The organism is Nonomuraea sp. K271 (genome assembly GCF_009908215.1).
Classification (GTDB): Bacteria; Actinomycetota; Actinomycetes; order Streptosporangiales; family Streptosporangiaceae; genus Nonomuraea; species Nonomuraea longispora.
The window spans coordinates 1-56,256 of sequence record NZ_JAAAHR010000042.1 but is presented as its reverse complement, the minus strand read 5'-3'; the positions used below and the strand labels follow the sequence as shown (position 1 = coordinate 56,256).

Here is a 56,256-nt window from a genome sequence, read left to right as displayed (position 1 = left end):
GCGCAGGGTGGCGGGTGGGGGGACGGCCGCCGCGTCCGCGAGGCCGGCGAGCGTCTCACGCATGCGCCGCACCTCCGCCTCACATCCGAAGCATCCGCGCAGGTGGTCCTCGAACAGGAGTTGCTCGACGTACGGCAGCGCGTGCGCGGCGTAGGTGCCGGCAAGGGCGTGGGGGTCGTGGGGGTCGTCGTTCATCGGTTCCTCCTTCGCTGGAGAGCCCTGGCCGTGGGGCCGCCCGCGGGCGCGGGGAGGAGGACTACGGTGGACGGCTCACGCATGTACTTCGGATCTCCGGGCATGTCGGATGCCCGGGACCCCGGCTTGTCGAGTTCACTGGGTGAGGTTCATGGGATGTGTGATAGCGGGCGGCGGGCCGGCGGGTGCGGTCCTCGCGCTCGTGCTGGCCAGGGCGGGTGTCGAGGTGACGCTGCTGGAGAAGCACGGCGACTTCCTGCGCGACTTCAGGGGCGACACGATCCACCCGTCGACCCTGCAGGTGCTCGACGAGCTGGGACTGGCGCGGGATTTCCTGCGGCTGCCCCACAGGAAGGCGTACGAGGTCGGCATCGTCACCGACACCGGCGAGATCAGGCTGGCGAACCTGCGCGGCCTGCCCGGTAAATACGACTACATCGCGTTCGTCCCGCAATGGGACTTCCTCAGCCTCGTCACGTCGGCGGCCGGGACATACCCGAATTTCCGGCTGCTGATGAACTCCGAGGCGTACGACCTGATCCGCGAGGACGGCGCCGTGCGCGGGCTCCGCTACCGCGACGGGTCGGGCGAGCACGAGATCAGGGCGGCCCTGACCGTGGCCTCCGACGGGCGTTCCTCGATCCTGCGCGAGCGGGCCGGCCTCGTGCCCGAGGATCTCAGGGCGCCGATGGACGTGGTCTGGTTCGCGCTGCCCAGGAACGACGGGGACCGTGACGACACGTTCCTGCGGATCTCGAGCGGCGCCATGATGGTGGCGATCAACCGGGAGACGTACTGGCAGCTGGCGTACGTCATCCCCAAGGGCGGATTCTCGGCGCTCGTGAGCGGCGGCATCGACGCTCTGCGCGAGCCGGTGGCCAGGCTGCTGCCGTGGCTGGCGGACCGGACGGGCGAAATCCGCGGCTACGACGACGTGAGCGTGCTCACGGTCGCGCTCAACCGGCTGCGCGGCTGGCATCGGCCGGGACTTCTGTGCATCGGCGACGCCGCGCACGCCATGTCGCCGGTGTTCGGGGTGGGCATCAACCTGGCCGTCCAGGACGCGGTGGCCGCCGCCAACCTGCTGGCCGGTTCGCTCAGGTCCGGCGCGCCGATCCCCGAGCAAACATTGCACCTGCTGCAGAGGAGGCGGATGACGCCGACCAGGGTGACTCAGACGGCCCAGCGGGTGGTGCACAATCTGGTGATCCGTCCCGCTTTGTCGAGCCGGTTCGACCCGTCGGTCCTGCCCCGCGACCTGACGAAGGTTCCGCTGGTCAACCGGCTGATCCCGCGGTTCATCGGGTTCGGTGTGCGTCCCGAGCACGTGAACGTCAGGGAAAGCCCGCCGTCCTGAGCCCGCATCCGGATAACTGCCTTCTCACAACGTGGACAATGGGGTCGGTAGGGGTGACCCAGTGGAATACCCTCGTATCTCGTGAGCAGCAATCTCGTGGATCTCGATTCCTGGCGAGCCCTCCCCGCGGCGCAGCAGCCTGACTGGCCCGACCCCGGTGAGCTCGACAAGGTCGTCGCCGAGCTCGGCGGCCTGCCCCCACTCGTCTTCGCGGGCGAGTGCGACCAGCTGAAGGACCAGCTGGCCGCCGTGGCCCGCGGCGAGGCCTTCGTCCTGCAGGGCGGCGACTGCGCCGAGACGTTCGCCGGCGCCACCGCCGACAACGTGCGCAACAAGCTCAAGACACTGCTGCAGATGGCGATCGTACTGACCTACGCGGGCAAGGTGCCGGTCGTCAAGATCGGCCGGGTCGCGGGGCAGTTCGCCAAGCCGCGCTCCAAGGGCACCGAGATCCGCGACGGCGTGGAGCTGCCCGCCTACCGCGGTGACATGGTCAACGGCTTCGAGTTCACCCCGGAGGCCCGCAGGCCCGACCCGTGGCGGCTGCTCAAGGCCTACCACTCCTCGGCGGTGACGCTCAATCTCGCGCGCGCCTTCACCAAGGGCGGCTACGCCGACCTGCGCCAGGTGCACGCCTGGAACCAGGACTTCGTCGCCGAGTCCCCGGCCGGGCGCCGCTACGAGAAGCTGGCCAGGGAGATCGACCAGGCGCTGGCGTTCATGCGGGCCTGCGGGGCCGATCCCGAGGAGTTCCACACGGTGGAGTTCTACTCCTCGCACGAGGCACTCATCCTCGACTACGACCGCGCCCTGACCCGCATCGACTCCCGCACCGGGCTGCCCTACGACGTCTCGGCGCACATGGTCTGGATCGGCGAGCGCACCCGCCAGCTCGACGGCGCGCACGTCGACTTCTTCTCGTGCATCCGCAACCCGATCGGCGTGAAGCTCGGCCCCTCGACGACGCCCGAGGAGGCGGTCTCGCTGGTGGAGAAGCTCAACCCCGGCAACGAGGCGGGCCGGCTCACGTTCATCACCCGGATGGGCGCCTCCAAGATCCGCGATACGCTGCCCGCGCTGGTCAAGGAGGTCAGCGCGACCGGTGCCAGGGTGGCCTGGATCTGCGACCCGATGCACGGCAACACGTTCGAGGCGCCGAGCGGCCACAAGACGCGGCGGGTCGACGACGTGCTCGACGAGGTGGCCGGTTTCTTCGAGGTGCACAGGTCGCTCGGCACGCACCCCGGCGGCATTCACATCGAGTTCACCGGCGACGACGTGACCGAGTGCGTGGGCGGGGGCCACGAGATCGGCGAGACCGATCTCGCCACCCGCTACGAGACGGCCTGCGACCCGCGGCTCAACCGCGGCCAGTCGCTCGACCTCGCCTTCCAGGTGGCCGAGCTCTACCGCGGCTGACCCCTCTGAACCTGTGTCCCTCCCTTTCGGGTCCGGACACGTACGGCCCGGTTCGTCCTCGTGCGGGGCGGCCGGGCCTTCCGCTGTTCACCACGCGGCCACGCAGGTCACAGAACGTGATGTGCGTCTCAATGGCGCTCTCCGTCATCACCTTTTCTGGAGATTTTGGCGGTTTACCCCGCTATGATCGCCGCAAACAGGGCGAATTATCGGGAGAAAAACGTGGATGATGCCCCCGAGGGGGTCGACCCCAACGTCCCTAACGTCGCGCGAATGTATGACTACTTTCTCGACGGCAAGGACAATTTCGCGGCCGACCGTGCAGCGGCGGAGCAGATCCTCAAGACCTTCCCCCACACCAAGGAGGCCGCCCGGTCGAACCGGGCGTTCCTGCGCCGCGCCGTACGCCATCTCGTGGACGAGGGCGCGCGGCAGATCGTCGACCTCGGAGCCGGCCTGCCGACCCAGGGCAACACGCACGAGATCGCCACGGAGGCGCGTGTCGTGTACGTCGACTACGACGCCGTGGTGTGCGTGCACGGCAGGGCGCTGCTGGCCCGCCGCGACAACGTGGACTTCCTCCAGGCGGACGTACGCGAGCCCGACGCGCTGCTGGACAGGCTGGACGGCCTGGTGGACTTCGACCGCCCGGTGGCGTTCCTGATGCTGACCGTGCTGCACTTCGTCCCCGACGACCTCGCCCACAGGGTGGTGACGAGGCTGCGGGACGCCAGCGCGCCCGGCAGCCACCTGGTCATCAGCCACGCCGTGGACCCCAGGCCCGACATCACCCCGCAGGCCCTGGAGGTATACCGCAAGGCCACGGCCGCGCTGAACTTGCGCACCCGGGAGGAGATCGAGCGCTTCTTCGACGGGTACGAGCTGGCCGAGCCCGGCCTGGTGCACCCGTACGACTGGCGCACGGACGATCCGGGCGACCCGGGCAAGGGCATCACGTTCGGGTACGTGGGAGTCGGCCGCAAGCCCTGAGGGCGATCACGCGAGAGCCCCGCCGTGACCGGCAGGGCTCGCCAGGGTCAGTTCTTCTGGGCGTTCTTCAGCTCCTCGTTGAGCTCCGCCCTGATGGCGTCCATGTCGAGCGCCCGAACCTGCCTGATCAGGTCTTCCAGCGCGGGGGCCGGGATGGCGCCCGCCTGGGCGAAGACCACGATGCCGTCGCGGATGGCCATCAGCGTGGGGATCGAGGTGATGTCGAAACCCTGCGCCAGCCCTTGCTCCGCATCAGTGTCGATCTTCCCGAACGTGATGTCCTCGTGCTTCTCCGACGCCTTCTCGAAGATCGGCCCGAACTTCTTGCAGGGCGGGCACCATTCGGCCCAGAAGTCGAGCAGGACGATCCCCTTGTCGGCGATGTCGTTGAAGGTCTTCTCTGTCACTTCGATGGTCGCCACAAGAGGCTCCTCGTTCGTCGTTACGTCTGTGACCGTTAGAACTCAATACCCTGCCCGGTGATTCCGGCCCTACGCCAGAGCGAACTCCACCACGGTGAGAGGCAGCATGACCCGTTCGATGTCCTTGCCCGCCCGGTCCCAGATGTGGTTGAAGGCGGGCTCCTCGGCCCGGCGCCCCAACCGGCCGAAGGGCACCATGTGCGGACCGGCGACCGCGATCATACGGCCTCGCCAGGGCACCGGGCGGCATCAGGCCCTTGTCCCGTCCCCCTTTCCAGCTGTGTGATGAGTCGTGATCTCAACGGAAGGGGATCTTACTGACGACTGTCCCCTTTCCACTGTCTACCTTCCGCCGGGCAGGGTCAGCCCTGCGATCACCGGGTCGTGGTCGGAGGAGCGGTAGGCGTCAGGCCGGTAGAGGTCCGGCGGGTTGAACTCGGTGTTGTAGTCGCGGATGCGCGGCTCGTCGGCGTTGACGTGCCAGATGGTCGCGCCTGTCACGCGCCCCCGCAGTTCCCTGCCGACGAGCACGTGGTCCAGTTCGCCCGCGAGCCCGTCGAAGACGTAGCTGTAGCGCTGCGGCGCGGGGACGAACCTCTTGGTCACGCTGGCCAGACCGCCCCTCTCAAGGGTCCTGATCGGGTCCTCCTCGCCGTAGGCGTTGAGGTCGCCGAGCACGATCGGTCCCGGCAGGTCCGCGACGATGCCGAGCAGCGCCTCGGCCTGGGCGACGCGGGTGGCGTTCCAGCAGCCCTGACCGTCACCCTGGTCGGCGTCGGGGCCGCTGGAGGGGCAGCTGCCCTTCGACTTGAGGTGGTTGACCACCAGCGTGAACGGCCGGCCGCCGCCCTTCCCGCGGAACGTCTGGATCAGCGGCGGCCGGCTGAACACCGCGTCCTGCGACGCCCTGGTCTCCCCCACCGGGGTCAGCCTGGCGGGCTTGTAGATCAGGCCCACCTGGATGGCGTCGGTGCCCGGGTGGGGGTGCGTGAGCGCGGCGTACGTGCCCGCTCCGACCTCGGCGTTGACGGCGTCCACGAGCGCCTGCAGCGCGGTCCGGCCGTTGTTCTCGACCTCCATGAGCGCAACCGCGTCGGCGTTCATGCCCTTGAGCGCGGCCACCAGCTTGGCGAGCTGACGCCGCTGCTCCTCGGCGTCGCCGGCGCCGCGCGAGCCGAGCGTGGTGAACCAGTTGAGGGTGTTGAACGAGGCCACCTTCACGTTCCCGGCCACCGGTGAGGGTCTGCGCGGGCGCGGGTTGGCGCTTCTGTACGCGACCGGCTTCGTGGGCTGCAGCCGGTACGCGCCGAAGCCGTACCCGAGCACGCCCGTGAGCCCGCTCGCCACGTCGCCGGCCCGTACGACGGGCGGCAGCGTGGCCGGGTTCTCCCTGGTGGAGCCGTCGTCGACGAGCAGCGACCGGCGGACGTTGGCAGCCGGGTCCACGCCGCGCCGGTCGGTCGGCTGGAAGAGCCGGCCCTGGGAGGAGAGTGTGACCTCGCCGTAGCGGCCCAAATTGTAGTGCTCGGTGACGGTGAGCGGCTGCGGGAACGTCAGCAGCATGTTCTCGACGGGCTCCAGCCCGCCGGAGGGCAGCCGGTACGGCCGCGCAGCCACGCGTCCCGTGCCGCACACGTCCACGGCGGTGACCGGTGACAGCTCCGTCCACCCGTTGAACTCGGTGGCCCGGCCGGTGACGAGAACCCGGTCGCCGGGTTCGACGTCCTTGACCGCCTCCCCCGCGTACGCGAACAGCCCTTCGGAGGTCCGCGGGTCGGCGTCCTGGCGGGGATCCTGGAGGAAGAAGCCGCCGAGCTGGTCGGTCCGCTGGAAGTCACCGGTGACGACGCCCTCGACCCGCACGGTCTGGCCGGCCAGCGGGGTGGCGTCGCCCTCGCCCTGCACCTGGGAGATCCGGTGCGTGGCGGTGGTGGCACAGGGGGCGGGCGGCTCGGCCCGAGCCGGCGTGGTGAGGAGAGCCGCGGACAGAGCCGCGGACAGAACCACGGGCAGGGCTGCGGGCAGGGCGGCGGGCAGGGCTGCGGGCAGGGACGTGGGGAGGGCCGCCGCGATCAAGGCGGTGAGGGATGCTCGGGATAAAGCGCGCATGCCCGGCACAATAGAGGTAATTTAGCCCGCATTTTTCCACACAAAAGTGGATAGAACATTAAATCATCTAATCTTGACATGGGGCCGCCGCGGGTATGACCACTGCATGGACTGGGTCACCTGCGCGCATTCCGCCGGCTGCACCGGGGTCGCCGTCCGCCCGGCCGGCCACTGCCTCGCCCACCTCCCTCCCGACCACCTCTCGGAAGCGCTCGCCGCGCTGCGCCCCGGCCGCCTGCTCGACCTGCGCGGCACCACCGTCAACGGCGACCTGATGTCCCGGGTCATCGAGGCCGCGGGCGGCAGGCCCGGCCGGGCACGGTTCGACCGGGCCCGCTTCACCGGCGACATCCGGCTGCCGGGCGTGACGTTCACCGGCGACGTGTCGCTCGACGACGCCAGGTTCGACCGGCTGGCCTCGTTCTTCGGCGCCCGGTTCGAGGGCAACGTGTCGCTGGCCGGCGCCCGGTTCGCCCGCGAGTTCTCCTTCCACGGCGTCACCGTGCGCGGGCACGTCTCGCTCGACCGGGCGCTGATGTCCCGCGACGCGCTGTTCAGCCAGGCCGTGTTCGGCCACGGGCTGTCGTGCGAACGGGCCAGGTTCGACGGGTACGCCGCCTTCGACGGCGCCCGCCTCTGCGGCGGAGCCGCCTTCAGGGGCACCCGCTTCGGCCGTACGCTGTCGTTCCGCAAGGTCATGGGGAACGCCGGCTTCGACGCCGCCCACTTCGCGGGGGACGCGTACCTGTCGGCCACCGGCCGGCTCTCGGCGGCCAGGGCCCGCGCCGACGGCCTGCTCGACGTGGTCGTCGCCCGGTGCGGCGTGGACCTGCGCAGGGTGGCGGTGTCGGGCCCGACGACGTTGCGGCTGACCGACTCGCAGGCCGACCTGGAGGGCGCGGTGCTGCGTGGCCCCGCCGTCGTGACGGGCAAGGGCAGGTCCACGCTCACCTCGCTGCGCCGGGTCGAGGCCGCCGACCTGGCGCTGTCGGGGCTGGACCTGTCGGCGTGCCGGTTCGCCGGCCTGGCCCATCCGTCCGGCGTGCGGGTGGAGGACTGCGTGTTCTCGCTCACTCCGCGCGGCGTGCGGGTGAGCCTGCGCCGGCCGATGGTGCGCTGGTTCTCCCGCCGCCGCGCGCTGGCCGACGAGCACACCATGCGCCGCGGGCCGCACGCGGCAGACCCCGCCGCGACGCCGGACCACCTCGCCGCCCTCTACGCCGGACTGTCCCCTGACGACCACGTCACCTCCGCCGACTTCGCCTCCGCCGCCGTGGAGATGCGTCGCCTGGCCGGCCACCGCTGGTGGCCGTAGGGACGGCGCTCAGAGCTCGTCCACGACGGCGGCGATGGTGCGCAGGACGGCGTTGCGCCAGCCGCCGCCCATGATCCGGCGTGACAGCTGCTGCAGCTCGTCGTCAGGGTCGAAGCCCTCGTGGTCGATGAACAGCCGGGTGCCCCTGCCCTCGGGCACGAGCCGCCAGGTGACCGTCCAGTCGGCGCGTCCGCCGTCGCTCCAGCTGAGCTTCAGCAGCCGCTGCTCCTGGATCTCCAGCACCTGGCAGTGGACGACGCCGTCGAACCCGATCTGCTTCTTGGGGGCCGTGGTGAACGTGAACCGGTGCCCGACCTCCGGCTTGAAGTCGTTGGGCATGGGCCGGCGGGCGACCAGCTCCGGCTCGGTGAGCGCCCGCCAGACCTTCGCGGGCGGGTGGGCGATGATCTGGTCGACCTTGATCGCGCGAGGGTTGTCAGCCGTCGTGTCGCGGGTCATCGTCGTCCTCCATGTCGTCGAGCACGGTCGTGAGGGTGGCGAGCCGTTCCCGCCAGAACCGTTCGTACGGGCTGAGCCAGTCGCGGATCTCCATGAGCGGCGCCGCCTCCAGCCGGTAATGCCGCTCGCGCCCCTTGCGCGTCTCCGACACCAGCCCCGCGTCCCTGAGCACCCGCAGGTGCTCCGACACGCTGGGCCTGCTCATGGCGAAACGCTCGGCCAGCCGGCCCGCGGGCTGGGCGCCCTCGTCGCGCAGCAGGCGCAGCAGTTCGCGCCTGGCGGGGCTGGCCAGCGCCGTGAACACGTGGTCGGGCGTCATGCCTGCACGGCCACGAACCCGTTGCCGTACGGGTCGTGGAACAACAACTGGCGGCCCCACGGCTGGTCGCTCGGGCCGTCGATGGCGACACCGTTCCCCCGCAGCCACGCGGCCGGCGGGTCGAGGTCGGGCGCGGCGACCACCAGGCCGCCGACCGGCCCCATCTCGGGGAACCAGGAGGCGAGCAGCAGCGTGGTCCCTGCGCCTTCGGGTGAGACGGTGAGCCAGCGGCCCGTCGGGAACGGGTTGTCGGTGCGCGTCTCGAAGCCGAGGACTCCGCCGTAGAACCCCAGGGCCCGGTCCTGGTCGGCGACGGGCACGGTGACGGTCTCGATGAGGGAGATCAGCATGCCGGACACTATACGTAGGATTTTTCCTACATATCAACCTCGCCCCCGCGCAACATCGGGGAAGTCCCGGATGGGCCCCCGGGTTCACGCTCCCTAGACTTGGCGTCATGCGCATCGACGACTACGTGGCAGATCTCGACCGCGCCCTGGCCGGCCCTCATGGCCTCAAGCGCGACATGGTCGTCGAAGCGCGCGACAGCCTGACCGACACCGCCGACGCGCTGGAGGCCGAGGGCGTGGAGCGGGCGGAGGCGGAGCGGGTCGCGGTGGCCGAGTTCGGGGAGGTGGCCGAGATCGCCTCCGGCTACCAGGCCGAGCTGACCGCCTCCGCGGGCCGGCGGCTCGGTGTCCTGCTGTTCGCCGGCCTGCCGATCACGGTGCTCATGTGGTCACTGCTGTGGCGTGCCTACCCGCCCTCCGACGACACCTGGGCCCACCAGCCGGAGTGGTATCACACGCTCTCGCAGCTGCTCGACGGCATCCAGCTGGCCACCGGCCTGTACGGCGGCATCGCGCTGTTCGCGCTGAGCAGGGGCGCCCGGTGGATGCACCGGCCCCGGCTCGTGACCAGGTCGCTGGGGTGGATCGTGTGGGCCTCGCTGCCGGTCACCGGGGGCCTGGGACTGATGCTCTCCTACGGCACGAAGGACCCCAACTCCCTGGCCGCCCTGCCCTCCCTGCTCGCGAACCTGGTGACCTGGGCCGTGTGGGGCATGCAGATCTACTGTGCCGCCCGGTGCATGCGCATCACCCGAGTCCCGCGCCCGCACGCCGCCTGAGGCGCCGGCTCACCCCGGGGCGACGGCGTTCGCGCGGAGCACGCCGCCGATCACGCTCGTGAACTCCCGCCAGGCCGAGCGCTCGCCCTCGAGCTGCCTACTGCCCGCGTCGGTCAGCCGGTAGGTGCGGCGCCTGCGCCCGCCCACCGTCGCCCACTCGCTGGCGAGGTAGCCGATGCGCTCCAGTCTGCGCAGCGCGGGATAGACGGTGCCCGTCGGCACGTTGAGCGCGCCTCCGCTGCGTTCCTGCAGCGCCTCGATGATGGCGTAGCCGTGCAGCGGCTCCCGCTCCAGCACGGAGAGCAGCAGCGCGTCCATGTGTCCGCGTAGCGCGTCCGGGTTCATGGTTCCGATCCTAGACATCGGTCCTTCATATAGACAGCCTACATGTAGCCTGCCTACATGTAGGCTGTCTATGGATCAGGCACAACAACGGAGTCGTGATGGACGTACTCGAACTGGCCCGTGCGCAGTTCGCGGTGACAAGCAACCTGCATTTCCTCTTCGTCGTGCTCACGCTGGGGCTGGCACCGCTGGTGGCGATCATGCACACCCGGTGGGCGGCCTCCGGCCGGCCGGTGCACGAGCGGATGACGCGGTTCTGGGGGCAGATCTACGTCGTCAACTACGCACTGGGCATCGTGACCGGGCTGGTGATGGAGTTCCAGTTCGGGCTGGCGTGGAGCGGGCTGACCCACTACGCGGGCGACGTGTTCGGCGCGCCGCTGGCCATGGAGACCCTGGTCGCGTTCTTCCTGGAGTCCACGTTCCTCGGCCTGTGGATCTTCGGGTGGGGGCGGCTGCCCAAGTGGGCGCACGTGGCCTGCATCTGGGCCGTGACCCTGACGGCGTACGCCAGCGCGTTCTTCATCATGGTCGCCAACTCCTTCCTGCAGAACCCGGCCGGCGCCGTGGTGCGCGGCGGCCGGATGATGCTGACCGACTTCGGCGCCCTGCTCACCAACAAGACCCTGGTCTTCTCCTTCCCGCACGTGCTCGGGGCCGGGCTGTTCACCGGGGGCATGGTGCTGGTGGGCGCGAGCGCGTACCAGTTGCGGCGCCGTACCGAGGAGCTGGAGTTCTTCACCCGGTCGATGCGCATGGGCGTGTACACCGCGGCCATCGGGATCTTCGTGACGCTGGGCTTCGGCTACGCGCAGTTCGGCGGGCTCGCCGAAGGCAAGTTCGACGGGGACGTGGGCGCCGCGCTGCCGCTCGCGCTCATGATCGAGGCCGGGCACCTGCTCGCGCTGGTCGTGCTGCTCGGGATGCTGCCGCTGGTCCGCGTACTGCCGAGGTGGCGCTGGACCCATCCGATCCTGATCGCGATGACGCCGCTGCCGTTCATCGTCTCGATCATGGGCTGGGCCGCCAGGGAGGTCGGGCGGCAGCCGTGGATGATCTGGGAGCGGCTCACCGTGGCCGACGCCATGTCACCCGGGCTGACCCCGGGCATGGTCACCACCTCGCTCCTCGCCTTCACCGCCGTGCTCGGGCTGCTGGCCCTCGTCGACTACGTCCTCATCGCCCGGGTCGTCAGGCGGGGACCACGCGGAACGGCCCTGGGGGCCGCCGACGTGGACGAGCCGCGATCCCCCGCCCTGAGCTACTGAGGAGTGCGTGACACATGGAAGTGATCTGGTTCGTCTTCTTCGCGGTGCTGCTGGCCGGCTATTTCGCCCTCGAGGGCTTCGACCTCGGCGTGGGACTGCTGCTGCCGGTGCTCGGCAGGACGCGGGAGAACCGGGACCGCATGGTGGCCGCCGTGGCGCCGTACGTGCTGGCCAACGAGGTGTGGCTGGTGGCGGTCGCCGGGACAATGGTCGGGGTCTACCCGCTGCTGGAGGGCGAGGTGCTGTTCGGGCTGTACCCGCTGGTCGTGGCCATGCTGCTGAGCTGGGTCGTGCGCGACGCCGGGCTGTGGTTCCGGCGCAGGCTCGACGGCTACGCGTGGCGGGGCCTGTGGGACGCGGCGATCGCGTTCGGGTCGCTGGGGTTGTCGTTCGGCTGGGGGATGACGTTGTACGCGGCGGCCACCGGGTTCGCGTCGCCGCCCGTCCACCCGCTCGGCGTGCTGCTGGGCGTGGTGATGACGCTGCTGTTCGCCCTGCACGGATGGACGTTCCTGGCCTGGCGCACGCCGGGCGAGTTCGGCGCCACGCGGTCGGGCCTGGCGCTGCTCGCGACGGGGCTGGTCGCCGCGATCCCCGCGGTGGGGGTGCTGGTGGGCGCGATGCCGTACCTGCTGGGGCACAGCGCACCCCTTGCCACGCTGAATGTGCTCAGTGTCATGGTGCTGCCGTTCGCACCCATCATCCTCGGCGCGCAAATATGGGTATGGCGGACTTTCCGTCCTGGTAAGGACGCCTTCCGGTTCCCGTCGTTCTTCTGAGGACACGTGCACAAGGATCTCCTGCGACTCATGCGGGCCGAACGCTCGGTCCGCCGCCACCTCGCCGTCACCATGGCCGCGGCCGTGCTGGCGGGGCTGCTCGTGCTGGTGCAGGCCGAACTGCTCGCCGGGGTGCTGTCCGGCAGGTTCACCGCCGCCGCGCTGGCCGCGCTCGCGGCGGTGGTGTGCGTACGCGCGCTCCTCGCCTGGACGCAGGGCGTCTTCGCCGGGCGCACCGCGACCGGCGTCAAGTCGGCGCTGCGCCACCGGCTGCTCGCCCGCCTGCGCGAACTGGGGCCGGGGAGGCTGGCCGCGCACCGCTCCGGCGAGCTCGTCACGCTCGCCGGGCGCGGCCTCGACGGGCTCGACGCCTACCTGACCGGCTACCTGCCCGCCATCGCGGTCGCCGCGGTCGTGCCCGTGGCCGTGCTGGTCCGGTTGTTCGCCGCCGACCTCGCCAGCGCCGTCATCGTGCTCGTCACGCTGCCGCTGATCCCCGTCTTCGGGGCGCTGGTGGGCATGACGACCAAGGCCGTCACCGAACGCCAGTACCTCGCGCTGTCGCGGCTCGGCGGGCACTTCCTCGACGTGGTGCGCGGGCTGCCCACCCTCCGGGCGTTCGGGCGGGCCCGCTACCAGGCGGGCGTCATCCAGCAGGTCGCCGACGCCCACCGGAGCGCCACCATGCGGACGTTGCGGGTGGCGTTCCTGTCGTCGCTGGTCCTGGAGTTGTGCGCGTCGCTGTCGCTGGCGCTGGTGGCGGTGCCGATCGGGCTGCGGCTGCTCGGCGGCTCCCTGGACCTGACGACCGCGCTGCTGGTGCTGCTGCTGGCGCCGGAGGCGTACCTGCCGCTGCGGGCGATGGGGACGCGCTTCCACGCGTCCATGGAAGGGGTGGCCGCCGCCGACGCGGCCTTCGCCGTGCTCGACCGTTCCGCCGCGGACCAGGACGAGCCCGTACGCCGCCCGGCCGCCGTACCGGCGGGGACGCCCGCTCCCGCGTCCGCGGGAGCCCCTGAGATCCGGCTGGAGGGCGTGACCGTGCGCTACCCGGGCCGGGACGCCGCCGCGCTGGACGACGTCTCCCTCACCATCGGCCCGCGCGAACGGGTCGCCCTGGTCGGCGAGAGCGGCGGGGGCAAGAGCACGCTGCTCCACCTCGTCCTCGGCTTCGTCCAACCATCCGAGGGGCGGGTGCTCATCGACGGCACGGACCTGCGCGACCTCGACCCGGCGAGCTGGCGGGCGCGGCTCGCGTTCGTGGCGCAGCGGCCGCACCTGTTCGCCACGACGGTGGCGGGCAACATCCGGCTCGGCGCGCCGTCGGCCTCCCTGGAGGAGGTCCGCCGGGCGGCCGGCGCCGCGTACGCCGGCTTCGTGGCCGGCCTGCCCCGGGGGTTCGACACCGTGGTCGGCGAGGGCGGGGCCGGGTTCTCGGCGGGCCAGCGTCAGCGGATCGCGCTGGCGCGGGCCTTCTGCCGCCCCGAGGCCTCGGTGCTGCTGCTCGACGAGCCCACAGCCCGCCTGGACGGGCGGAGCGAGGCCGCCGTGGTGGCGGCGACCGGGGACCTGGCCCGGGGCCGTACGGCCGTCATCGTCGCGCACCGGCCCGCGATGATCGACCTCGCCGACCGGGTCGTGCGCCTTCACGAGGGCCGCGTCGTCTCCGACACCACCCGCCCCGCCACGACGGCGGACCGGGTGGAGACCGGCCCGCCAGGCGGCTCCCCAGGAGGCGCGGCCCCGGTCGGCGCGCCGGCGCGGGACGAGACGGCCGGGCACGCCCGGAGCGGCCGGCAGGTGGCGGACGGCAAGGAGGGCGGACGATGAACCGGCGCATGGGGACGCGACTCGTCTGGGCCGTGCTCGCCGGGTCGGCGGCCGACCTGGCGGGGCTTGGGCTGATCGCCGCCGCCGCGTGGCTGATCACCAGGGCCGCCGAGCAGCCGCCGCTGGCCGCGCTGAGTGTGGCGATCGTGGCGACCAGGGCGTTCGCCACCGGCAAGGGCGTCTTCCGCTACGCCGAACGGCTCACCGGGCACGACGTCGCGCTCCGCGCCCAGGCGGGCACCCGTGAGCGCCTCTACCAGGCGCTCATCCCGCCCCAGCGCCCCCGTCACGGCGGCGCCGACCTGCTCAGCCGCATGGTCGACGACACCGAGGCCGTACAGGACCTGCTGGTCCGCTGCATGCTCCCGGCCGCCGCGGCGGCGATGGCCGGGCTGGCCGCCGTGGTCATTGGGCTGACGATCCTGCCGGTGGCGGCTCTGGTGCTGGTGGCGGGCCTGGTACTGGCCGGGGTCGCCCTGCCCGTGGGCACGGCGGCCGCCGCCCGCCGCTGGTCGGCCAGGATCGCCCCGGCGCGGGCGGCGCTGGCGGGCCGGGTGGCGGACCTCGTGCACGGCGCCGCGGACCTGGCCGCGTACGGCGCCGACGACGCCGCCCTGGACCGGGCTCTGGCCGCGGACGAGTCGCTGGCCGCACTCGAACGCCGCCAGGCCCGCGTCCACGCCGCCGCCCTGGCCGGAGGCACCCTGGTGCAGGGGCTGACGGTGGCGGCCGTCGTCCTGCTCGCCCAGGGGGCGGGAGCCGGCTCGGTCGGGACGGCCGTGCTGGCGCTGACGTCCCTGGTGGCCTTCGAGCCGGTGCTGCCCCTGGCCGCGGCGGGCGAGCGTATGGCGGGCATCACGGCGGCGCTGCGGCGGCTGCGCGAGGTCGGCTCCGCCGCGCCCGCGGTGGGCGAGCCGGCCGAGCCCGCGACACCGCCCCGAGGCCCCCTGACCGTCGAGATCGACGACCTGGTGGTACGCCACGCCGCCAGGGAGGCGTTCCCGGCGGGTGACCCGGCCACCTCCGCCGGCCCCGGGGGGCCCGGTGAGCCTGTGGACGGCGGCCGGCCGGCGCTGGACGGCGTGTCGCTGCGGCTCACGCCCGGCAGGCGGGTCGCCGTCGTCGGCCCGAGCGGGGCGGGGAAGAGCACGCTGCTGGCCGCCCTGATGCGCCTGGTGGAGCCGGAGTCGGGCACGGTCACGGTGAACGGCACCGACATCCGTGAGCTCTCCGGTGACGACGTACGGACGTTGATGACGGGCCTCACCCAGGACCCCTACATCTTCCGTGCCGCCCTCCGCGACAACCTGCGCCTGGCGGGCCCGGAGGCGGACGACGAGGAGCTGTGGCGCGCCGTACGCGACGCCAGGCTCGACACGTGGGTGGAGCGCACCGGCTGGGACGCCGAGCTGGGCGAGGACGGCAGAACCGTGTCCGGCGGGCAGCTGCAGCGGCTGGCTTTGGCCAGGGCGTTGTTGTACGACCCTCCTGTGCTGCTGCTCGACGAGCCCGCGGAGGCGCTCGACGAGGAGACGGCCGACCGGCTCATGGCGGACCTGCTCGACGTGACCAGGGACCGCACCACGCTGCTCGTGACGCATCGGCTCAAGGGGCTGGAGACGGTCGACGAGATCGTCGTGCTCGACGAGGGCCGCGTCGCCCAGCGCGGCCGCCATGAGGAGCTCGTCTCCGCGCCCGGCTACTACCGGGACCTGTGGGAGTCCAAGGTCCTGACCAGGCGTTAGACCGCACCACGCGGAACCTCGCCTCGCGACATTGTGTTGGCGACGCAATCTGGTTTACGATACAAACCAGTTTGCGATAGCGAGGAGTTTGCAGTGGTAGACGACGACCGGACGGCGGATCCCGAGGAGATGCTCCGCGTCATGGAGGAGCAGCGCGCCGCCACCACGAAATGGCTCTACGGCGACCCGCTGCTGCTCTACGCACCCTGGGGCGTGGCCTGGCTGCTCGGCTTCACCGCGTTCTTCCTGCACTACGGGCTGGACGACCGGTCGTACGCGCCGATCTCTCAGATGCAGGCGCTGACGGTGCTGATGTGCGCGCAACTCGTGGCAGCCGCGATCGCCGCGTTCGGCATCGTGCGGATGAACAACCTCGTCCGGGGCGACAGCACGGCCCGCGGCGCGATGTACGGCTACGCGTGGATGGCCGGCATGATCCTCATGGTCGTCATCTGCCTCCGGATGGGCCCCCTGCTGCCGCCCGACGAGACCGGCCTGCTCTGGGCGGGCGCGTCGCTGCTGGTGGTGGGCGTGCTGCACATGGCCGGCGGCGCGCTCTGGCTCAACTGGCCGATGTTCTTCATCGGGGCCTGGGTCGCCGCCGTCGACGCGGTGGGCGTGCTGCTCGGCGCCGGCTGGCACGCGCTGCTGACGGCCGTGCTGCTGGGAGGCGGCTTCGTCGTGGCCGGGGTGTGGCTGCGGAGGCGCCCGGCGTGAGCACGGACAAGACGCCCCCCGATCTCGACCCGGTGATCCACGCGCAGGCCAGGCTGCGGGTCGTCGCCACGCTCAACGTGCTCGCCGAAGGTGACGAGATGGCCTTCGGCTCCATGAAGGAACTGCTCGGCATGACCGCCGGCAACCTGTCGGTGCACCTGACCAAGTTGGAGGAGGCCGGATACGTGCGGATCACCAAGACCCACAAGGGCCGTACGCCCGTCACGTTCGTGGCACTCACCAGGCGCGGGCGGCTGGCCTTCGAGGAATACACCAAGCAGATCCGAGCCCTGCTCGACAACGCGGGGCTCGACAACGCCGGAGGCGTCACATGACCGTCATCGCCCGAGCGGCCGAGATCAGCCGCCGCTACGGAGACGTGCTCGCTCTCGACCGCGTCACGCTCGACATCCGCGCAGGCGAGATCGTCGGGCTGCTCGGCCCCAACGGCGCGGGCAAGTCCACCCTCATCAACCTGTTCGTGGGACTGCGCCGCCCGACCTCCGGCACGGTCACGCTGTTCGGCGGCTCGCCGCAGGACCCGGCCATGCGGCGCCGCATCGGCATGACCCCGCAGGAGACCGGGCTGCCCGAGACGTTACGCGTCGGTGAGATCATCGACTTCGTCTCGGCGCACTTCCCCGAGCCGTGCGACAAGGACGAGCTGCTGGCCCGCTTCGGCCTGAGCGACCTCATCAAGCGGCAGGTCGGCGGCCTGTCCGGCGGCCAGAAGCGACGCCTGGCCGTGGCGCTGGCCTTCACCGGCAACCCCGAGCTGGTCTTCCTCGACGAGCCGACGACCGGGCTCGACGTCGAGTCCAGGCGCTCCCTGTGGGACGGCATCGCGTCCTTCCACGAGGAGGGCGGCACCGTGCTCGTCACCAGCCACTACATCGAGGAGATCGAGGCGCTGGCCAGGCGGGTCGTCGTCGTGGGCCACGGGCGCGTGCTGGCCGACGACACGATGGAGTCCGTACGCGGCATCGTGGGAGTGCGGCGCGTCTCGTTCACCGCCGACCTGCCCGACCCGGAGGGGCTGCCGGGCGTGCTCGGCGCCGAGCGCGCCGGCGACGGCCGGATCAGCCTGGTGACCACCGATCCCGACCGGCTGGTCGTCGAGCTCGTGACGGGCGGCACGCCGTTCACCGGCCTCGAGATCAAGCCCACCACGCTCGAAGAGGCGTTCCTCGCCATCACCTCGAAGGAGGCCGCGCATGTCTAGCCTGGTCGCCGCGCACACCCGCTATCTCATGATCGAGCAGATCAGGGTGCCCATCGGGCTTCTGGCCAGCGCGCTGTTCCCGTCCCTCTCGATGATGGTGTTCGTGGTGCCGATGGCGGGCGACCACGCGCAGGCGGCCACGATGGCGGCGGCGTCGATGATGTTCTTCGGCGCGACGTCGGGCGCGCTCATCGGGCTCAGCATCGCCGTCGCCATGGAGCGCGAGCAGCCGTGGAACCCCTACCTGCGCACGCTTCCCGCGGGCCCGTTCCCCCGCTTCGCCGGGCGGATGGTGTCGACGCTGGCCGTCATGCTGGCATCGGTGGTGCCCGTACTGCTGGTGGCGGCGCTCCTCACGGAGGCGACGATCACGCCGCTCAGGCTGCTGGCCGGGCTGGGCGCGCTGGTCGTCTGCGGGATCCCGTTCATGCTGATGGGGTTGTTCCTCGGCTACGTGCTGACGTCGAAGGCCGTCGTCGCGGTGTCGCAGCTGCTGTTCTTCCCGCTCGCGATCCTCGGCGGGCTGCTGCTGCCACCGGCCCACCTGCCCGACTTCATCGCGGTCGTCTCGCCATACACGCCCACGAGGGGCGCGGCCGAGCTGCTGTGGGCGGTGACGGCGGGCACCAGCCCCGACGTGGTCTCGGTGGTCATGCTCGCCGTGTGGACCGTGGCGGCGGCGGTGGCCGCAGGATGGGCCTACCGCCGCGACGAGGGCCGCCGTTTCTCCTGATCATGGGGGGTGTGCCGCCGAGTCCGCAGCGATCTCAACGGCACACCCGTCCATGAGGGGGTCCTGTTATTTCTTCTCTTCGAGGGTCACGGTGACCTCGCCGGCCTTCCCGTCCCTCATATATGTGATCTTGACCTCTTGGCCGGGTTTGAAACCTCTGACCTGTCCCACCACAGTATCTCCGCCGTCAACCGACTTGCCGGCGATCTTGGTGATGAGATCCCCTTCCTGCAGCCCGGCCTTCTCCGCCGGGCTGCCCGCGGTGACCTGCCTGACCAGGGCGCCCGGCACGTCGCCGGTGGCGTCGGTGACGCTCACGCCGAGGAAGGCGTGGGTGACCTTGCCGCTGCGGATGAGTTGCTCGGACACCTGCTTGGCGGTGTTGACCGGGATGGCGAAGCCGACGCCGCCGCCGGCCGCGTCGGAGGCGATCGCGGTGTTGATGCCGACCAGTTCGCCCGCGGCGTTCACCAGCGCGCCGCCGGAGTTGCCCGGGTTGATCGAGGCGTCGGTCTGGATAGCCCCGCCGATCGTGGTGCCGCTGCTCTCCTGACCCTGCTGGGGCCAGCCCGGCGGAAGCTGCTGGCGCGGCTCGTCGCCGGTGGTCAGCGTACGGTCCAGCGCGCTGACGATGCCCGCCGTGACCGATCCGGCCAGGCCGAGAGGGCTGCCGATGGCGAGCACGGCGTCGCCCACCTTGAGCTTGTCGCTGTCGCCGAGCGTGGCCTTGGGCAGCCCCGAGACGCCTTCCGCGCGGATGACCGCGAGGTCGGTGGCGGGGTCGGTGCCGACGGCGGTGGCCTTGGCCGTCTTGCCGTCGCTGAACTTGACGGTCATCTGGCCGCCGCCGGGCTCCACCACGTGGTTGTTGGTGAGGATGAGGCCGTCCTCCGACAGCACGACCCCCGAGCCCTCACGGGTCTGGCCCTTGATCATCACCACGGTCGGCTGCACCTTGGCTGCGACGTCGGCGACGGTCATCGGATCGGCGGCGGACTTGAAGACGGGGCTCGGCGTGCCGGTCTCGGCGACCGGCTCAGGCTGGAACGAGGTGGCCACGGTGGCCCCCACGGCACCGCCGCCGACGGCCACCGCGGCCAGGGCCAGCCCGGCGATCGCCTTCCTGCCGGCGGAGAACCCCGGCTTCTTCGGTGGCGCGGGCGGGGGCGGAGCCAGCTGCTCCATTCTTTGCGTTTCCCGGCGGGGAAAGCCCCCGGCGGACGGCGGGGTGGCGCCGAACTGACTCCACCCGCCGGAGCTCTGCTCGCGAGGCTCGTTCGCGTCCATCTGTCATCTCCCTCAAGTCCCGATGACTCAAGAGTGCCAAGCCGCGCGTAAGAGCTGTTTAAGGCCGTGATCGGGGATGACAGGAGGCCGTTGACATGTGGTTTATCACCGCTGGTCAAGGGCCGGTCGCATGGAGCGAGATCGTGGTGGAAATTTTCTGCGGGACGGTGCCCCGGCACTGCGGGAGCCGCCGCTCGTGCCGGGCAGCTGTGACCTGACTTTTACGTTCGCGCCGGCCAGTACTCGTCGCGCAGCAGGCGTTTGTAGAGCTTGCCCGTCGGATGACGGGGAAGGTGCTCGCGGAAGTCGACCGACCTCGGGCACTTGTAGTGGGCGAGGTGCTCGCGGCAGTACGCGATCAGCTCCGCCTCCAGCCGGGGCCCGGCCTCCTCCATGGACGCCGGCTCGACCACGGCTTTGACCTGCTCCCCCATCTCCTCGTCCGGCACCCCGATCACCGCCACGTCGGCGACCTTCGGATGCACCGACAACACGTTCTCGGCCTCCTGTGGGTAGATGTTCACCCCGCCCGAGATGATCATGTACGAGCGGCGGTCGGTGAGGTGGAGGAAACCGTCATCGTCCAGGTAGCCGATGTCCCCCAGGGTCGTCCAGCCCCTCCCCCGCGGGTCCTGGGCCGAGCGGGTCCCGCCGGGGTCGCCGTGGTACTCGAAGCGGCCGCCGTTCTCGAAGAAGATCGTGCCGTGCTCGCCCGGTGGCAGGTCGTCGCCGTTCTCGTCGCAGATGTGCACGATGCCGAGCAGGGAACGACCGACCGTCCCCTTGTGGCGCAGCCAGTCCTCGGAGCCGACATAGACGAAGCCGTTGCCCTCGGTGCCGGCGTAGTACTCGTGGATGATCGGGCCCCACCAGTCGATCATCTTGTCCTTGACGGGGACCGGGCAGGGGGCGGCGGCGTGGATCGCATACTTGAGCGAGGAAATATCGTATTTTGCCCTGGTTTCCGGCGGCAGCTTGAGCATCTTGATGAACATCGTCGGCACAAGCTGCGAGTGCGTCACCCCGTACCTCTCCACCAGCGCCAGATACCGCTCCGGGTCGAAGCGCTCCATCACCACCACCGTCGCCCCGAGCCGCTGGAACGTCAGGCAGTAACGCAGCGGCGCGGCATGGTAGAGCGGCGCCGGCGAGAGGTAGACGCTGTCGGACGACGGCGCGAACAGGGCCTCGATGAGCTTGAACAACATCCCGGGCTCGGTGAGCGCGCCGTGCGAGGACGCCGGCTTGACGCCCTTGGGCCGCCCGGTGGTGCCGGAGGAGTAAAGCATGTCCGCCCCGAGACACTCGTCGGCGATGGGGGTGACCGGCTGCCCGGCGACCGCCGCCTCGTACGACGCGAAGCCCTCCGCCACGCCGTCCAGCATGAGCCGCAGCTCGACCTCCGGCGTGGTGTCGGTTATGGAGGTGGCGACGCCGGCCAGGTCGGCGCTCGAGATGAACACCCGGGCGCCGCAGTTGCCGACGATGTAGGCCAGCTCGTCGGCCTGCAGCCGCGAGCTGACCGGCGTGTAGTAGAGGCCCGAGCGGTGCGCGGCCCAGGCGATGGTCAGGAAGAGCGGATGGTTGGCGAGCATGAAGGCGATGTGGTCGCCCGGCCGCAGTCCCGCCGCGCGGAACAGGTGGGCCAGCCGGTTCGACTCCTCGTCCAGTTCGCGGTAGGTGACGACCTTCCCGGAGCCCGCCATGATCACAGCGGGCTTGTCTGGGTTGGCTGCTGCGATGGCTCCCGGATACATGAACAGAACAGTATTCGGCTGCTCGGCCACCACGCCAGAACCCGGCTCGCGAGGTTCTCCCAGGCACGGCCAAGCCGCGGCCTCGTCGTCGAGGCCGCGGCTCGTGGGCGGCGCGTCAGGCGGCCGCGTGGAAGATGTTCCGCCAGCCGCTGTGGTGGCCGGTCGGGTGGTGGCGGTTGCCCCTGCTCACGTCCACGTGGATGCGGACGGCGTCCTCGGCGTGGAAGGCGAAGTGCCTCGGGTGCCTGCCGCAGTTGCGGAACTGCTCGACGTACGAGGAACCGTTCTCACGCACGACCTTGAACGTTTCCCACGCACACTTGTTGCGGCCCGCCCATTTGTGGTTCGAGAGCGTGCTGTGCACGGTGTAGGAGCGGTCGTAACGCCACTGCCACACGTGCTTCTTGATTTTCTTCACGACCCACTTGCAGTGCTTGTGGCCCTTACGGTCCTCCCAGCACACGCGCTTCTTCACCGGAACCCACTTCACGTACCAGTGCTTGACGCGCTTCTTGTCGACCGACACGTGGCCGGACGCCTTGGCCTTGTGGTCGGTGGAGTAATAAGATCCCCAGCTCACGTCGGACGAGCGGGTGTCGGATGCCGTGCTGCCCGCCGTCGCGTTCGCGGCGGCCGGAGCGATGAGCGCCACCAGGACGGTGACGGCGACGCCGAGCATGATTCGCGTAAGGAATCGCACTTGGACCTCCTCGGGAGAGGTTTTGCTGACCCCGTTTTAGTACGCCCGGCCGATTGCGCGCCGCTTACAAATGACTTGCCGCCGGAAAAGCATTGATCGTCCGTTATTCCCGGCCGCCTCAGGCGTTTCTCAATATCATTCCGCGGGAATCGGCGAGCCGGCGTACTTCTGCTGGATGAAGTCCTTGACGCGCTGGTCCCGCAGCAGCTTGCCGAGGGTCACGATGTTCGCGTCCTTGTCGTGGTCCGCCCGCACGACCAGGCCGTTGACGTACGGGTTGCCCTCCGTCTTCTCCAGCACCAGCGCCTGCGACGCGGGCTTGCGCCCGGCCTCGATCGCGTAGTTCCCGTCGACCACCGCGGCGTCGACGTCCTCCAGCGAGCAGTCCTCACCGGCAGTGGCCCTGCACCCGGCGACCTGCGCGCTTCCCTCGACGGTACGGCCCCCGTCGTGCCTCCTGCGGAGTCCGCGGCGGAGGGCCCGCACGGTCGCGCTTCTCGCGTCGTGCACCCCTTCCGCCGCCCCTTCCGCGACCGGCGGGCCGCGGCCGAGCGCCGTCACGGAGACGTACCGCGCCACGAGGCCGGCGATCGACGACGCCAGCGGCCCCTGATCAGGTGTCTGATCACGGGGCCGCTGTCGTCCGACGCACTTCGCGGGGGTCAGGCCGCCACGGAGGAGGGGACCTGGGCCGAGGTGAGCGCCAGGTCCAGCACCTCGTGCACGTCGCTGACCGTGTGGATGGTCAGCTCGTCGCGGACCTCCTCGGGCACGTCGTCCAAATCCGGCTCGTTGCGGGCCGGGATGAGGACCGTCGTGATGCCCGCGCGGTGCGCGGCCAGCAGCTTCTGCTTGACACCGCCGATCGGCAGCACCCGCCCGGTCAGCGAGATCTCACCGGTCATGGCCACGTCGCCGCGGACGAGCCGCCCCGACAGCAGCGAGGCCAGCGCGGCCGTCAGCGTCACACCGGCCGAAGGGCCGTCCTTCGGTACGGCGCCCGCGGGGAAGTGCACGTGGACCGAGCGGTCCTTCAGCGCGGTCACCGGCAGCTCCAGCTCCGCGCCGTGCGAGCGGAGGTAGGACAGCGCGATCCTGGCCGACTCCTTCATCACGTCGCCGAGCTGGCCGGTCAGCGTGAGCCCGGTCTCGCCGGTCTCCGGGTCGGCCATCGACGCCTCCACGTAGAGCACGTCGCCCCCGGCTCCGGTGACCGCCAGGCCGGTGGCCACGCCCGGCACCGAGGTGCGCTGGCGCGACTCCGGCAGCGACGACTCCGGCACGAACTTCGGCCGCCCGATGTAGCCCACCAGGTCGTCCTCGCCGACCGTGACCGGCAGCTCGTCCCTGGCCGCCACCTTGCGCAGGATCCTCGCGACCGCCCGCTCCAGGGAGCGCACGCCCGCCTCGCGGGTGTATTCGGCAGCCAGCCTGCGCAGCGCCGCGTCGTCGACGGTGACCTCCTCGGCCGTGAGCCCGGCCAGTTCGAGCTGCCTGGGCAGCAGGTGGTCACGGGCGATCGCGACCTTCTCGTCCTCGGTGTAGCCGTCGAGCGTGACGACCTCCATCCGGTCGAGCAGCGGCCCGGGAATGGCCTCGAGGACGTTGGCCGTGGCCAGGAACAACACGTCGGACAGGTCGAGCTCGACCTCGAGGTAGTGGTCGCGGAACGTGTGGTTCTGGGCCGGGTCGAGCACTTCCAGCAGGGCGGCCGTGGGGTCGCCGCGGTAGTCGGCGCCGACCTTGTCGACCTCGTCGAGCAGAACCACCGGGTTCATCGAGCCGGCCTCGCGGATGGCGCGGGCGACGCGGCCGGGCAGCGCGCCGACGTAGGTGCGCCGGTGGCCGCGGATCTCCGCCTCGTCACGTACGCCGCCGAGCGCGACGCGGACGAACTTGCGGCCCATCGCCCGGGCCACGGACTCGCCCAGCGAGGTCTTGCCGACCCCGGGAGGACCGGCCAGCGCCAGCACGGCGCCGCTGCGGCGGCCGCCCACCACGCCGAGGCCCTTGTCCTGGCGGCGCTTGCGCACGGCCAGGTGCTCGATGATGCGGTCCTTCACATCGGACAGGCCCGTGTGGTCGGCGTCGAGCACGGCCCTGGCGCCGACGATGTCGTAGTTGTCCTCGGTGCGGTCGTTCCACGGGATGTCGAGGATCGTGTCGAGCCACGTGCGGATCCATCCGGTCTCCGGGGACTGGTCGGGGGTCCGCTCCAGCTTGTCGACCTCCTTGAGCGCGGCCTCGCGCACCTTCTCCGGCAGGTCGGCCGCCTCCACGCGGGCGCGGTAGTCCTCCTCCTCGGTCTCGGAGTCGCCGTTGAGCTCCTTCAGCTCCTTGCGCACCGCGTCGAGCTGCTGGCGCAGCAGGAACTCGCGCTGCTGCTTCTCCATGCCCTCCTGGACGTCCTTGCGGATCGTCTCGGCGACGTCGAGCTCGGCGAGGTGATCGCGCGACCACTCGACCAGCCTGGCCAGCCGGTCGGCCGGATCGGCGGCCTCGAGGAGCTCGAGCTTCTGCGCCGTGCTCAGCCAGGGGGTGTAGCCGGAGCTGTCGGCCAGCACCGAGGGGTCGTCGATCTGGTTGACCTGGTCGACCACCTGCCAGGCGCCGCGCTTCTGCAGGATCGTGGTGGCCAGCGATTTGTACTCCCTGGCCAGTTCCTGGGCGCGCTCGCCGGCGGCGACGGTGTCGATCGTGTCGGCCTCGACCCACAGGGCCGCACCGGGGCCCGTCGTGCCGGTGCCCACGCGGACACGGTCGACGCCGCGCACCACGGCGGCCGGCTCGCCGCCGGGCAGCCGTCCGACCTGCTCGACCACCGCCTGCACGCCGATGGCGCCGTAACGGCCGTCGATGCGGGGAACGAGGAGGACCCGCGGTTTGTTGCCACCGGATGCGCGGGCCGCGTCTATGGCAGCGCGCACGTCGGAGTCGGACAGGTCCAGCGGAACCACCATGCCCGGCAGGACGACCTCGTCGTCGAGCGGCAGGACCGGAAGGATCAAGCTCTCACTCATGCGAACTCCAAAGGGTTGAGTACAACAGACTCAATTCATCGGAGCCTCGGATTGTTCCCTTCTTTGCTGCTGTTCGCTCACAGCGAGCGTAATTATGTAATCGGGATACCTGGGAGTGACGGCCGGAATCCACCCCTGGTGTGACGCGGCGCAGGTGGGCCCGACCGTAAGCTTGACCAGGTGATCTCCGTCCGACGCGCCCGCGACCTCGTCCGCCGGCGCCCTCGTCGCTCCAGCGCCGCCCCCGGCGAGGGGCCCGACCGCGCGGCCGACGCCGGTCCCGCGCCGGAAGCGCCCACGACGGAGCCCGGCGGCGTTTCCGGCGCCGCACTCGCCACGGGTCCCCGCCCGGCGCCCGGCGACGAGAACACCGGAATTCATGATCCCGTGCCCGGCGACGACAACGCCGGAGGACTCAGCCCCGCGCCCGCGAACGACAACACCGAAGCACCCACCCCCACGCCCGAGAACGACAACACCAGAGCGCCCAACCCCGCAGCCGGCGACGAGGAGGCCAGGGGCGGCTCGTCCGGGGCGAGAGCGCTCGGCGGGCGGGCGGGCCGTGCGGCGATCAGCCTGGCGCGGCCGTTCGAGCTGGCCCTGTGGCGCGCTGACGCCGACCCGCCGTCGTCCCCCCGCCGCCTGGTCGTCAGGGTGCCGCGCTGGCTGACGGTGCTCGTTCCGCTGAGGACGGTCGACCTGATCCGGTGGGCCGAGCTGGTGCTGGCCTTCGCCCTGTTCGGAACGACGCAGTCCATGATGAGCGACTGGAACCTCCACGCTCCCCTGCCGGTCAACGAGCAGTTCGCCTACCTCACCGCCCTGGCGGTGGCGTTGCCCGTGGCTCTGCGCGACCGATGGCCGCTGGCCGCGTGGCGGGTCGCCTTCGTGTCGATGCCCCTCGTCCTCTGGGTGTCCCAGACGATCGGGCAGTCCGGCACCATCCCCTACTCGCCCCCGGTGATCGTGTCCTACCTGCTGATCCTCTACTCCGTGGCCTTGCGCTGCGACCGGCGGATCACCTCGGCCGTCTGGATCCTCACGGTCCTCACCGCCTGGATCGCCGACCCCAACTCGACGGCGCTCGCGTCCGTCGTCACGGCCGTCGCGGTGCTGTTCGGCTACAACGTACGGGTCCGGCGCTCGGCCACGGCCAAGCTCGTGGTCGAGGAGCGACGCTCCCAGGTGGCCGAGAGCGCCAAGGCCGTGCTGGCCGAGCGCACCCGCATCGCCCGCGAGCTGCACGACGTGGTCGCGCACCACATGTCGGTGATCGCGATCCAGGCGGAGGCGGTGCCGCTCAAGGCGGCCGGCGACCCGGTGCAGTTGGAGGCGGGCCTGGCCGAGATCCGCGGGTTGTCGCTGGAGGCCATCGCGGAGTTGCGCCAGGTCCTCGGGGTGCTGCGCGACCAGGACGGCCGCACCGACACCGCACCCCAGCCGGGGCTCGACCGGGTCGACGAGCTGGTCTCCAACGCCCGCTCCGCCGGGCTGGCCGTGCTCGTCAAACGGTCCGGCTCGATCGACGGCCTGCCGCCCGCCGTGGAGCTGTCGGCGTACCGGATCGTGCAGGAGTCGCTGAGCAACGTGATGCGGCACGCGCCGGGAGCGCCCGTGGCTCTCGACATCACCCGCGACGGGGACGAACTGCGGCTGTACGTCGCCAACGGGCCGGGCAGCAGCCCTCGCAACACCAGCGCCACCGCCACCGCCAGTCCCGGCGGCTCCGGATCCAGTGGCTCCAGAACCAGTGACGCCGGTCCCGGGGGCTCCAGTCCCGGTGGGTTGGGCGTTCCTGGAGATGTCCCCCGCGAGGCCTCTCAGCGCGTGATGCGCGCGTCCGGCCGGACCACGGCTCCTGAGCCTAACAGGGCCACGTCGCGCGAAACGGGCCAGGACACGGCACACAGGGCAAAGCAGGACACGGCACCGCAGGCGGACCGGAACGCGACACGCGGAGCGGAGCAGGACGCGGCGCGTGAGGCGGAGCAGGATGCGGCACACGAAGCCGGGCAGGGCGTGCGGGACAGGGCGACGCAGGACGCGGCGCGCGGGGCGGGGCAAGGGCTGGTGGGCATGCGGGAGCGGGCGGCGCTGCTCGGCGGCACGTTCGACGCCGGGCCCGTTTCCGGTGGAGGCTTCGAAGTGCGCGCAGTGCTGCCGATCGCGAAGAGGGAGAACGCGTGATCCGGGTTCTGATCGCCGACGACCAGGGGATGGTGCGCACGGGGTTCACCGTGTTTCTGAGCGGGCAGCCGGACATCGAGGTCGTCGGCGAGGCGGCGGACGGCAGGGAGGCCGTGCAGCGGGCCGCCGAGCTCGATCCCGACGTGGTGCTCATGGACGTACGCATGCCGGTCATGAACGGTTTGGAGGCCACCAGGGAGATCCTCGCCCGCCAGGAGTCGACCAAGGTGCTCATTCTGACGACGTTCGACCTCGACGACTACGTCTACGAAGCGTTGCGGGCGGGGGCCAGCGGGTTCCTGCTCAAGGACGCCTCAGCCGCGCAGCTCGCGGACGCGGTGCGGGTGGTGGCGGACGGAGAGGCGCTCATCGCCCCCTCGATCACCAAACGGCTCATCCACGAGTTCGCCCGGCTCGGCGGTCCACGACCGGTGCCGGGCGGGCGTCGGCTCGACGAACTGACCGAGCGGGAGACGGAGGTGCTCGCCCTGGTCGCCCAGGCACTGTCCAACCAGGAGATCGCCGGCAAGCTCTTCGTGGCCGAGCAGACCGTGAAAACACATGTGGGGCGAGTGCTGATGAAGCTCGGCCTGCGCGACCGCGCCCAGGCGATCGTCTTCGCCTACGAGACCGGCCTCGTCCGCCCCGGCGAATGAGGCTCACGCGGGCGTACGGACTGATCCAGCGCTTGCCGCAACGACCCCTGTCGGACGTCCTACCGTGCTGCCCGTCGCCAGACGATCCGGTCCCTTCTTAGGGTGGCTGTCACCCTCCGAGGAGTACGAGAAGGAGAACGTGTGCAGGGGCGGCCTGCTTGCCTCCGGATAGCCCTCCAGCGGACGCCGAGCCGGTGCGGGTCTTCCTCCATGGAGCCCCGCATCCCCCTCCCGACGCATAGCGTTCCGCAGGTCATGCACACGGGGTTCGCGCGTTCCGCGTCGGCTGTGTGGTGACTGTGTCGTGGCGTCCCCGGACCGCGCCGGGAGCAGGTGTGGGGCGTTTCGCTGGGGCCTGGCGCGACGTAGAGTCGGTTGGTGACTCGTGCGCTCCTCGCATCGTTGGGCCGCTTGCGCTGCGTGACGGACGGCAGACCCCGGCCTGAGGACGTTCCCGGCCGGCTTGGTGTGCCCGTACACGAGGAGGGAAACCTGTGATGCGCAGACCTGGCAGGTCCGGGCACGCTCGCGCCTGGGCAGCCCTCCCGCTCGCGATTCCCCCGCTGCTAAGCAGGAGATGTTGATGGACCCGGTTGCGCTCTTCCAGCAGGTGGCGGGGAGCGTTCCCGCCTATCGCGCCTTTCTGGCGGAGAACTCCATCGATCCGGAGAAGATCCGTACATTTCAGGACTTTGCGCGGCTGCCGATGACGACCAAGGAGACCTACACGCGTCGCCATTCCCTCCCCGACCTGTGCAGGGACGGCGTCATCGGGGACATCGTGGCGGTGTCCTCCGGCTCCACCGGCGAGCCGTCGTTCTGGCCGAGGTCGGCGGCCGACGAGCAGGTGGTCGCGGCCCGCTTCGAGGAGGTCTTCCGCGACTCCTTCGCCGCCCGCGAGCGCCGCACCCTGGCCGTCGTGTGCTTCGCCCTGGGCACCTGGGTGGGCGGCCTGTTCACCGTCGACTGCTGCCGCCACCTGGCCGGGCGCGGCTACCCGATCACCGTCGTCGCCCCCGGCACCGACCGGAGGGAGATCCTGCGCGTGCTGCCGGAGCTCGCCCCCCACTTCGACCAGGTCGTGCTGCTCGGCTACCCGCCGTTCCTGAAGAACATCATCGACACCGAGGACCTGCCCTGGCACCGCTGGAACGTCAAGCTGGTCACGGCGGGCGAGGTGTTCAGCGAGGAGTGGCGCACGCTGGTCGCCGCACGGGCCGGGATCGAGGACCCGGTCAGAGGCATCGCGTCCCTGTACGGCACCGCCGACGCGGGCGTGCTCGGCAACGAGACCCCGCTGTCGGTCGAGATCCGCCGTTTCCTGTCCACCCGTCCTGCCGCCGCCAGGGAACTCTTCGGCGAGTCGCGGCTGCCGACCCTCGTCCAGTACGACCCCGAGGTGCGCTTCTTCGAGGAGCACCAGGGCACGCTGCTGTTCTCGGGCGACAACGGGGTCCCGCTGATCCGCTACCACATCGCCGACGAGGGCGGGCTGGTCACGTACGACGAGATGCTGGCCTTCGTGCGCGGGCACGGCTTCGAGCCGGCGGCGCGCGGCCCCGAGCGCCCGTTCGTGTACGTGTTCGGCCGCAGCCACTTCACCGTCTCCTACTACGGCGCGAACGTCTTCCCCGAGAACATCGCGATCGGCCTGGAGCAGCCCGAGATCAGCGGCAGGGTGACGGGCAAGTTCGTGCTGGAGGTGAGCGAGGACGCCGACCGCGACCGGCATCTCACGGTGACGGTGGAGCTGATGCCGGGCGAGAAGCCGACGGAGGAGATCGGCCAGTTGGCCGGCGAGTCGATCCTGACCCAGTTGCTCCGGCTGAACAGCGAGTTCGCCCACTATGTGCCCGCCGCGCGGCAGGCGCCGTTCATCCGCCTGCGCGAGTCGGGCGACCCGGATTATTTCCCGCCGGGCGCCAAACACCGCTACACCCGCTGAGCCGACACTGACAGCGCTTCACGCAGGGCGGGCTCATGGGCTCATGTGAGCCGTCTGAACCCGGTGGACGCGTTCGGTGCCGGTGCGAGCCTCGGTGCCGGCCGGCGGATCGGCCGGCACCCCAAGGCGTCGGCCTGCTTGAGACTTTCAGACAAGGAGTTGCGCCGATCAACCATGGTCTGTCTCAGCCCTTCGCGGTGAACTTGGAGTCATGGCGACAACTCCGATCCTCACCCTGGACGGGAGGGCAAGACCGGCCGTCACGTCAGCCGAACGGCTTCGAGCGCGCCACGTCCCGATCCGGCCGGCCTCGCGTCCCAGGGTGCAGCGGACCGACTGGAACGACGAAAGCACCTGGTACGCGGCGGCGAACGGCCTGCGTCGGGTGGTGCTGCAGTCCGGCGGCGGCACCGGCTTCACCGACTGGGCGCGAAGCACCGCGCGCACCGGGGTGTGGTCGGCATGACCCTCACCAGGATTCTCACCCTTGCGGCGCTCACCGGCTCCGCGCTGATGGGTGGGGAGTTCTTCGCCTACGGCAATTCGGTGATGGCCTCGTTGGAGCGCATGCCGGCCGGCCAGGGCGCCGCCACGATGAACATGGTCAACGTCCAGATCTACAACCCGCTGTTCATGCTGGTCTTCATGGGCACCGGCCTGGTCTGCCTGGCGCTCGCGGTGCTCGGCCTGGTCCGGGACAGCGCGGGCAGGTGGTGGTCGCTGAGCGGCTGCGTGCTCTACCTCGTGGGCGCGGTGATCACCATCGCCGTCAACGTCCCGCAGAGCGACCGGCTGGCGGCGGTCGATCCGGCCACGCGGGAGGGCATGGCCGAGTGGTCGATATTCGTGGCCTCCTGGACTCCGGCGAACGACTTCCGGGCGATCGCCTGCACCTTGGGCGTCATCGCCTTCGGTCTTGCCCTGGCCGGCGGCGGCGGGCCGGGCTCGGCCGTTGACCGGTCGCTGCCACGCGCGCCGGCGCGGCGGACCTGATTTCCTTCATCGTTGTATGTCGCCTGTCCAGGCAGGACCGCGTCCACGGTCGCAGGTGCCGGAGGGCGTCTCGGTCCTCTCCGCGCCCACCTGACGCCGGCGGGCCCCCAACGGCGGGATGTGCGCCTGCCGTCTGTCCGCAACCACATGAAGGAATCCCCCATGCCTACGATCGACCTGTCACACGGCACCGTCGGCTACCGCGTCGCGGGCCCGTCGAACGCGAGCGCACCCCCGGTCGTCTTCGTCCACGCCTTCCTGGTGGACGGCTCGGGCTGGTCCGACGTCGCCGACCACCTGGCCGCACGCGGTATCCGCTCGTACGCACCCGACTGGCCGCTCGGGGCCCATCGCACACCGCTACGGCCCGACGCCGACCAATCACCGCGCGGCGTGGCCCGGCAGATCCTGGCCTTCCTGGAGGCACTCGATCTGCGCGACGTGACCCTGGTCGGCAACGACACCGGGGGCGCGCTGTGTCAGCTCGTCGTCGACATCGACGCCGGCCGGATCGGCCGGCTGATGCTCACGAACTGCGACGCGTTCGACACCTTCCCGCCGTTCCCGTACAACATCATCTTCCGGCTCCTCGGCGGCGAGCTCCGGATGCGGATCAACCTGCAGCCCATGCGCTGGCGAGCCTTCCGCCACTCGCCTCTCGGGCTCGGCCTGCTCGCCGATGAGCTGGATCCGGTCCTGACCAGGGCGTGGATCGAGCCGGGCCTACGGAGCAGGGAGATCCGCCGGGACGCCGTGCGATTTCTCCGGGCCATCGACCCGAAGGATCTGCTTGACGTCTCCACTCGTCTCAAGAACTTCACCGGCCCCGTCCAGATCGTGTGGGGCAGCGCTGACCGTGCCTTCAGACCCGCTCTCGGTCGGCGCCTGCAGGGGGCCTTCCGCAGTGCCACGTTCGTCGAGGTCCCTGGTGCCCGGACATTCGTCCACCTCGACGCCCCGACAGTGCTCGCCGACCAGATCGTTGCTCTTTCATCGGCCCGGCCGGCCCAGGACTGATGGGCACGTACTCCACCAGCGCCTGGAGGGGCGGCGGACAACCGGCTCGCACCATCTCCCATGCCAGCGGACTCACCGCACCACGTTGAGACCTCAAGAGAGGGAGACCATGTCAGCCTCCGACGGCAGCACGGGAACCGAACCGGGAGCGTTGAGCGGGTTACAGCTCCTACGCCACAGTGCGGGATTCCGCTCGCTGTGGTCGGCACGGGTCGTGTCGGTTGGCGGTGACGCGCTCAGCCTCGTCGCGCTGATGCTGCACGTCGCCGGCACCACGGGGCAGGCGATCGCGGTCTCGCTGCTGCTGCTCGTCGGCGACTTCGTTCCCTCCCTGCTCAGCCCGATCGCCGGTGCGATCAGCGACCGTTTCGATCTCAAGCGGGTGATGATCGCATGTGAGCTGGCGCAGGGTGTGGTCCTTCTGCTCATCGCTGTCTCGTTGCCGCCGCTCCCTCTGCTGCTGGTCCTGGTCGGGCTGCGCGCGATCGGGGGACAGGTGTTCCTGCCGGCCTCACGCGCGGCGATACCGGGGTTGGTGCGGGACAAGGACCTGGAGACCGCCAACGCCACGCTCGGGTTCGGCACCAATGCGGCCGAGGCTCTCGGGCCGCTGGCCGCGGCCGCCCTCCTTCCCTTCGTCGGGATACGAGGTGTGCTCCTGGTCGACGCGGTCTCCTTCCTGCTCGCGGGCGCGGCGCTGCTCAGGCTGCGGTCGCTGCCCCCCGCACACTCCCCGGAAGGAACGCCGCCCTCACTCCTGGAGGATGCGAAGTCCGGGCTCGGCTACATCTGGTCAACCAGGGTGGTTCGGGTCATCGCGCTGGGTTTCTGCGCCATCGTGGCCTTCAACGGCGTGGACGACGTCGCCTTGGTGCTCCTGGCCACCGATACCTTCGCGGCCGGCGACTCGGCGGTCGGCCTGCTGCTGGGCGCCGTCGGCATCGGCCTGCTCCTCGGGTACGCGCTCACGGCCCGTTACAGCGCCCGCGTGTCCCTGGCGACCCTGCTGGTCGCCGGCTTCGCGGTGAACAGCGCCGGCAACCGCCTCACCGGACTGGCCTGGGCCGTCGCCGCCGCGTTCGCGACCCAGTTCGTACGCGGATTCGGCATCGCGGCGATGGACGTGGCCACCAACACCATGCTGCAGCGCCTGGTCCCTGCCGGAATGCTCGGCAGAGTCTTCGGCAACCTCTATGGGGCGGTCGGAGTGGCCGCCGCGCTGTCCTACATAGCGGGCGGATTTCTCCTGGACGCCACCTCCGCACCGGTGACGCTCCTGATCGCGGGTGGCGGCGGCCTGCTGACCACCGTGCTGGTCGCGTGGGCGCTGCCAGGAGCGCTGCGCAAGCGCGCGGGCGGCCCTGGCCCGGACGGCACCGGAACCCGGAGCGGCACGCAGTGAAGGTGTGTCACGCGCGCCGGGCCAGGGCGGCCGCGATGCGGTCCTCGGCCCACGGCACCATGAGGAAGCCGCGTTTGACGGTCAGCACCTGCACGCCGGCCGTCCAGGAGTGGATGCCGGGGATCGAGGCGAGCGTGCGGGAGGTGAAGTGGTGGATGTCGGCCGTGGTCGGCACGATCACCTCGCACATGAGCGAGGCCTGGCCCAGCATGGAGGCGATCATCCGTACACCGCGCTCGCCGGCCAGCCGTTCGGCGACGCTGTCCTGCATGCTGGGCTCGACCGACAGCCAGAACAGGATCTCGGCCTCGTAGCCGAGGGCGGCGGCCGGGATGAACGTGGCCACCGTGGCGCAGCCGCATTCCAGCATGCTCTCCAGCCGCCGCCTGGCCGTGCTCTCGCTGATGCCGAGGCGCCGCCCGACCGACTGGAAGCTGGCCCGCCCGTCCTCCCGCATCGCGGCCAGCACCTCGCGGTCGACGTCGTCGAGGTGGCTGCGTGCGCAGGTGCGGGCGCGCGGCGGCACCGCGAACGACGCCGCCCGCTCCCCCAGCACCGGAACGCTCCAGTCGTAGCTGACCTTGTACGTGTGCAGCACCAGGTCGGCGCTGCTCTGCTGGGCCCCGGGGATGGCGTGCACGAACTCGACCAGCATCGAATAGAGGTCGCGGTCCTTGGGCGCGACCAGCTCGAAGACGATGTCGTAGCCGCCGGTGACGATGGTGACGTAGCGGATGTCGGGGTTGGCCGCGAGCAGCCCGGCGACCCGCAGCTGGCTGCCGGGCGCGCAGGTGAGCCGCACGATGAAGGTGTTGACGGGGCCGTCGCACTCCAGGTGCGGCAGCACCGCCACGCGGGCCAGCCCCGCCGCGAACAGCTGCTGGGCCCGCCGCGCCACCGTGGTGGTGGAGATGCCGAGCAGCTGGGCGATGTCGGTCCAGCTGGCCCTGCCGTTCACGTGCAGCGCGGCGAGGATCTTGCGGTCGAGGTCGTCGAGATCTTCCATCGGGGGCATCATCGCGCGTTCAGGCCCGTTCGCGCACCCTGGAGAGAAAGTCGCGGACGGTCGCCTCCCACAGCTCGGCCTCCTCGACCTGCGGGGAGTGGCCCGATCGTTCGAAAACGCGCAGCTCGGCGCCGGGAATGAGCGCGGCGATGGTCTCACTGCACTCGACCGGGGCGATCCAGTCGTGCCGCCCGACGGTGATCAGGGTGGGGGCGGTGATGCCGGGCAGGAGATGCTTGATGTCGTAGCCGGGCTGGTTCACGGCGAACGCGTGGTTGTGCGTCTCATAGTGGTACGGCGTGGCGGCCACCCGCTGTTCCACCTTGGCCGGATCGTAGTCGTGGTCGTAGAGCGGCAGGATCTCCCGCCAGCAGTCGCGCAGGTCGTCGTCGTCGCGCACGGTGCCGGACATGATCCGGTCGAGCTTGGCCGGGTCGATGCGCGCCCGGGACGAGGCGGCGGCGTTGCGGACGGCCAGCTCCTGGTTGGCGTTGTCGGCCGAGGTGTCGCGGAGCACGACGGCGCTCACCCGGCCGGGGTGGCGGGCGGCGTACTCCATGGCGATGAAGCCGCCGTACGAACCGCCGGCGACGATCACCTGCTCGACGCCGAGCCAGCGGCGCAGGCCCTCGACGTCGGCGACCCACTGCTCGTGGGTGAACGGGCCCGCCTGGCCGCTCCTGCCCGAGCCCCTGGCGTCGAAGACGACGACGCGGTAGTCGTCGGCGAGCCGCCCGAAGCTGGCCTCGGGCTCGGCGAGCGAGCCGAGGCCTGGAGCGCCGTGGTGGGCGATGATCGTCTGCTCGCCGTCGCCGAGGATCTCGACGTTGAGCGGGTTGTCGTTGATGTCGACGAACACAGGCTGCCTTTCAGATGATGACGTCGGTGAGCTCGCGCGGGTACGCCGTGAGCCGGCGCGGTCCCGTCTCGGTGACCAGGACGGTGTCGGAGATGCGGTAGCCGGCGTGACCCGGCACGTAGACGCCGGGCTCGCTGGACAGGATCATGCCGGGGGCCAGTTCGGTGGCGTCGCCGTCGGACAGCCACGGCGGCTCGTGGAAGCCGAGCCCGATGCCGTGCCCCTGCCGGTGGCGGATGTGCTCGGCCAGCCCGGCCTCCTCGATGATCCTCAGGCAGCGGCGGTTGGCCTCCTCGCAGGTGACACCCGCGACCAGCGCCTCGGTGCCGGTCTCCTGGGCCTCGCGGACGGTCTCGTAGTAGCGGGCCTGCCGCGTGGTCGGCTCGCCGATGACGAACGTGCGCTCGCTCTCGACGAACCTGCCGCCGACCGCGCAGCCGAGCGAGAGCATGAACGTCTCCCCCTTGCGCAGCCGGTCGCCGCCGGGCAGGCGGTGCGGCTGGGCCGAGTTGGGGCCGCCGTAGACGAGGCCGCCGGTGAGCATGGGCACGACGACGACGTCCGTGTGCCTGGCGTACATGAGGGAGCTGCCGTGGGAGATGACGTGGGAGGCCAACTCCGTCTCGGTGGGCAGGTCGCCGCCCGCCTCGACGGCTGCCCTGACCAGCTCGACGCCAGCCTCGATCATCGCGTCGGCGATGCGGGCGGCCTCCTCGTGCAGGGCGATCTCCTCGGGGAGTTTGCGCAGCCGTACGCGGCCGACCGCGTTCGAGACCGCCCAGCGGGTGCCGGGGAACGCCTCGGCCAGCGCCTGCGCCCTGGCGACGCTGGTGGAGAGCGCGTACGCGGCCTTGTCCGGCGCGGGCACGTGCCCGGACAGCACCGCGAACGGCGACCTGACGCCGGGGAACTCGGGATAGGCGACGATCTCGGCCCGCGCTCCCTGGTCCGCGGCGTACTCCCGTTCCAGGTCGGGTACGAGCAGCACCGGGTCGCCGTCGAGCGGCAGCCAGCAGGCGACCGGGCGCTCGTTCGGGAAGTGGTGGAAGCCGGTCAGGTAGGCGACGTCGAGCGGGTCGTCGAGCACCATCGCCGCCAGGCCCTCGGCGGACATCCCGGCCCGGACCCGGCCGAGCGCGCCGGCGTAGAAGGCGTCGGGCAGCTTGTGTGAGAAGGTCATGCATCGCTCCTGTGGTTGCGAGCGTCGTTGTAGGCCACGGACAGCAGGGTCGTGGACAGCACCAGCAGCAGGATCGCCGCCGACGGGAAGAGGGTGGTCCACCAGGCGGAGGCCAGGGAGCCCGACTGCTGCGCCTTGTGCAGGATCGTGCCCCACGACCAGCTGTTCGGGTCGCCCAGGCCGAGGAAGGAGAGCCCGGCCTCGGCGAGCACGGCGCGGGAGGTGGTCAGCACGACTGACACGCCGACGACGGGGACGACACCGGGCAGCAGGTGCTTGCGGACGATCCACCACGACGAGCCGCCGACGACCTTGGCCGCCGACACGAACGGCATGGGCACGATCGCCAGCGCCTGCGAGCGCACCACGCGGGCCACCTCCGGCCAGCTGAACAGCGCGATGACCACGACCAGCGTGCGCACGCTCGGTCCGGCCAGCGCCGCCACCAGGATCATCAGCGGCAGCATGGGCAGCGACAGGGAAAGGTCCACCAGCACGCCGAGCGGCGTGTCGAGCCGCCTGAAGTAGGCGGCGCTGACGCCGATCAGCAGCCCGATGACGATGGCCAGCACGGACGCGCTGAGGCCGACCGCCATGCTGACCCGGGTGCCCCAGACGACCTGGGCGAACACGTCCTGCCCGATGTCGTCGGTGCCGAACCAGTGCGCGGCCGACGGCGGCTGCGAGGTGTCGGAGCCGTACCCCTCGGGGAAGGGCGCGAGCAGGGGCGCGAGGACGGCGATCAGGGACAGCAGGAGGAGCACGGCCCCGCTGCCCACGCCGAGCGGGTTGCGGCGGAAGGCGGACCAGGTCCGCTGACGGGGGGTGAGCTCGACCGTCGTCATGAGGTACGCACCCTGGGATCGAGGATTCCGTAGGCCACGTCCGTGAGGAGGTTGGCCACCACGACGGCGGCGGCGAGCAGCACGAACGCGCCCTGCAGGACGGGGAAGTCGAGCTGGCCGACCGCCTCGAAGACGGCCCGGCCGATGCCCGGGTAGGCGTAGATGGTCTCGGTCAGCACCGCGCCGCCGACCAGCGTGCCGAGCTGGAGGCCGGCGATGGTGGTGGTCGGCAGCAGCGCGTTGCGGAGGGCGTGCTTCCACACGACCTTGCCCGGCTTGACCCCCTTCGCCTTGGCCAGCGACACGTAGTCCTCGCCGAGCGCGTCGATCAGCGTGGTGCGCATCGTCAGCACGTAGCCGCCGAGCTGGATGAGCACCAGCGACAGGCACGGCAGCACCAGGTGGTGCAGCATGCTGAGGGTGGCGCCGAAGCCGGTGGCGTCGAGGTCGACCGCCCCGCCGATGGGGAACCAGCCGAGCCAGACGCCCAGCACGTACATGAGGAAGATGCCGACGCTCGGTACGAACAGCGACTGCGCGGTGACGCCGGTGAGCTGGATCACGCGGTCCATCCAGCCCTTGGCCCGGGTGGCGGCGAGAACGCCGAGCGGGATGCCCAACGCGATCGTCACCACCATGGCCGAGATCGTCAGGATCAGCGTCCAGGGCAGCCGCTCCATGAGCACGGTGGTCACCGGGACCGACTGCCGGAACGACATGCCGAGGTTGCCCTGCAGCAGCTGCCCGAGATAGTTGAGGTACTGCACGCCGAGCGGCTGGTCCAGGCCGAAGTCGGCGAGCAGCTTCTGACGCAGTTCCTCGGTCATGTTCGGGTCGGCCACGGCCAGCACCGGGTCGCCGGGCAGCAGGCGTACCAGGAAGAACGTGACCGTGACCGCGAACCAGAGGGTGAGCAGGCCGCGGGCCAGCCGGATGCCGATGAACCGCATGGGATCAGCCCGCCGGCTTCGCCGCGGCGAGGGAGAGCGGGTTCAGGATGGACAGCAGCTCGCTCGGCATCGGCTTGAACCCGGTCCACTGCGTGGAGTGGGCGATGTTGAACGTCTCCACGTACAGGACGTTGTCGTAGACCTGGTCGTGGATGATCCTCGCGGCCTCCTGGATCGGCTTCTTGGCCTCCTCCTGGGTGAGCGCCCGCTGCCCCTGGTCGATCAGGTCGTCCAGCTTGGGGTCGCTGACCTGGGCGTAGTTGATGAACCCGCCGGTCTTGAAGGCCAGGCCGAGGTTGGCGGGCGGGTTGTCCATGACCGCCCACGAGCCGGCGTAGATGTCGAAGTCCCGCTTGGTGGTCTTGTCGAGGTACGTGTTGCGCTCCAGGCCTTGCAGCTTGATCGTGATGCCGGCCTTCTTCGCCGCGTCGCGGACCATGGGGGCCCAGCGGGCGATGTTCGGGTCGGCCTGGTCGTAGATCATGTTCAGGCTGAGGTTGCTCACGCCCGCCTCCGCCAGCAGTTTCTTGGACTGCTCGGGGTCGAAGGCGTACTCCTTCGCCGCGGGGTCGGCGTAGTCGGGCAGCGAGGGGGTGAGCACGCTGGAGTTGGACGACTTGGCGTAGCCCTTGAGCGCGATCTTCCTGATGGCCTCGTAGTCGACGGCGTGCGCGAGCGCCCTGCGGACGCGGACGTCGTCCAGCGGCTTGCGCTTGGTGTTGTACTGCAGGTGCGCCCAGCCCAGCGACGGGATCTGCTGGAGCTTGACCTTCGGATCGGTCTTCAGCTCGGCCGCGGTGGCGGGCGGCAGCACGTTGCCGATGAGGTCGATCTCGCCGTTGCGCAGGGCGAGCACCTCGGTGTTCACGTCGGGGAAGACCCGGAAGACGACCTCCTTGATCGCCGGCTTGCCGGGGCCGAAGTCGTCGACGCGCTCCATGATGTAGCGCTGGCCGCGCTCGACCTTGGTGAGCTTGAACGGGCCCGCGCTCACCCAGTCGGAGTCGTTGGCGAACTTCTGCACGCTGGGCGCCTTCTCGAACACGTGCTTGGGCACGATCGGCAGCCAGAAGCCGACGTTGTCCAGGAATGTGCCGTCCGGGCGGCTGAGGACGAACTCGACCTCGGTGGGTGAGACGGCCTTCGCCTTGTCCAGCGCCGTGATGAGCCCGGCGACCACGCCGAACTTCTCCTTCTGCACCGCCGTCACCGAGAACACCACGTCGTCGGCGGTGACCGGCTTGCCGTCGGACCACTTCATGTCGTCGCGCAGCTTGACCGTGGCGGTCTTGCCGTCATCGGAGTAGGACCACTCGGTTGCCAGGTAGGGGACGCGCTTGCCGGCGCCGTCCATCTGGGTCAGATGCGGGTACATCAGGCTGGTGACCCACGAGTCCGTACGGCTGTTGCCGACCAGCGGGTTGTAGTTGACCACGTCGGCGGTGGTGCCGATGGTCAGCCGGCCGGCCTCGGCGGGCGCGCCGGATCCGCCGGTCGGCTGCGACGAGCCGGGCACGCTCGGGGCGCACGCGGCGGTCAGCGCGACGGCCAGGGCGGCCAGGGCGGCCAGGACGGTGGCACGTCTCATCAGATCCAGACCTCTTCCAGCACGCGCATGACGTTGCCGCCGACCACCTTGGTGATCTCCTCGTCGGAGTAACCGTGGGTGACCAGCCAGGCGATGATGTTCCAGAAGCACTCGGCGGGGTTCTCCAGGCCGTCGACGTACGGCACCTTGTCGTAGGCGATGCCGGCGTGCGCCTCGTTGAGCGACAGGTGCTCGGCGAACGTGTCGTGCAGTCCGACGTGGTCGCCGAAGAGCGTGTCGGGGCCGAACGCGACGTGGTCGATGCCGACCAGGTCCACACAGTACGTGAAGTGGTCCATGACCGACTCCAGGCTGTGACGGGGGTGGTCGGGCGACAGCGTCGTGTGCGGGGCCGCCTCCAGGCCGATCACGCCGCCGCGCTCGGCCGCCGCCTTGATGACGGAGTCGGGCTTCATGCGGTTGGTCGGCCACACCGCGCGGGCGCCCGCGTGGGTGATGAGGATCGGCTTGGTGGAGTGGCGGATGGTGTCGAGCGAGGTCTGGTCGCCGGAGTGGGAGACGTCGATGGCGATGCCCAGTTTGTTCATGCGGCGCACGGCCTTCTCGCCGAACAGGGTCAGGCCGCCGTCGCCGCGCTCCTTGAGGCCGCTGCCCAGGGCGTTGGCCTCGCTGTAGGCGATGCCCATCTGCCGTACGCCGAAGCCGTACAGCATGTCGATCCTGTCGACCTCGTTCTCGATCATGGTGGCGGCCTCGAGGGCGAGCACGAGGCCGACGCGGCCGCTGGAGTGCGCCTCGTGCACGTCGGCCAGGCGCTCGACCTTGATGACGTAGTCCTGGTGGGCGAGGTCAGACAGGCGCATGCCGATGTCGGCGACCACGTCGTTCCACTTCCAGCCGGCCTGGCTGGTGATGCAGCAGGTGCCGTCCATGAGGTTGTCGAAGACGACGGTCATGCCGGAGCGGGCCAGGCCCTCGAAGCCGGTGTGGTGGCGGGCGGTGCGGTTGTAGTCGACGGTCTGGCGGATGTCGTCGGGGAAGACCGACGGGTGGTCGTGCAGGGAGACGACGAGGTTGTCGGTCAGCAGGCGGCGGACGCGCTCGGACTGCTCGGTGGTGAGCTCGGGCCCCTGGTACGCGGGGACCCGGCCGAGTTCGGGCGCCAGGTCGAACGTGCGGTAGTCGGCGCCCGCCTCCAGGTATTCGTAGGAACGGTAGCCCTTGTAGCTCTTCGCGGCTTCCAGCACTTGATATCCCCTCTTGTCCGATTGCCGGAAGTTTGCCAGAATCAGGCGTATAAGACAATATCAATGGTGTTTTTCGGCGTCAGGCGGTAATCACACGCCATCATTCGGCACAGTGAATCGTCCGGCCCAGTGAGGAAGGGGTGCGGTGGGCGAGTCACCGGTTCTGGAGATCCGTGGCCTCCACGTCACGTTCACCGCGCGCGGGCGGGAGATCCACGCGGTGCGCGGGGTGGACCTGACCATCGAGCGCGGCCAGACACTGGCCTTGCTCGGCGAGTCGGGCTCGGGCAAGTCCGTCACCGCCAAGGCCGTCATGGGGCTGCTCGACCAGCCCGGCGTGGAGGTGCGCTCGGCGTCCGCCCGGCTCGGCGGCCGCGACCTGCTCGCCATGTCCGCCGAGGAACGCCGGGCGCTGCGCGGCAGCGCCATGACCCTGGTCTTCCAGGACGCCCTGTCGGCGCTCAACCCGGTGCTGAGCATCGGCGACCAGATCGGGGAGCTCTTCCGCGTCCACCAGGGGTCGTCCCGCAAGGAGGCGAGGTCCCGCTCGGTCGAACTGCTCGACCTGGTGGGCATCCCGGCGGCGGCCACGCGGATCGGCGACTACCCCCACCAGTTCTCCGGAGGCATGCGGCAGCGCATCCTCGTCGCCATGGCGGTGGCGCTCGAACCCGACCTGATCATCGCCGACGAGCCGACCACCGCCCTCGACGTCACCGTGCAGGCGCAGATCCTGGAGCTCATCGACCGGCTGCGACGCGAGCTCGGCACCGCCGTCCTGCTCATCACCCACGACCTGGGGGTGGCCGCCGAGGTCAGCGACCAGGTCGCGGTGATGTACGCGGGCCGGATCGTGGAGAGCGGCCGGGCCGAGGAGCTGTACGACCGGCCGGCCCACCCGTACACGGCCGCGCTGCTCGCCGCCGTGCCCGACCTGGACAGGCCGGCGTCGGAGCTGCGCGCCATCCCCGGAGCGCCGCCCAGCCCCGCGCTCACGCCGCCCGGATGCTCGTTCGCCCCTCGCTGCGAGCGGGCGAGCGACGTGTGCACCGGCAACCGCCCGGTGCTCGCGCCGCTCGGGACCGGCGCCGGCCGGTACGCCGCCTGCCACCACGTGAAGGAGATGCTCGATGGCGCCCCCGCCTGAACCCGCCGCCACCGCCTCGCCCACCACCGCCGGGCCGGGCGAGACGGTGCTGCGCGCCACCGGGCTGCACAAGACCTACCGCGGCGGGATGCTCTCGCGCGGCGGCGCCGTACGCGCGGTCGCAGGCGTGGACCTGGAGCTGCGGGCCGGGGAGACGCTGGGCATCGTCGGCGAGTCCGGCTGCGGCAAGTCCACGCTGGCCCGCATGCTGGTCGGCCTCGAACGCCCCGACCAGGGCGAGGTGACCTTCCGCGACCGGCCGTTCTTCACCCGCGGCGGCGTGCCGCGCGACATCCGCCGCCGCGTCCAGATGGTCTTCCAGGACCCGCTGACCTCGCTCAATCCCCGCATGACCGTGCTCGACATCGTGGCCGAGCCGCTGCGCGTGCACCGGCTGTGCGCGGACGCCCGCGCCCTGCGCGAGCGGGTCGGGGAGCTGCTGTCGCTGGTGGGCCTGCCGCCCGAGCGGATGAACCGCTACCCGCACGAGTTCTCCGGCGGCCAGCGGCAGCGCATCGGCATCGCCCGCGCGCTGGCCACCGAGCCGGACGTGATCGTGTGCGACGAGCCGGTCTCGGCGCTGGACATGTCGGTGCAGGCGCAGGTGGTCAACCTGTTCGCCGAACTGCAGCGCACGCTCGGGGTGGCGCTGGTGTTCATCGCCCACGACCTGGCCGTGGTACGGCACGTGTCGCACCGCGTGGCCGTGATGTACCTGGGCCGGCTGGCGGAGACCGGGCCGGCGGCCGCGGTGTACGGCAGCCCCGCGCATCCGTACACGATGGCCCTGCTGTCGGCGGCCCCCGCGGCCAAGCCGCGGCTGCGCGGACGCAAGCGCATCATGCTGGCCGGAGACCCGCCGAGCCCCGTGGCGCCGCCGCCCGGCTGCCGCTTCCACACGCGCTGCTGGAAGGCGACCGACCGGTGCGCCGGGCAGGAACCCGCACTCGAGCCCGTCGCCGAAGGCGGCCACGACGCCGCCTGTCACTACGCCGAACGGCCGTCCTGACGTACCGGCCCCGGGCTCACGGCTCCCGGCGCAGGACGACCAGCGCGACGTCGTCCCCGCGTACGCCGAACGCCCCCAGGAAGCGCTCGGCGAACTGCTCCAGGTCGTTCTCGACCGTCTCCGCCAGCCGCCTGGCCACCTCCAGGCCGGCGTCGAGCGTGGTGGTGCGGTCCTCCACCAGGCCGTCGGTGAACAGCACCATTGTGCCGCCGGGCGGCAGCTTCAGCCGGTCGACCTCGTAGCGCTCCGGCAGGACGCCCAGCAGCAGGTTGCCCAGGCTGTGGTAGGCGGAACGGGGCCCGGCGAGCAGGGGCGGGATGTGGCCGGCGTTGGCCACCTCGACCTCGCCCGTGGCCGGGTCGACGAGCACCAGGCAGAGGGTGGCCGTCACGCGCGGGTGGTAGCGCCGTACCATCCGGTTGAGCAGGTCGAGCGTGGCGCTCAGGTCGACCTGGGCGATCAGCGTGGCCCGCATGGCGTGGCGGATCTCCGCCATCACGGTCGCGGCGTGCAGCGAGTGGCCCTCCACGTCGCCGATCGCCACCAGCACCCGGTGGTCGATCGGCAGCACCTCGTAGAAGTCTCCGCCGACCTCGACGTTGTCCACGGCCGGCTGGTAGCGCATGGCCAGGCGCAGGCCGGGCACGTCGGGGATGCCGGTGGGCAGCAGGCTGCGCTGCAGGGTGAGCGCGATCGCGTGCTCCTCGGTGTAGGCGCGCAGCGCGTCTACGGCCAGCGCCAGTTGCTGGCCCACCTGGCGCAGCAGGTTGACCTCGTCGGCGTCGAGCGGCGGGCCGCTCGCCACGCCCAGGTAGACCGGGGACCTGGACTTCCTCGTCCGGCAGAGCACGCCGGTGGTCGGGCCTTCGAGGTCCACGCCGGGCAGGAGGGCCCGCCAGCCCGCGGCTTCCACCGTGAAGACCTGGGCCTGCGCGGCTCCCTCGGGCACCGTACGGGAGAGCCGGTCGAGCACCTCGGGGCCGGCCGTGTGGGAGGTGGCCGGCTCGCCCGGCCGGGCGCAGGAGCGCCGCGTCCTGCCCTCCGGCAGCAGCGCCAGAGCGCCGCAGAAGCGGCCGAGCAGGTCGGACGTGCCCTCGGCGGCCACCCCGAGCATCTGGTCGAAGGTCTCCGCCTCGTTCATCCTGAGCGTCACGTCGGCCAGCCTGGCCAGCCGCCGGGCCATGAGCTCGGCCCGCCACCGTGCCCGGTAGTAGCGCAGCATGGCCCGCACGGTGGCGGCGAACTCGGCGGGCTCGATCGGCTCGATCAGGTACGCGTCGGCACCGCGTTCCAGCCCTTCCGCGCGGTCGGCCACCGTGATGGCGTTGGCCGACACCTGGATGACGGGGATCGACGCGGTGGCCGGATCGGCCTTGATCCGCTCGCACACCTCGAACCCGGATATGTCGGGCAGCCGTACGTCGAGGACGACCAGGTCGATCGGTCCCTCGGCCAGCTTGCGCAGCGCCTCCTCCCCTCCGCTCGCCTCGACCACGTTGTGCCCGGATCTGCGCAGCCATCTCGCGAGGATGTAGCGCTTGGTCGGCGTGTCGTCGACCACGAGGACGGTTCCCGGCTGCGTGCCCGCCGCGGGGGCGAGCTGCTGCTGCGTCACGCTCCGCCCCCTCTCGCCTGGCGGATGGCCTGGATCAGCTGGTCCCGGCGCAGCCCCTGCTTGGGCAGCACCGCCTTGCCCTCCGGCGCGTGCTGCGGCTGCACGGTCACCACGACCACGGGGATCCGGCTCAGCCGATCGTCCTCGGCCATCCGCAGCAGCAGCGCGTGCCCGTCCACGCGCGGCATGAGCAGGTCGATGAGCACCACGTCGGGCGGCTCGGCGGCCATCGCCTCCAGGGCGGCGGCCCCGTCGGCCGCCTCGTCGACGTGAACGGCGAAGCCGTGCAGCATGCGGCGGGCGGCCGCGCGGAACACCTCGTCGTCGTCGGCGACGAGCACCCGCTCCACTTCGGGCGGGCCGCCGTGGTGGGGCAGCCTGAGCGCGGCGGTGGTGCCCTCGCCCGGCGTGCTGGCCAGCTCAAGGGTGCCGCCGAGCGCCTCGGCCAGCCTGCGCGCGTACGGCAGGCCGAGGCCGGTGCCCCTGGCCCCGACCTGGAAGGAGCCCGGCACCTGGTAGAAGTCCTCGAACACGCGCCTCAGGTGCTCGGGCGGGATGCCGATGCCGGTGTCGGTCACCGTGATGACGATCTCGTTCCTGTCGTCGTCGGCGCGGGCCTCCAGCCGCACCTCGCCGCAATCGGTGAACTTCAGCGCGTTGGACAGCAGGTTGCGCAGGATCGTGACGAGCATGCCCTCGTCCACGTGCAGCACCGCGGCCTCGGGCGCCACGTGGTGGCTCAGCTCGACGCCGCCCCGCACGCGCGTCGGGCGCATCGTCACGTGCAGGTGCTCGGCCACGTCCGTCAGGCTGACCGTAGTGGGGTGCGGGTCGAGGCGGCCCGACTCGGCCTTGGCCATGTCGAGCAGCTCGCTGACGAGCGCCAGCAGCGTCCTGGTCGAGTTGCCGATGAGCTCGACCTGGTGGGCCTGCTCCTCGGTCAGCGGATCGCCGCCCGGCCCGGTCAGCAGCCCGACCAGGCCGATGACCGAGTTGAGCGGGGTGCGCAGCTCGTGGCTGATGGTGGCCCAGAAACGGTTCCTCGCCTCGTTGGCCTCGCGGAGCTGGCTGGACTTCTCATCCAGCTCGGCGTAGAGGGCGACCACTCCCCTGTTGGTCTCCTCCAGCTCGGCGGAGAGCTGGTTGTACATCGCCAGCACGCCCGTGTTGGTCTCCTGCAGCTCGGCGTTGAGCCGCAGCACGTCGTCCAGGGTGGCGGCCAGTTCCCGGTTCTGGTCCCGCAGCTCCTCGAGTGCGGAGACGGGAGAGAGCCTGGTCAGCCGGTCGCGGAGGTCGGAGATCGGGCCGCGCCGCGGCCGCGGCCGCGGCCGCAACCGCTTGGCGAGCGTGACACGCCCGTCGCCGAGCTCGACCCGGTCGACCAGCCGGCCCGCCAGCCTGACGCCCTCCGACCCGGCCAGGCCCGAGCGTTCTCCGTGGGTCACGGTGATCAGCAGTTCGTCCTCGCCGAGCGCGATCACCGCGAGCGCGCCGCGGCCGTAGACCTCCCTGCCGACCTCGCTGAGCGCCGTCGCCACCCGTACCTGGTCCTGCGGCTCCAGGTCGGCCAGCTCGGCGGCGGCGCGGCCGAGGCGGCGCAGCACGAACACGTCCTGGCCGGCGTTGAGCCGGACCCTGATGAGCTCCGTGGCCGCCTTCACGAGCCCGGCCTCGCCGCCACCACGCACACGTCGTCGCGCCTGGTGCCGGCCTCGCGCAGCAGGCCGGCGGCGATCACGGCGGGGGTGCGGGCGAACAGGCCGGGCATGTGCGCCGGGTCCCAGCGCTCCGACATCCCGTCGGAGTGCATGATCACGGTGGCGTGGCCGGGCAGCTCGTACGTGTGCTGCCGCAACCGCGCCCCCTGGTGACCGGCGATGCCCGGCACCGACACCATGCCCTGCCGTCCCTGGGCGTGCGCGACCCAGCCGGAGACGTTGCCGAGCCCCGCGTAGGTCACCGAGCCGCCGCCCAGCCGGGCCACCGCGAGCGCCCCTCCTCTCGTGACGCCCATCCCCCGGTGCAGGCGGTCGACGATGGCCAGCGGCTCACGCTCCGGCGCCTGAAGGAACAGCTCGATGGCCAGCTGGGAGGCCTGCGCCGCGATGTGACCGTGACCCAGCCCGTCGCAGACCATGATGGTGGTGGCGGCCCCCGTGGTGGAGATGGCGAAGGAGTCGCCGCACACCTGCTCGTCGCCGATGGGCCGGGTCAGGCCGCTGGCGTGCGCCGGCGGAGCGGGTTCGCGGCCCACGGTGAAGTACATCGCGAGCACGGTGCCTCTGCCGGGCAGGGAGTGCACGTCGTAGCCGGTCGCGATGCGGGCGATGGCGCCCATGCCGATGCCGAGCGTCCCCACGGAGGAGTAGCCGTCGCGCAGGGCGCGGGCGATGTCGGCCATGCCCGGCCCCGCGTCGATCGCGACGAGCTCCACCGTGGCGGGGGGCTCGGGGTTCATGCGGACCATGACGCTGCCCTCGACGGCGTGCTTGACGAGGTTGGACACCGCCTCGCTGACGGCCACCGCCACCTGCCCGGCCTGCGTCGCGTCGAATCCGGCCAGACCGGCCAGCTCGACGGCCCGCCGGCGTACGGCGCCCACCGCGCTGGTGTCCTCCGCGCGGATCCAGGCGCCCATCCGCCGGCTGGTCACGTGCCCCATCGCGTCACCTGACCCATTCGGCACCGAGGCCCACTCGGTCGCCCGGCCCATTCGTCATCGCGTCCATTCGTCACCGGGTCATTCGTCACCGGGCCCATTTCGTCACCGTCACCGTCGTGCCCTGCCCCGGCTTGGAGAGCAGGTCGAACTCGTCCACCAGCCGGCGTGACCCGCCGAGCCCGAGTCCGAGGCCCGTGCCGGTGGTCCAGCCGTCGGTGAGCGCCTGCTCGATGTCCGGGATGCCTGGCCCTTCATCGTTGACGACCAGCCTGAGCCCGCGCTTCGCCCCGTTCTCGACGACCTCCACGCGCAGCTCGCCCCGCCCCGCGTAGACGAGGGCGTTGCGCACCAGCTCACTGGCGGCCGTGATGATCTTGGTCTGGTCGATGAGCGACAAGCCCACCTCGATGGCGGCGCTCCTGACGAGCCGGCGTACCGCCACGACGTCGGCGCTGCTCTCGATGACCGCCTCGCGGGTCACCGCGCCGTGCCTCCGACGTGGTTCAGCAGCGCCACCCCTTTCTCCAGATCGAGTGCCGTACGGACGCCGCCGAGTGAGAGGCCGAGCTCCACGAGCGTGATCGCCACGGCCGGCCGCATGCCGACGACCACGGCGTGCGCGTCGAGCATGCGGCACATCGCGGCGATCGTGGCCAGCATCCGCCCGGTGAACGAGTCGACGATCTCGACGGCGGAGATGTCGATGATCACTCCCTTGGCGCCGCGGGAGACGACCGCCGCGGCCAGGTCCTCCTGCAGAACGAGCACGCTCTGGTCGTCCAGGTCCACCTGGATCGAGACGATCAGCAGGTCGCCGAGCTTGAGAATGGGCACCCGATCCACTACGCCTGCTCCGCCCGTACGGTGACGTGCGTGGCCGGCCGGCCGCTCACCTGCACGCCGCTTCGTCTGAAGGCGTGGGCGAGCGCGTCGGCCAGCGACGTCTTGGTCACGATGTCGCCGAACTCGATGCCGAGCGTGACGATGGTGTGCGCGATCTGCGGGCGGATGCCGGAGATGACGCATTCGGCGCCCATGAGCCGTGCCGCGAACACGGTCTTGAGCAGGTGCTGGGCGACCTGGGTGTCGACGGCCGGGACGCCGGTGATGTCGATGACCGCGTGCTCGGCGCCGGTCTCGACCAGCGCCTCCAGCAGCTTCTCCATGACGACCTGGGTGCGGGCCGAGTCGAGCGTGCCGATCAGCGGCACGGCCAGGATGCCGTCCCAGAGCTTGACCACAGGGGTGGACAGTTCGAGCAACTGCTCGGCCTGGTCCATGATGATCTTCTCGCGGGCTTCGGCGTACGCCTCGAACGTGAACAGGCCGAGGTCGTCGATGAGGCGGGCGAACCGGATGAATCCGCGCAGCACCTCGGTGTCGGCGTCGGCGACCACGATTTCGTAGAAGGCCCCCTTCAGGCCGAAGACGGCTTTGGAGGTCTCGGCGGGCGAGTAGCCGACGCGAGCCCGCGACCGCGACAGCTCGGTGAGCAGGCCGCGGAGGTCGGCGAGGTCGCCTCCGCCCTGCTCGATGGCGCCGAGGATGGCGCGGTAGAGCTCCAGCAGTTCGTCGCGCGGCGCGTCGACCGACTGTGCCCACCGGTTGACGACCTGTTCTTCATGGTCGCGGAGCAACTCGCCCACACGCCGTTCCACGTCTGCTTGATCGGACAAAACCTCTCCAAGGGGGTTCTCGGTGTGCACTCCTGGCATCCCCCGGTACACCCTTCTCTGCCCAGAGTCACCCCCGAGTACTACGCGAGGGTTCAAACCGGGCGGGGACGCGGACGACCCGCCGGCTTCCGTACGGTCGCGGCATGTTCAGAAACCTCGCCCTCGCCGGGCTTGTCGCGACCGGCGCGTTCCTGCTGCTGCCGGCGCCGCCGGGCGGGCGGCTGGTGAAGATCTACGGAGAGCTGAAGACGGCCGGCCGGGTGGCGGTCATCGTGCCCGGCACGGACACCACGGCGGAGACGTTCGACGACGGCCCGCACCGGCCCGGCGGCGCCGCGCGGGCGCTGGTGGCCGAGGCCGGCCGGTTGGCCCCCCAGGCGCGGCTGGCGGTGGTGGCGTGGCTGGGCTACGACCCGCCGCGCACGCTGAGCCTGGGCACGGTCGGTGACGGCGCGGCCCGCGCCGGGGCCGCCGAGCTGCGCCGCACGGTCGCGGAGCTGCTCGGGCGCACGAACGCGCCGGTGGCGTTGCTGTGCCACAGCTACGGTTCGGTGGTGTGCGCCAAGGCCATGCCCGGCCTGCCGGTCTCCGACGTGGCCGTCTTCGGCAGCCCGGGCGTCGGTGCGCCGTCGGCGGCCACGCTGACCGCGCCGGCCCGCGCCGGGTCCGTCCGCGCGGCGGGCGGTGTGACCGCACGGCCGCGCGTGTGGGCGGGGCTCGGGGCGGACGACTGGATCAGGTTCGTGCCCAAGACCACGCTCGGCCCGCTGGGGTTCGGCACCGACCCCATGAGCCCCGCCTTCGGCGCCCGCGTGTTCGACGCGGGTTCCGGAGGGCACAGCGACTACTTCGCGCCCGGCACCGCTTCGCTGCGCAACCTGACCATGATCGCGCTGGGGCGATCCGGGCAGGTCACCGCTTGACCGCGGCTGTCCGCGGGTAGGAGGAACTTTGATGACATGGTGTCGTCATCAGCTTGACGCCGGCGGGCGCCGTTTGTGACACTTCGTCATGAAACACCAGCGGACTTGAGGTGAGCTGTGACGACGTCGTTCTCCGAGAGCTTGAGAAACGCCACCTGGGCCGACCACCAGTCGGCCGAGTCCGAGGGCTATCTCACCGAGCTCATGGCCGGCCGGTTGAGTGAGCACGAATACGGCGAGATGGTCGCCCAGCACTACTTCGCCTACACCGCGCTCGACGGGGTGTCACGGGAGCTGGCAGGGCACCCGGTGGCCGGCCGTTTCGTCTTCCCGGAGCTCTATCGCGAGCCCGCTCTCGAACGCGATCTGGCCACCGTCTACGGGCCGCGCTGGCGCGAGCGCATCACGCCGTCCGCGTCCACCGAAGCCCTCGTGGCGCGCATCCGCGAGACGGCCGGCTGGCCGGGCGGCTACATCGCCCACCACTACACCCGCTACCTCGGCGACCTGTCCGGCGGGCAGTTCATCCGCATGGAGCTGCAGAAGATCTACGGCTACGCCAAGGGCGGGGGCGTGGACTTCTACTTCTTCGACGAGCTCGGCAGCCTGCCCCGGTTCAAGAACGAATACCGCTCCCGGCTCGACGCGCTGGAGCTCGACGAGAAAGAGCGGCAGCGCGTCATCGGCGAGGTCAAGCGCGCCTACCGGCTCAACACCGACGTCCTCGCCGAGCTTTTTCACACCGTCAGGGCCGCCGCCTGACCCGGAGCTACCGACCGGCCTGCTCGTCGTAGGGGTCGCGCAGCGGAGTGGCACGCCCGGCGACGTCGGCCTTGATCCCGGCCAGCCGGTGGCCGGCCTCGTTGAGCCCGTCGGCGTCGACCCGCTCCTCCAGCAGGGTCCAGATCTCGCCCGCCTCCGCGAGCCGGCGACGTACGCGTTACGCCTGCATGTGATGCGCTCTCAGTGGCCATCGCGGCCCGTACGTGGCTCGGCTCCTCGATGTCGCCCTCGCCGACCAGCCCCGGCGCCCCTTCGGCGTCCGGCCCCTCATGGACGACAGCGCCGGACACCGAGTCGCGGATGAAGATGCTCGCCGGCCTGAGGACGCCGGGAGTCTTGTGCCGATGGTGGCCGATCATCATGAAGTTGAGCACGCCCTACGTCCGGTATGTTCCGCGGGCGTGATCGCCCGTACGGCCTACCATGGGCATATGCCCCGGATCTCCGCCGCCACCATCGGCGAGCACCGCGCCCAGACGCGCGACCGCATCCTGCAGGCCGTCTCGCGGCTGTCCAGGGAGCAGGGCATCGACGCCATCTCGATGACCGACGTGGCAGGCGAGGCCGGCATCACGCGCACCGTGCTCTACAACTACTTCCCCGACAAGACCGCGCTGCTGCTGGCGTTCACCGAGCGGGTGACCCACTACTTCATCGACAGCTACGAGCGGGAGCTGCCCGCCGGCGCCTCCCCCGCCGACCGGTTGCGGGCGTTCGTACGCCTCCAGCTGGACGGCCTGCTCGCCCACCCGCATCCGGGCGCCGCCGACCTGAGCGTCACCCTCGGGCCCGACGCCTACCAACGGCTGGCCGAGCACGTCGCGCCCATGCAGCGTGTCCTCGTCGAGATCCTGGAGAGCGGCCAGGCGTCGGGCGACTTCCAGGTGCTAGACGTGCCGGCCACGGCGCGGATGATCCTCGCCGTCATCGGCGCGGAGCGGGTGCCGCTGATCAGCGGCGACGTCACGGTGGCGGCGGCCGCCGAGCTGGTCACCGGGTTCGTGCTGCGAGCCCTCGGGGGCGAAGCCGCGCCCCGGTGACAGGATGGGCCTATGACCTCCGGGCCCGAGGAGCAGCCCGCCGGCGAGCACGTCGGCGAGCACGTCGATGAGCACGTCGATGAGCACGTCGAGCTCCGGTCGGCGCGCGGGCGCTGGATCCTGTTCGCGACGGTGCTGGGCTCGGGTCTGGCGCTGCTCGACAGCACCGTGGTCAACGTCGCGCTGCCCTACCTCGGCAGGGAGCTCGACGCCGGCATGGCGGGGCTGCAATGGACGATCAACTCCTACACGCTCACCCTCGCCGGGCTGATCCTGCTCGGCGGCTCGCTCGGTGACCGTTACGGCCGGCGCACCCTCTTCGTCATCGGCGTCGTGTGGTTCGCCGTCGCCTCCGCGCTGTGCGGGCTGTCGCCGAGCATCGAGTTCCTCATCGCGGCCAGGGCCTTGCAGGGCGTCGGCGGCGCGCTGCTCACGCCCGGCTCGCTGGCGATCATCCAGGCGTCGTTCGTCCGGCGCGACCGGCCGCGCGCCGTGGGCACGTGGTCGGGGCTCGGCGGCGTGGCCAGCGCCATCGGACCGCTGCTGGGCGGGTGGCTGGTGCAGACCGCCGGATGGCGGTGGGCGTTCCTGATCAACCTCCCGTTCGCCGCGCTCATCGTGTTCGTCGCCCTGCGGCACGTGCCCGAGAGCAGGGACGAGCAGGCCGCGGGGCGCTTCGACGTGCTGGGCGCGGTCCTCGCGGCGCTGGCGCTGGCCGGGATCACCTACGGGCTGATCCAGCGGGGCGCCCCGGCGCCGCTGCTCGCCGGGCTGCTGCTGGGGGCGGCGTTCGTGGCGGTCGAGGTGCGCCGGTCTCCGGACGCGCTGGTGCCCGTCGACATCTTCCGCGACCGCGTGTTCACGGCCGTCAACGTGGTGACGTTGATCATGTACGCGGCCATGGGCGTGGTGTTCTTCCTGCTCGTGGTGCAGCTCCAGGTCGTCTCCGGCTTCTCCCCCATCGCCGCCGGGCTGGCGATGTTCCCCACGACGATCCTCATGATGGCGTTGTCGGGGCGGGCCGGTGAGCTGGCCAAGCGGGTCGGGCCGCGCTGGCCGATGACGGGCGGGCTGCTGCTGGCGGGCGCCGGTTTCCTGTGGATGAGCACCATCGGGTACGGCGCGTCCTATCCGCTCCAGGTGCTGCCCGCCGTGTTCGTCTTCGGGCTGGGGCTGTCGGGGGTGGTCGCGCCGCTGACCGCGACCGTGCTGGCCACGGTCGAGGACCGCCACGCGGGCACGGCCAGCGGCGTCAACAACGCGGTGGCCCGCACCGGCAGCCTCTTCGCGGTGGCCGCGGTGCCGCCGGTGGTCGGCCTGGTCGGCGACGCGTTCGAGAACCCGCCGGTGTTCGACGCGGGATTCAGGACGGCCATGCTCATCAGCGCCGCCATGATGGTGCTGGCGGCGCTGATCACGGTGCTCACCATCAGGTCGAACGTGCTCGCCGCCGACGACTGACGACGGTCAGAAGGCGAACGCCTGGCTGCGCACGCTGTTGTCGAAGTTCGACAGGAGCAGTTCGGGCTCGCCGACCGAGCGGATGCCGGGCAGCCGGGTCAGCAGCTCGCGGAACATCGTGCGCAGCTCCTGCCTGGCCAGGTTGGCGCCGAGGCAGAAGTGCGGGCCGGGGCCGCCGAAGCCGACGTGCGGCTTGGTGTCGCGGGTGATGTCGAACCTGTCGGGGTCGGGGAAGACCGACTCGTCCCGGTTGGCCGAGCCGTAGAAGAGCACGACCTTGTCGCCCTTCTTCAGCTCAAGGCCGCGCAGCGTGTAGTCCTCGGTGACCGTGCGCCGGAACTGCATGATCGGCGACACGTGGCGGACCATCTCCTCGATGGCGCCGTTGATGTGGGTGTCGAAGTCGCTCATCAGCAGCTCGCGCTGAGCCGGGTTGTCGGTGAGCAGCTTGATGCCGTGGGCCATCGTGTTGCGCGCCGTCTCGTTGCCCGCGACCAGGAGCAGCGCGAAGAACGAGCCGAGCTCCTTGTCGGTCAGCTTCTCCCCGTCGGGGTTGGCGTTGACCAGGAGGGAGACGAGGTCGCCCTTGGGGTCGGCGACGCGCTCGTGGCCGAGCTTGATGACCATGCGCTGCAGCGCGAGCAGGGCCAGCATGTTCTGGCCGGCCATCTGGACGCTGCGGGCCAGGCTCGGGCGCACGCCGGTGTAGGCGGTGGAGATGTCGACGTGCTGGTGCACCTTGGCCCGCAACTCCTGCGGGATGTCCAGCATGTCGCAGATGACGTGGATGGGCAGCCGGGCGGCGACTTGGGAGACGAAGTCGCGCGGGCCCTCCTTGACCACGTCGTCGACGATGCCGGCGCAGGCCGCCTCGATGTCGCTCTGCAGGCCGGCCAGCATCTTCGGGCTGAACGAACGGGTGACGATCCTGCGCAGGCGCGCGTGCCGGGGATCGTCCATGTTGACCATCGACTCCCCGAACACCTGCTTCACCCAGCCGGGCGGCTCCGGGTTGGTGACGGCGGGCTCGCTGGAGAACACCTTGGCGTTGCGGCTGGCCTCGACGACGTCCGCGTGGCGTACGAGGGCGTAGAAGCCCTTGCCCGAGCGGAGGAGCGGCACCTTCTTCTCCGGGAAGAACACCGGAAGCTCCAGCAGGCGAAGCCGGGCGAACGCTTCGTTGCGTTCCTTGAGCGGCTTGCGCCAGAAATGCAGATCAGCGAGGTCGATGTCGTCCACCCGACTATCCTGGCACGGTCCCACGCCGGTCCCGTACGGAAAACCCCGCGCTCGCGGGGCTTGCCGCGGACGGCGGGCGATGTGCATCCCGCCCTCCTGGCCCGTTCCCGCGCCGTTCAGACCTGGTTCGACCCGCCCGGTCATGACTTGCGGTATGAACGCTGTGCTCGCCGCCTGCCTGGTCCTTCCCCTCCTCACCGGTACGACCCCCGCGACGGCCCGCTCGTGCACCGGCCGGCCGCTCGACTTCAACGCCGATGGGCGCCCCGACCTGGCCGTGGCCGCGCCCTACGACGCCGCCAGGGCCGGTTCCGTGACCGTGACGTACGGCTCCGGCAGGACGGCCAAGCTCGTCCAGGACGACGCCGAGCCGGGTGACGCGTTCGGCTCCGCGCTGGCCGCCGGCGACTTCAACGGCGACCGGTGCGCGGACCTGGCCGTGGGGGTGTCGGAGGAGTTCACCGGTGAGCGGGTGCCCGGCGGCGACGGGAACGGGGTCGTGCAGATCTACGACGGCTCCCCCGGCGGCCTGGTGGCCGGCCGGCGGCTGGCACCCGCCGAACCGTCCAGCGACCGGTTCGGCGCGTCCCTGGCCGCGGGCGACCTCGACGGCGACGGCCGGGACGAGCTGGCGGTCGGCTCCCCCGGCCACCGGTCGGGCGGAGCCGTGACCGTGTACTGGATGAAGGGGCGCAAGCCGTACCGGATCACGCAGAAGACCCGGTGGGTACGGCAGCCCGCGCGCGTCACCGACCAATGGGCCGCGGCGCTGACCACCGGCGACTTCGACGGGGACGGCAAAGACGAGTTGGTCGTGGGAGCGCCCGCCGACAGCATCAGCCACGACGGCCAGGGCTCGGCCACCGTCGTCGACGTCCGCGCGAAACGTGCCCGGCTGCTCCATCAGAGCACGCCGGGCATCAAGGGCGCCGCGGAGAAATGGGACGGGTTCGGGGCCTCGCTGGCCACCGGCGACTTCAACGGTGACGGCAAGGACGACCTGGCCATCGGCGTACCCGGCGAAGGGCTCAGCGCCGGCCAGCGGGCCATGGACTACGGCGACGGCACCGTGGACGTGCTGTACGGCTCGCGTGGCGGGCTGCGTACCGACCGGACCGAGGCCTGGTCGCAGAACACGCTCGACGGCAGACCCCGCTACTACGACCGGTTCGGGGCCTCGCTGGCGGCCGGGGACTTCAACGGCGACGGCAGGGACGACCTGGCCATCGGCGTACCCGGGGAGAAGGCCGTCCAGGTGCTGGCGGGACGCGCGGCGGGCGGGCTCACGCGGAAGGGGAACCTGCTGGTCAAGGGCAGAGGACGCGACTTCGGGGCCGCGGTGACCGCCCTGCCCGGGTGGGGCGACGGCCACCGGCCCCTGGCGCGGCGGCGTCCGGTGTACGCGCTCGTGGTGGCCGCGCCCGGCCAGGGGCTCGTCGCGTACGCACCCGGATCCCGCCGGCCGGGCCTGCGCCTGGGCAAGGTACGCCCGCTCAGCGAGGGCACCGGCCTGTACGGCTACGCCTTCGGCTGACCACATCGCTTGGGTCCGCACCTTCCACGGGCCACGCGCTCACCGCTGGGCCGGGCTCCCGCAACCGGCCCAGCGGTGAGCGCGTCGCCTCTGCCGGGCGCGAGCACGCGGGCCTCCCGAACGACGGGCGGGCACAGGATCGCAGCGGGCAGACCCGGAATCCGCGTGGGCCGCGCCGGGACAGGAGTCAGGCCGGTGGGGCGGCGGCCTGGGC

The 56,256-nt window shown here is 71.1% G+C and carries 53 protein-coding genes and 1 pseudogene; 27 read left to right on the top strand and 27 right to left on the bottom strand.

What is annotated here, in order from left to right; genetic code table 11:
- A pseudogene (locus tag GUY59_RS17150) lies at positions 1–195 on the bottom strand (anti-sigma factor); the annotation flags it as partial.
- A 151-nt stretch (positions 196–346) separates the two neighbouring features.
- Here GUY59_RS17150 and GUY59_RS17145 point away from each other — a divergent pair.
- From GUY59_RS17145 to GUY59_RS17135, 3 genes are all read left to right on the top strand, one after another.
- Entirely contained in the window at positions 347–1,552 is a 1,206-nt protein-coding gene (locus GUY59_RS17145) for an FAD-dependent oxidoreductase (RefSeq protein ID WP_171055629.1), read from the top strand.
- A gap of 81 nt (positions 1,553–1,633) precedes the next feature.
- On the top strand, positions 1,634–2,971 hold the full coding sequence (locus tag GUY59_RS17140) for a class II 3-deoxy-7-phosphoheptulonate synthase (protein WP_132337862.1): 1,338 nt from the start codon (positions 1,634–1,636) through the stop codon (positions 2,969–2,971).
- 183 nt (positions 2,972–3,154) lie between these two features.
- The gene (locus GUY59_RS17135) at positions 3,155–3,961 is read left to right on the top strand and encodes an SAM-dependent methyltransferase (protein ID WP_138208501.1); all 807 of its coding nucleotides are present in this window, start codon (positions 3,155–3,157) and stop codon (positions 3,959–3,961) included.
- A 47-nt stretch (positions 3,962–4,008) separates the two neighbouring features.
- Here the strand turns inward: GUY59_RS17135 and trxA are convergent, their stop codons facing one another.
- The 3 genes from trxA to GUY59_RS17120 all read right to left on the bottom strand — a co-directional run bounded on the left by trxA (position 4,009) and on the right by GUY59_RS17120 (position 6,492).
- Entirely contained in the window at positions 4,009–4,383 is a 375-nt protein-coding gene (gene trxA, locus GUY59_RS17130) for a thioredoxin (protein ID WP_132337866.1), read from the bottom strand.
- Between the two features lie 69 nt (positions 4,384–4,452).
- Positions 4,453–4,605 carry a hypothetical protein gene (locus GUY59_RS17125; RefSeq protein ID WP_161714577.1) on the bottom strand — a complete coding sequence of 51 codons (153 nt, stop codon included), beginning with the start codon at positions 4,603–4,605 and terminating at the stop codon, positions 4,453–4,455.
- Positions 4,606–4,725: 120 nt separating this feature from the next.
- Positions 4,726–6,492: an ExeM/NucH family extracellular endonuclease gene (locus GUY59_RS17120; RefSeq protein ID WP_161714576.1), complete on the bottom strand. Its 1,767-nt coding sequence runs from the start codon at positions 6,490–6,492 to the stop codon at positions 4,726–4,728.
- Between the two features lie 106 nt (positions 6,493–6,598).
- Between GUY59_RS17120 and GUY59_RS17115 the strand changes: the two genes are divergently transcribed.
- The gene (locus GUY59_RS17115; protein WP_138201329.1) at positions 6,599–7,807 is read left to right on the top strand and encodes a pentapeptide repeat-containing protein; all 1,209 of its coding nucleotides are present in this window, start codon (positions 6,599–6,601) and stop codon (positions 7,805–7,807) included.
- Positions 7,808–7,816: 9 nt separating this feature from the next.
- On the opposite strand, the gene GUY59_RS17110 is transcribed toward GUY59_RS17115, so the two are convergent.
- From GUY59_RS17110 to GUY59_RS17100, 3 genes are read right to left on the bottom strand one after another with little or no spacing between them, the layout of a single operon-like run.
- Complete coding sequence (locus tag GUY59_RS17110) at positions 7,817–8,266, bottom strand: SRPBCC family protein (RefSeq protein WP_138201330.1); 450 nt, start codon at positions 8,264–8,266, stop codon at positions 7,817–7,819.
- On the bottom strand, positions 8,244–8,585 hold the full coding sequence (locus GUY59_RS17105) for an ArsR/SmtB family transcription factor (protein WP_138201331.1): 342 nt from the start codon (positions 8,583–8,585) through the stop codon (positions 8,244–8,246). The genes GUY59_RS17110 and GUY59_RS17105 overlap by 23 nt, the downstream gene beginning before the upstream one ends.
- Positions 8,582–8,935, bottom strand: a complete 354-nt coding sequence (locus GUY59_RS17100) for a VOC family protein (protein ID WP_138201332.1) — start codon at positions 8,933–8,935, stop codon at positions 8,582–8,584. Before GUY59_RS17100 ends, GUY59_RS17105 begins: the two co-directional genes overlap by 4 nt.
- 107 nt (positions 8,936–9,042) lie before the next feature.
- Here GUY59_RS17100 and GUY59_RS17095 point away from each other — a divergent pair, with 107 nt between their 5' ends.
- Positions 9,043–9,714, top strand: a complete 672-nt coding sequence (locus tag GUY59_RS17095) for a permease prefix domain 1-containing protein (protein WP_138201333.1) — start codon at positions 9,043–9,045, stop codon at positions 9,712–9,714.
- Between the two features lie 9 nt (positions 9,715–9,723).
- Here the strand turns inward: GUY59_RS17095 and GUY59_RS17090 are convergent, their stop codons facing one another.
- Positions 9,724–10,059, bottom strand: a complete 336-nt coding sequence (locus GUY59_RS17090; protein WP_138201368.1) for a helix-turn-helix transcriptional regulator — start codon at positions 10,057–10,059, stop codon at positions 9,724–9,726.
- Between the two features lie 98 nt (positions 10,060–10,157).
- On the opposite strand from GUY59_RS17090, the gene GUY59_RS17085 reads away from it, so the two are divergent.
- From GUY59_RS17085 to GUY59_RS17050, 8 genes are all read left to right on the top strand, one after another.
- A complete protein-coding gene (locus tag GUY59_RS17085; protein WP_138201334.1) occupies positions 10,158–11,327 on the top strand; it encodes a cytochrome ubiquinol oxidase subunit I in 1,170 nt (389 codons plus the stop codon).
- 14 nt (positions 11,328–11,341) lie between these two features.
- Positions 11,342–12,106, top strand: a complete 765-nt coding sequence (locus GUY59_RS17080; RefSeq protein ID WP_138201335.1) for a cytochrome d ubiquinol oxidase subunit II — start codon at positions 11,342–11,344, stop codon at positions 12,104–12,106.
- Between the two features lie 6 nt (positions 12,107–12,112).
- On the top strand, positions 12,113–13,936 hold the full coding sequence (gene cydD / locus GUY59_RS17075) for a thiol reductant ABC exporter subunit CydD (RefSeq protein WP_171055399.1): 1,824 nt from the start codon (positions 12,113–12,115) through the stop codon (positions 13,934–13,936).
- On the top strand, positions 13,933–15,681 hold the full coding sequence (locus tag GUY59_RS17070) for an amino acid ABC transporter ATP-binding/permease protein (protein WP_236667220.1): 1,749 nt from the start codon (positions 13,933–13,935) through the stop codon (positions 15,679–15,681). Before cydD ends, GUY59_RS17070 begins: the two co-directional genes overlap by 4 nt.
- A 93-nt stretch (positions 15,682–15,774) precedes the next feature.
- The gene (locus tag GUY59_RS17065; protein WP_138201336.1) at positions 15,775–16,398 is read left to right on the top strand and encodes a transporter; all 624 of its coding nucleotides are present in this window, start codon (positions 15,775–15,777) and stop codon (positions 16,396–16,398) included.
- The gene (locus GUY59_RS17060) at positions 16,395–16,733 is read left to right on the top strand and encodes a transcriptional regulator (RefSeq protein ID WP_165959904.1); all 339 of its coding nucleotides are present in this window, start codon (positions 16,395–16,397) and stop codon (positions 16,731–16,733) included. Before GUY59_RS17065 ends, GUY59_RS17060 begins: the two co-directional genes overlap by 4 nt.
- Entirely contained in the window at positions 16,730–17,620 is an 891-nt protein-coding gene (locus GUY59_RS17055; RefSeq protein WP_138201337.1) for an ABC transporter ATP-binding protein, read from the top strand. The genes GUY59_RS17060 and GUY59_RS17055 overlap by 4 nt, the downstream gene beginning before the upstream one ends.
- Positions 17,613–18,353 carry an ABC transporter permease gene (locus GUY59_RS17050; protein WP_138201338.1) on the top strand — a complete coding sequence of 247 codons (741 nt, stop codon included), beginning with the start codon at positions 17,613–17,615 and terminating at the stop codon, positions 18,351–18,353. The genes GUY59_RS17055 and GUY59_RS17050 overlap by 8 nt, the downstream gene beginning before the upstream one ends.
- Before the next feature lie 66 nt (positions 18,354–18,419).
- Here GUY59_RS17050 and GUY59_RS17045 read toward each other — a convergent pair whose 3' ends face one another.
- The 5 genes from GUY59_RS17045 to lon form a co-directional block, all read right to left on the bottom strand.
- A complete protein-coding gene (locus GUY59_RS17045) occupies positions 18,420–19,640 on the bottom strand; it encodes a S1C family serine protease (protein ID WP_138201339.1) in 1,221 nt (406 codons plus the stop codon).
- Between the two features lie 221 nt (positions 19,641–19,861).
- Complete coding sequence (locus GUY59_RS17040; RefSeq protein WP_138201340.1) at positions 19,862–21,397, bottom strand: AMP-binding protein; 1,536 nt, start codon at positions 21,395–21,397, stop codon at positions 19,862–19,864.
- A 115-nt stretch (positions 21,398–21,512) separates the two neighbouring features.
- Positions 21,513–22,097, bottom strand: coding sequence for a hypothetical protein (locus tag GUY59_RS17035; RefSeq protein ID WP_138201341.1), 585 nt, complete (start codon positions 22,095–22,097; stop codon positions 21,513–21,515).
- A 135-nt stretch (positions 22,098–22,232) separates the two neighbouring features.
- Complete coding sequence (locus tag GUY59_RS50740) at positions 22,233–22,676, bottom strand: MetQ/NlpA family ABC transporter substrate-binding protein (protein ID WP_252374957.1); 444 nt, start codon at positions 22,674–22,676, stop codon at positions 22,233–22,235.
- An 83-nt stretch (positions 22,677–22,759) separates the two neighbouring features.
- The gene (gene lon, locus GUY59_RS17025; RefSeq protein ID WP_138201343.1) at positions 22,760–25,117 is read right to left on the bottom strand and encodes an endopeptidase La; all 2,358 of its coding nucleotides are present in this window, start codon (positions 25,115–25,117) and stop codon (positions 22,760–22,762) included.
- A 180-nt stretch (positions 25,118–25,297) separates the two neighbouring features.
- On the opposite strand from lon, the gene GUY59_RS50735 reads away from it, so the two are divergent.
- The 7 genes from GUY59_RS50735 (at position 25,298) to GUY59_RS16990 (ending at position 33,317) form a co-directional block, all read left to right on the top strand.
- On the top strand, positions 25,298–27,304 hold the full coding sequence (locus GUY59_RS50735; RefSeq protein ID WP_138201344.1) for a histidine kinase: 2,007 nt from the start codon (positions 25,298–25,300) through the stop codon (positions 27,302–27,304).
- On the top strand, positions 27,301–27,960 hold the full coding sequence (locus GUY59_RS17015; RefSeq protein ID WP_132336468.1) for a response regulator: 660 nt from the start codon (positions 27,301–27,303) through the stop codon (positions 27,958–27,960). Before GUY59_RS50735 ends, GUY59_RS17015 begins: the two co-directional genes overlap by 4 nt.
- 583 nt (positions 27,961–28,543) lie before the next feature.
- On the top strand, positions 28,544–29,905 hold the full coding sequence (locus tag GUY59_RS17010; protein WP_138201345.1) for a phenylacetate--CoA ligase family protein: 1,362 nt from the start codon (positions 28,544–28,546) through the stop codon (positions 29,903–29,905).
- Positions 29,906–30,227: 322 nt separating this feature from the next.
- Entirely contained in the window at positions 30,228–30,371 is a 144-nt protein-coding gene (locus GUY59_RS17005) for a hypothetical protein (protein WP_161714575.1), read from the top strand.
- Entirely contained in the window at positions 30,368–30,898 is a 531-nt protein-coding gene (locus GUY59_RS17000) for an anthrone oxygenase family protein (protein ID WP_138201346.1), read from the top strand. The genes GUY59_RS17005 and GUY59_RS17000 overlap by 4 nt, the downstream gene beginning before the upstream one ends.
- Positions 30,899–31,060: 162 nt before the next feature.
- The gene (locus GUY59_RS16995) at positions 31,061–31,915 is read left to right on the top strand and encodes an alpha/beta fold hydrolase (RefSeq protein ID WP_138201347.1); all 855 of its coding nucleotides are present in this window, start codon (positions 31,061–31,063) and stop codon (positions 31,913–31,915) included.
- A gap of 109 nt (positions 31,916–32,024) precedes the next feature.
- Positions 32,025–33,317: an MFS transporter gene (locus tag GUY59_RS16990; protein WP_138201348.1), complete on the top strand. Its 1,293-nt coding sequence runs from the start codon at positions 32,025–32,027 to the stop codon at positions 33,315–33,317.
- Positions 33,318–33,324: 7 nt separating this feature from the next.
- Here GUY59_RS16990 and GUY59_RS16985 read toward each other — a convergent pair whose 3' ends face one another.
- From GUY59_RS16985 to GUY59_RS16955, 7 genes are read right to left on the bottom strand one after another with little or no spacing between them, the layout of a single operon-like run.
- The gene (locus GUY59_RS16985; RefSeq protein WP_161714574.1) at positions 33,325–34,323 is read right to left on the bottom strand and encodes an Lrp/AsnC family transcriptional regulator; all 999 of its coding nucleotides are present in this window, start codon (positions 34,321–34,323) and stop codon (positions 33,325–33,327) included.
- 19 nt (positions 34,324–34,342) lie between these two features.
- Positions 34,343–35,182, bottom strand: a complete 840-nt coding sequence (locus GUY59_RS16980; RefSeq protein ID WP_138201350.1) for an alpha/beta fold hydrolase — start codon at positions 35,180–35,182, stop codon at positions 34,343–34,345.
- Between the two features lie 10 nt (positions 35,183–35,192).
- Positions 35,193–36,362 (bottom strand): M24 family metallopeptidase, encoded by a 1,170-nt coding sequence (locus tag GUY59_RS16975; RefSeq protein WP_138201351.1) that lies wholly within the window; start codon positions 36,360–36,362, stop codon positions 35,193–35,195.
- Positions 36,359–37,207, bottom strand: coding sequence for an ABC transporter permease (locus GUY59_RS16970; RefSeq protein WP_138201352.1), 849 nt, complete (start codon positions 37,205–37,207; stop codon positions 36,359–36,361). Before GUY59_RS16970 ends, GUY59_RS16975 begins: the two co-directional genes overlap by 4 nt.
- On the bottom strand, positions 37,204–38,157 hold the full coding sequence (locus GUY59_RS16965) for an ABC transporter permease (RefSeq protein WP_138201353.1): 954 nt from the start codon (positions 38,155–38,157) through the stop codon (positions 37,204–37,206). Before GUY59_RS16965 ends, GUY59_RS16970 begins: the two co-directional genes overlap by 4 nt.
- Positions 38,158–38,161: 4 nt before the next feature.
- Positions 38,162–39,745 (bottom strand): ABC transporter substrate-binding protein, encoded by a 1,584-nt coding sequence (locus tag GUY59_RS16960; RefSeq protein ID WP_138201354.1) that lies wholly within the window; start codon positions 39,743–39,745, stop codon positions 38,162–38,164.
- Entirely contained in the window at positions 39,745–40,953 is a 1,209-nt protein-coding gene (locus tag GUY59_RS16955) for a dipeptidase (RefSeq protein WP_132336454.1), read from the bottom strand. Before GUY59_RS16955 ends, GUY59_RS16960 begins: the two co-directional genes overlap by 1 nt.
- A 145-nt stretch (positions 40,954–41,098) precedes the next feature.
- Here GUY59_RS16955 and GUY59_RS16950 point away from each other — a divergent pair, with 145 nt between their 5' ends.
- Positions 41,099–42,100 (top strand): ABC transporter ATP-binding protein, encoded by a 1,002-nt coding sequence (locus GUY59_RS16950; protein WP_138201355.1) that lies wholly within the window; start codon positions 41,099–41,101, stop codon positions 42,098–42,100.
- A complete protein-coding gene (locus tag GUY59_RS16945) occupies positions 42,084–43,109 on the top strand; it encodes an ABC transporter ATP-binding protein (RefSeq protein ID WP_138201356.1) in 1,026 nt (341 codons plus the stop codon). Before GUY59_RS16950 ends, GUY59_RS16945 begins: the two co-directional genes overlap by 17 nt.
- A 16-nt stretch (positions 43,110–43,125) precedes the next feature.
- Here GUY59_RS16945 and GUY59_RS50730 read toward each other — a convergent pair whose 3' ends face one another.
- The 6 genes from GUY59_RS50730 to GUY59_RS16915 form a co-directional block, all read right to left on the bottom strand.
- Positions 43,126–44,724 carry a fused response regulator/phosphatase gene (locus tag GUY59_RS50730; protein ID WP_138201357.1) on the bottom strand — a complete coding sequence of 533 codons (1,599 nt, stop codon included), beginning with the start codon at positions 44,722–44,724 and terminating at the stop codon, positions 43,126–43,128.
- Positions 44,721–46,385, bottom strand: a complete 1,665-nt coding sequence (locus tag GUY59_RS16935) for an ATP-binding response regulator (protein ID WP_138201358.1) — start codon at positions 46,383–46,385, stop codon at positions 44,721–44,723. Before GUY59_RS16935 ends, GUY59_RS50730 begins: the two co-directional genes overlap by 4 nt.
- Positions 46,382–47,386, bottom strand: coding sequence for an ATP-binding protein (locus tag GUY59_RS16930; protein ID WP_138201359.1), 1,005 nt, complete (start codon positions 47,384–47,386; stop codon positions 46,382–46,384). The genes GUY59_RS16935 and GUY59_RS16930 overlap by 4 nt, the downstream gene beginning before the upstream one ends.
- Before the next feature lie 85 nt (positions 47,387–47,471).
- A complete protein-coding gene (locus GUY59_RS16925; protein WP_138201360.1) occupies positions 47,472–47,867 on the bottom strand; it encodes an ATP-binding protein in 396 nt (131 codons plus the stop codon).
- On the bottom strand, positions 47,864–48,229 hold the full coding sequence (locus tag GUY59_RS16920; RefSeq protein ID WP_132336440.1) for an STAS domain-containing protein: 366 nt from the start codon (positions 48,227–48,229) through the stop codon (positions 47,864–47,866). The genes GUY59_RS16925 and GUY59_RS16920 overlap by 4 nt, the downstream gene beginning before the upstream one ends.
- On the bottom strand, positions 48,229–49,044 hold the full coding sequence (locus GUY59_RS16915) for an STAS domain-containing protein (RefSeq protein WP_330849171.1): 816 nt from the start codon (positions 49,042–49,044) through the stop codon (positions 48,229–48,231). Before GUY59_RS16915 ends, GUY59_RS16920 begins: the two co-directional genes overlap by 1 nt.
- Before the next feature lie 161 nt (positions 49,045–49,205).
- On the opposite strand from GUY59_RS16915, the gene GUY59_RS16910 reads away from it, so the two are divergent.
- The 4 genes from GUY59_RS16910 to GUY59_RS16895 all read left to right on the top strand — a co-directional run bounded on the left by GUY59_RS16910 (position 49,206) and on the right by GUY59_RS16895 (position 53,269).
- Positions 49,206–49,985, top strand: coding sequence for an alpha/beta hydrolase (locus tag GUY59_RS16910; RefSeq protein WP_138201362.1), 780 nt, complete (start codon positions 49,206–49,208; stop codon positions 49,983–49,985).
- A gap of 117 nt (positions 49,986–50,102) precedes the next feature.
- Positions 50,103–50,747: a biliverdin-producing heme oxygenase gene (locus GUY59_RS16905; protein ID WP_138201363.1), complete on the top strand. Its 645-nt coding sequence runs from the start codon at positions 50,103–50,105 to the stop codon at positions 50,745–50,747.
- A 452-nt stretch (positions 50,748–51,199) separates the two neighbouring features.
- Positions 51,200–51,808, top strand: coding sequence for a TetR/AcrR family transcriptional regulator (locus GUY59_RS16900; protein WP_138201364.1), 609 nt, complete (start codon positions 51,200–51,202; stop codon positions 51,806–51,808).
- A gap of 12 nt (positions 51,809–51,820) precedes the next feature.
- Positions 51,821–53,269, top strand: coding sequence for an MFS transporter (locus tag GUY59_RS16895; protein WP_138201365.1), 1,449 nt, complete (start codon positions 51,821–51,823; stop codon positions 53,267–53,269).
- 6 nt (positions 53,270–53,275) lie between these two features.
- On the opposite strand, the gene GUY59_RS16890 is transcribed toward GUY59_RS16895, so the two are convergent.
- On the bottom strand, positions 53,276–54,508 hold the full coding sequence (locus tag GUY59_RS16890) for a cytochrome P450 (protein ID WP_138201366.1): 1,233 nt from the start codon (positions 54,506–54,508) through the stop codon (positions 53,276–53,278).
- Between the two features lie 154 nt (positions 54,509–54,662).
- Here GUY59_RS16890 and GUY59_RS16885 point away from each other — a divergent pair, with 154 nt between their 5' ends.
- Positions 54,663–56,042 (top strand): FG-GAP and VCBS repeat-containing protein, encoded by a 1,380-nt coding sequence (locus tag GUY59_RS16885; protein ID WP_138201367.1) that lies wholly within the window; start codon positions 54,663–54,665, stop codon positions 56,040–56,042.
- The last annotated feature ends 214 nt before the right edge of the window (positions 56,043–56,256 follow it).

Coding starts and splice junctions, on each gene's coding strand:
- GUY59_RS16985 (WP_161714574.1), bottom strand. CDS start 34,323: ATGGAAGATCTCGACGACCTCGACCGCAAGATCCTCGCCGCGCTGCAC.
- GUY59_RS17095 (WP_138201333.1), top strand. CDS start 9,043: ATGCGCATCGACGACTACGTGGCAGATCTCGACCGCGCCCTGGCCGGC.
- GUY59_RS17125 (WP_161714577.1), bottom strand. CDS start 4,605: ATGATCGCGGTCGCCGGTCCGCACATGGTGCCCTTCGGCCGGTTGGGG.
- GUY59_RS17085 (WP_138201334.1), top strand. CDS start 10,158: ATGGACGTACTCGAACTGGCCCGTGCGCAGTTCGCGGTGACAAGCAAC.
- GUY59_RS17070 (WP_236667220.1), top strand. CDS start 13,933: ATGAACCGGCGCATGGGGACGCGACTCGTCTGGGCCGTGCTCGCCGGG.
- GUY59_RS16990 (WP_138201348.1), top strand. CDS start 32,025: ATGTCAGCCTCCGACGGCAGCACGGGAACCGAACCGGGAGCGTTGAGC.
- GUY59_RS17120 (WP_161714576.1), bottom strand. CDS start 6,492: ATGCGCGCTTTATCCCGAGCATCCCTCACCGCCTTGATCGCGGCGGCC.
- GUY59_RS17115 (WP_138201329.1), top strand. CDS start 6,599: ATGGACTGGGTCACCTGCGCGCATTCCGCCGGCTGCACCGGGGTCGCC.
- GUY59_RS17040 (WP_138201340.1), bottom strand. CDS start 21,397: ATGTATCCGGGAGCCATCGCAGCAGCCAACCCAGACAAGCCCGCTGTG.
- GUY59_RS17055 (WP_138201337.1), top strand. CDS start 16,730: ATGACCGTCATCGCCCGAGCGGCCGAGATCAGCCGCCGCTACGGAGAC.
- GUY59_RS16975 (WP_138201351.1), bottom strand. CDS start 36,362: ATGACCTTCTCACACAAGCTGCCCGACGCCTTCTACGCCGGCGCGCTC.
- GUY59_RS16965 (WP_138201353.1), bottom strand. CDS start 38,157: ATGCGGTTCATCGGCATCCGGCTGGCCCGCGGCCTGCTCACCCTCTGG.
- GUY59_RS16930 (WP_138201359.1), bottom strand. CDS start 47,386: ATGGGGCACGTGACCAGCCGGCGGATGGGCGCCTGGATCCGCGCGGAG.
- GUY59_RS16910 (WP_138201362.1), top strand. CDS start 49,206: ATGTTCAGAAACCTCGCCCTCGCCGGGCTTGTCGCGACCGGCGCGTTC.
- GUY59_RS17135 (WP_138208501.1), top strand. CDS start 3,155: ATGATCGCCGCAAACAGGGCGAATTATCGGGAGAAAAACGTGGATGAT.
- GUY59_RS17105 (WP_138201331.1), bottom strand. CDS start 8,585: ATGACGCCCGACCACGTGTTCACGGCGCTGGCCAGCCCCGCCAGGCGC.
- GUY59_RS17045 (WP_138201339.1), bottom strand. CDS start 19,640: ATGGACGCGAACGAGCCTCGCGAGCAGAGCTCCGGCGGGTGGAGTCAG.
- GUY59_RS16970 (WP_138201352.1), bottom strand. CDS start 37,207: ATGACGACGGTCGAGCTCACCCCCCGTCAGCGGACCTGGTCCGCCTTC.
- GUY59_RS16895 (WP_138201365.1), top strand. CDS start 51,821: ATGACCTCCGGGCCCGAGGAGCAGCCCGCCGGCGAGCACGTCGGCGAG.
- GUY59_RS16900 (WP_138201364.1), top strand. CDS start 51,200: ATGCCCCGGATCTCCGCCGCCACCATCGGCGAGCACCGCGCCCAGACG.
- GUY59_RS17110 (WP_138201330.1), bottom strand. CDS start 8,266: ATGACCCGCGACACGACGGCTGACAACCCTCGCGCGATCAAGGTCGAC.
- GUY59_RS17000 (WP_138201346.1), top strand. CDS start 30,368: ATGACCCTCACCAGGATTCTCACCCTTGCGGCGCTCACCGGCTCCGCG.
- GUY59_RS17145 (WP_171055629.1), top strand. CDS start 347: ATGGGATGTGTGATAGCGGGCGGCGGGCCGGCGGGTGCGGTCCTCGCG.
- GUY59_RS16960 (WP_138201354.1), bottom strand. CDS start 39,745: ATGAGACGTGCCACCGTCCTGGCCGCCCTGGCCGCCCTGGCCGTCGCG.
- lon (WP_138201343.1), bottom strand. CDS start 25,117: ATGAGTGAGAGCTTGATCCTTCCGGTCCTGCCGCTCGACGACGAGGTC.
- GUY59_RS17050 (WP_138201338.1), top strand. CDS start 17,613: ATGTCTAGCCTGGTCGCCGCGCACACCCGCTATCTCATGATCGAGCAG.
- GUY59_RS17090 (WP_138201368.1), bottom strand. CDS start 10,059: ATGAACCCGGACGCGCTACGCGGACACATGGACGCGCTGCTGCTCTCC.
- GUY59_RS17100 (WP_138201332.1), bottom strand. CDS start 8,935: ATGCTGATCTCCCTCATCGAGACCGTCACCGTGCCCGTCGCCGACCAG.
- GUY59_RS16995 (WP_138201347.1), top strand. CDS start 31,061: ATGCCTACGATCGACCTGTCACACGGCACCGTCGGCTACCGCGTCGCG.
- GUY59_RS17010 (WP_138201345.1), top strand. CDS start 28,544: ATGGACCCGGTTGCGCTCTTCCAGCAGGTGGCGGGGAGCGTTCCCGCC.
- GUY59_RS16945 (WP_138201356.1), top strand. CDS start 42,084: ATGGCGCCCCCGCCTGAACCCGCCGCCACCGCCTCGCCCACCACCGCC.
- GUY59_RS16885 (WP_138201367.1), top strand. CDS start 54,663: ATGAACGCTGTGCTCGCCGCCTGCCTGGTCCTTCCCCTCCTCACCGGT.
- GUY59_RS17080 (WP_138201335.1), top strand. CDS start 11,342: ATGGAAGTGATCTGGTTCGTCTTCTTCGCGGTGCTGCTGGCCGGCTAT.